42 protein-coding genes (1 of these 42 running past the window's edge) are annotated in these 50079 nt (G+C 73.6%); 24 read left to right on the top strand and 18 right to left on the bottom strand.

Annotated elements, in window-relative coordinates; translation table 11 throughout:
* Positions 1-86: 86 nt before the first annotated feature.
* From CC117_RS06655 to mnhG, 5 genes are read left to right on the top strand one after another with little or no spacing between them, the layout of a single operon-like run.
* Positions 87-602, top strand: coding sequence for a Na(+)/H(+) antiporter subunit C (locus CC117_RS06655; protein WP_071082851.1), 516 nt, complete (start codon positions 87-89; stop codon positions 600-602).
* Positions 599-2188, top strand: a complete 1590-nt coding sequence (locus CC117_RS06650; protein WP_071082850.1) for a Na+/H+ antiporter subunit D — start codon at positions 599-601, stop codon at positions 2186-2188. Before CC117_RS06655 ends, CC117_RS06650 begins: the two co-directional genes overlap by 4 nt.
* Entirely contained in the window at positions 2185-2835 is a 651-nt protein-coding gene (locus CC117_RS06645; protein ID WP_241829884.1) for a Na+/H+ antiporter subunit E, read from the top strand. Before CC117_RS06650 ends, CC117_RS06645 begins: the two co-directional genes overlap by 4 nt.
* Positions 2832-3182: a monovalent cation/H+ antiporter complex subunit F gene (locus tag CC117_RS06640; RefSeq protein WP_071082849.1), complete on the top strand. Its 351-nt coding sequence runs from the start codon at positions 2832-2834 to the stop codon at positions 3180-3182. Before CC117_RS06645 ends, CC117_RS06640 begins: the two co-directional genes overlap by 4 nt.
* Positions 3182-3589 carry a monovalent cation/H(+) antiporter subunit G gene (gene mnhG / locus CC117_RS06635; protein ID WP_071082848.1) on the top strand — a complete coding sequence of 136 codons (408 nt, stop codon included), beginning with the start codon at positions 3182-3184 and terminating at the stop codon, positions 3587-3589. The genes CC117_RS06640 and mnhG overlap by 1 nt, the downstream gene beginning before the upstream one ends.
* 19 nt (positions 3590-3608) lie before the next feature.
* Here mnhG and CC117_RS06630 read toward each other — a convergent pair whose 3' ends face one another.
* The 4 genes from CC117_RS06630 to CC117_RS06615 all read right to left on the bottom strand — a co-directional run bounded on the left by CC117_RS06630 (position 3609) and on the right by CC117_RS06615 (position 8537).
* Complete coding sequence (locus CC117_RS06630; RefSeq protein WP_071082847.1) at positions 3609-4535, bottom strand: PAC2 family protein; 927 nt, start codon at positions 4533-4535, stop codon at positions 3609-3611.
* 212 nt (positions 4536-4747) lie between these two features.
* Positions 4748-5446, bottom strand: coding sequence for a DUF1707 SHOCT-like domain-containing protein (locus tag CC117_RS06625; protein ID WP_071082846.1), 699 nt, complete (start codon positions 5444-5446; stop codon positions 4748-4750).
* A 15-nt stretch (positions 5447-5461) separates the two neighbouring features.
* A complete protein-coding gene (locus tag CC117_RS06620; RefSeq protein ID WP_084131642.1) occupies positions 5462-7315 on the bottom strand; it encodes an LCP family protein in 1854 nt (617 codons plus the stop codon).
* A gap of 235 nt (positions 7316-7550) precedes the next feature.
* Positions 7551-8537: a methyltransferase domain-containing protein gene (locus tag CC117_RS06615; protein ID WP_071082845.1), complete on the bottom strand. Its 987-nt coding sequence runs from the start codon at positions 8535-8537 to the stop codon at positions 7551-7553.
* 359 nt (positions 8538-8896) lie between these two features.
* On the opposite strand from CC117_RS06615, the gene CC117_RS06610 reads away from it, so the two are divergent.
* Positions 8897-9832 carry a dTDP-4-dehydrorhamnose reductase family protein gene (locus CC117_RS06610; RefSeq protein WP_071082844.1) on the top strand — a complete coding sequence of 312 codons (936 nt, stop codon included), beginning with the start codon at positions 8897-8899 and terminating at the stop codon, positions 9830-9832.
* 49 nt (positions 9833-9881) lie between these two features.
* The gene (locus CC117_RS06605; RefSeq protein ID WP_071082843.1) at positions 9882-11555 is read left to right on the top strand and encodes a UDP-N-acetylglucosamine 2-epimerase; all 1674 of its coding nucleotides are present in this window, start codon (positions 9882-9884) and stop codon (positions 11553-11555) included.
* Between the two features lie 25 nt (positions 11556-11580).
* On the opposite strand, the gene CC117_RS06600 is transcribed toward CC117_RS06605, so the two are convergent.
* A complete protein-coding gene (locus CC117_RS06600) occupies positions 11581-12420 on the bottom strand; it encodes an inositol monophosphatase family protein (RefSeq protein ID WP_071082842.1) in 840 nt (279 codons plus the stop codon).
* Positions 12421-12505: 85 nt separating this feature from the next.
* On the opposite strand from CC117_RS06600, the gene valS reads away from it, so the two are divergent.
* Positions 12506-15169, top strand: coding sequence for a valine--tRNA ligase (gene valS / locus CC117_RS06595; RefSeq protein ID WP_071082841.1), 2664 nt, complete (start codon positions 12506-12508; stop codon positions 15167-15169).
* Positions 15170-15217: 48 nt separating this feature from the next.
* The gene (locus CC117_RS06590) at positions 15218-15736 is read left to right on the top strand and encodes a gamma carbonic anhydrase family protein (protein ID WP_241829883.1); all 519 of its coding nucleotides are present in this window, start codon (positions 15218-15220) and stop codon (positions 15734-15736) included.
* A gap of 161 nt (positions 15737-15897) precedes the next feature.
* Here CC117_RS06590 and CC117_RS06585 read toward each other — a convergent pair whose 3' ends face one another.
* A complete protein-coding gene (locus CC117_RS06585) occupies positions 15898-16236 on the bottom strand; it encodes a DUF4235 domain-containing protein (RefSeq protein WP_071082839.1) in 339 nt (112 codons plus the stop codon).
* Between the two features lie 245 nt (positions 16237-16481).
* On the opposite strand from CC117_RS06585, the gene dut reads away from it, so the two are divergent.
* The 4 genes from dut (at position 16482) to CC117_RS06565 (ending at position 19379) form a co-directional block, all read left to right on the top strand.
* Positions 16482-17045, top strand: a complete 564-nt coding sequence (gene dut / locus CC117_RS06580) for a dUTP diphosphatase (protein WP_071082838.1) — start codon at positions 16482-16484, stop codon at positions 17043-17045.
* Complete coding sequence (locus tag CC117_RS06575) at positions 17026-17754, top strand: DUF3710 domain-containing protein (RefSeq protein ID WP_071082837.1); 729 nt, start codon at positions 17026-17028, stop codon at positions 17752-17754. Before dut ends, CC117_RS06575 begins: the two co-directional genes overlap by 20 nt.
* A gap of 435 nt (positions 17755-18189) precedes the next feature.
* Entirely contained in the window at positions 18190-18576 is a 387-nt protein-coding gene (locus tag CC117_RS06570; protein ID WP_071082878.1) for an OB-fold nucleic acid binding domain-containing protein, read from the top strand.
* A gap of 32 nt (positions 18577-18608) precedes the next feature.
* A complete protein-coding gene (locus tag CC117_RS06565) occupies positions 18609-19379 on the top strand; it encodes a DUF3159 domain-containing protein (protein WP_071082836.1) in 771 nt (256 codons plus the stop codon).
* Between the two features lie 10 nt (positions 19380-19389).
* Here CC117_RS06565 and CC117_RS06560 read toward each other — a convergent pair whose 3' ends face one another.
* A complete protein-coding gene (locus CC117_RS06560; RefSeq protein WP_241829881.1) occupies positions 19390-20172 on the bottom strand; it encodes a potassium channel family protein in 783 nt (260 codons plus the stop codon).
* A gap of 26 nt (positions 20173-20198) precedes the next feature.
* On the bottom strand, positions 20199-20861 hold the full coding sequence (locus CC117_RS06555; protein WP_071082835.1) for a potassium channel family protein: 663 nt from the start codon (positions 20859-20861) through the stop codon (positions 20199-20201).
* Positions 20862-21016: 155 nt separating this feature from the next.
* On the opposite strand from CC117_RS06555, the gene CC117_RS06550 reads away from it, so the two are divergent.
* The 5 genes from CC117_RS06550 to CC117_RS06535 all read left to right on the top strand — a co-directional run bounded on the left by CC117_RS06550 (position 21017) and on the right by CC117_RS06535 (position 29035).
* The gene (locus CC117_RS06550; protein WP_071082834.1) at positions 21017-23191 is read left to right on the top strand and encodes an APC family permease; all 2175 of its coding nucleotides are present in this window, start codon (positions 21017-21019) and stop codon (positions 23189-23191) included.
* The gene (locus CC117_RS06545; RefSeq protein WP_198541753.1) at positions 23188-24681 is read left to right on the top strand and encodes a class I SAM-dependent RNA methyltransferase; all 1494 of its coding nucleotides are present in this window, start codon (positions 23188-23190) and stop codon (positions 24679-24681) included. The genes CC117_RS06550 and CC117_RS06545 overlap by 4 nt, the downstream gene beginning before the upstream one ends.
* 16 nt (positions 24682-24697) lie before the next feature.
* The gene (locus CC117_RS37285) at positions 24698-24853 is read left to right on the top strand and encodes a hypothetical protein (RefSeq protein WP_157905360.1); all 156 of its coding nucleotides are present in this window, start codon (positions 24698-24700) and stop codon (positions 24851-24853) included.
* 910 nt (positions 24854-25763) lie between these two features.
* The gene (dxs, locus tag CC117_RS06540; RefSeq protein WP_071082833.1) at positions 25764-27719 is read left to right on the top strand and encodes a 1-deoxy-D-xylulose-5-phosphate synthase; all 1956 of its coding nucleotides are present in this window, start codon (positions 25764-25766) and stop codon (positions 27717-27719) included.
* 146 nt (positions 27720-27865) lie between these two features.
* Entirely contained in the window at positions 27866-29035 is a 1170-nt protein-coding gene (locus CC117_RS06535; protein WP_116287713.1) for a lysylphosphatidylglycerol synthase transmembrane domain-containing protein, read from the top strand.
* A gap of 111 nt (positions 29036-29146) precedes the next feature.
* Here the strand turns inward: CC117_RS06535 and CC117_RS06530 are convergent, their stop codons facing one another.
* The 6 genes from CC117_RS06530 to CC117_RS06505 all read right to left on the bottom strand — a co-directional run bounded on the left by CC117_RS06530 (position 29147) and on the right by CC117_RS06505 (position 36410).
* Positions 29147-31333, bottom strand: a complete 2187-nt coding sequence (locus CC117_RS06530; RefSeq protein WP_071082832.1) for a 3-hydroxyacyl-CoA dehydrogenase NAD-binding domain-containing protein — start codon at positions 31331-31333, stop codon at positions 29147-29149.
* 99 nt (positions 31334-31432) lie between these two features.
* A complete protein-coding gene (locus CC117_RS06525; protein ID WP_071082874.1) occupies positions 31433-32638 on the bottom strand; it encodes a thiolase family protein in 1206 nt (401 codons plus the stop codon).
* A gap of 234 nt (positions 32639-32872) precedes the next feature.
* Positions 32873-34360 (bottom strand): ribonuclease D, encoded by a 1488-nt coding sequence (locus CC117_RS06520; protein WP_071082831.1) that lies wholly within the window; start codon positions 34358-34360, stop codon positions 32873-32875.
* Between the two features lie 111 nt (positions 34361-34471).
* Positions 34472-35155, bottom strand: coding sequence for a DUF3000 domain-containing protein (locus CC117_RS06515; RefSeq protein ID WP_071082830.1), 684 nt, complete (start codon positions 35153-35155; stop codon positions 34472-34474).
* 224 nt (positions 35156-35379) lie between these two features.
* On the bottom strand, positions 35380-35595 hold the full coding sequence (locus CC117_RS06510) for a hypothetical protein (RefSeq protein ID WP_084131649.1): 216 nt from the start codon (positions 35593-35595) through the stop codon (positions 35380-35382).
* Positions 35596-36044: 449 nt separating this feature from the next.
* Positions 36045-36410: a DUF3817 domain-containing protein gene (locus tag CC117_RS06505; protein ID WP_071082828.1), complete on the bottom strand. Its 366-nt coding sequence runs from the start codon at positions 36408-36410 to the stop codon at positions 36045-36047.
* A gap of 170 nt (positions 36411-36580) precedes the next feature.
* Between CC117_RS06505 and hemE the strand changes: the two genes are divergently transcribed.
* The 4 genes from hemE to CC117_RS06485 all read left to right on the top strand — a co-directional run bounded on the left by hemE (position 36581) and on the right by CC117_RS06485 (position 43056).
* Complete coding sequence (gene hemE / locus CC117_RS06500; RefSeq protein WP_071082827.1) at positions 36581-37663, top strand: uroporphyrinogen decarboxylase; 1083 nt, start codon at positions 36581-36583, stop codon at positions 37661-37663.
* A gap of 383 nt (positions 37664-38046) precedes the next feature.
* Positions 38047-39459 carry a protoporphyrinogen oxidase gene (gene hemG / locus CC117_RS06495; RefSeq protein ID WP_071082826.1) on the top strand — a complete coding sequence of 471 codons (1413 nt, stop codon included), beginning with the start codon at positions 38047-38049 and terminating at the stop codon, positions 39457-39459.
* A gap of 97 nt (positions 39460-39556) precedes the next feature.
* A complete protein-coding gene (gene hemQ / locus CC117_RS06490) occupies positions 39557-40402 on the top strand; it encodes a hydrogen peroxide-dependent heme synthase (protein ID WP_407673480.1) in 846 nt (281 codons plus the stop codon).
* 1019 nt (positions 40403-41421) lie between these two features.
* Entirely contained in the window at positions 41422-43056 is a 1635-nt protein-coding gene (locus CC117_RS06485; protein WP_116287712.1) for a sugar transferase, read from the top strand.
* A gap of 52 nt (positions 43057-43108) precedes the next feature.
* On the opposite strand, the gene cysC is transcribed toward CC117_RS06485, so the two are convergent.
* The gene (gene cysC, locus CC117_RS06480) at positions 43109-44950 is read right to left on the bottom strand and encodes an adenylyl-sulfate kinase (protein WP_071082823.1); all 1842 of its coding nucleotides are present in this window, start codon (positions 44948-44950) and stop codon (positions 43109-43111) included.
* A 35-nt stretch (positions 44951-44985) separates the two neighbouring features.
* Here cysC and CC117_RS06475 point away from each other — a divergent pair, with 35 nt between their 5' ends.
* Together CC117_RS06475 and CC117_RS06470 are read left to right on the top strand one after the other, a co-directional pair.
* A complete protein-coding gene (locus CC117_RS06475; RefSeq protein WP_071082822.1) occupies positions 44986-45822 on the top strand; it encodes a 3'(2'),5'-bisphosphate nucleotidase CysQ in 837 nt (278 codons plus the stop codon).
* 93 nt (positions 45823-45915) lie between these two features.
* A complete protein-coding gene (locus tag CC117_RS06470; RefSeq protein ID WP_241829880.1) occupies positions 45916-47166 on the top strand; it encodes an ATP-dependent DNA ligase in 1251 nt (416 codons plus the stop codon).
* Positions 47167-47183: 17 nt separating this feature from the next.
* Here the strand turns inward: CC117_RS06470 and CC117_RS06465 are convergent, their stop codons facing one another.
* The 3 genes from CC117_RS06465 to CC117_RS06455 form a co-directional block, all read right to left on the bottom strand.
* Complete coding sequence (locus tag CC117_RS06465; RefSeq protein WP_241829879.1) at positions 47184-49220, bottom strand: hypothetical protein; 2037 nt, start codon at positions 49218-49220, stop codon at positions 47184-47186.
* Between the two features lie 80 nt (positions 49221-49300).
* Entirely contained in the window at positions 49301-49636 is a 336-nt protein-coding gene (locus tag CC117_RS06460; protein WP_071082819.1) for a hypothetical protein, read from the bottom strand.
* Between the two features lie 224 nt (positions 49637-49860).
* A protein-coding gene (locus tag CC117_RS06455; RefSeq protein WP_071082873.1) for a pyrimidine reductase family protein crosses the window boundary here: on the bottom strand, positions 49861-50079 show its final stretch. The gene runs 570 nt beyond the window's last position; 219 of the gene's 789 nt are visible here — the last part of the coding sequence; its start codon lies off the right edge, out of view; its stop codon occupies positions 49861-49863.

Genomic DNA, 50079 nt, shown 5'->3' with positions numbered 1-50079 from the left:
GAGCGAGCAGGGCGATGGCCCGGTGGGGACCAGGGGCGTGTCCGAACTCTCCCATTCGCGAGTTCCGACACGAGGAAGGTGCACCAGTGAGCCCGGTCAACCTGACGTCCGCCCTGGTGGTCGGCGCCCTGTACACCGCCGGGACGTATCTACTCCTCCAGCGTTCGCTCATGCGGGTCCTGATCGGACTCGTCCTGCTGGGGCACGRCACGACGCTGCTCCTGCTGCTCGTCGGCGGCGAGAGCGGCCARCCGCCGATGATCGGCTCGATCCCGGTCGAGTCCATGTCGGACCCCCTGCCGCAGGGCATGGCGCTCACCTCGATCGTCATCACCTTCGCGCTGACGACCTTCCTGCTCGCGCTCGCGTACCGGGCCTGGACCCTTCTCGGCGATGACGAGGTAAGGGACGACATCGAGGACGCCCGGATCCGCGGACTGGACCGCGCCGAGCACGCCGAGCACGCCGTCGGGGGAGACGGGGGCGGCGGCGGAGACCGGTCGGCGCCGGCGCAGGTGGCCGAGGAGGACCACCGCGAGCCGGGTGAGCTCGCCATACCCGGCCTGCTGGAGCACCAGGACACCCATGGGCGGCGCCCGTGAGCATCCTCGTTGTGCTCCCTGTCGTGGTCCCCCTGCTCGCGGCCGGCGCGGTGCTGGTGCTGGGCCGGTGGGTGATGGCCCGCCGGGTCCTGGCCCTCACCGTCATCGCCGGGGTGGTGGCGGACGCCGCCGCCGTCGTCGTGATCGCCGACACCGACGGCCCGCTCGTCGCCAACCTCGGTGGCTGGCCCGCTCCGATCGGCATCACGCTGGTGGGGGACCGGTTGTCCGGCCTGCTCCTGCTCACCTCGGCCGTGGTGACCTTCGCCGTGCTCGTCTACGCGATCGGCCAGGGCATCACCGAGCAGGCCCGTCTCGGCCGCAGCTCGGTCTTCGAGGCGGTGTACCTGGTCCTCGTCGCCGGGGTCGCGCTGGCCTATCTGACGGGTGACCTGTTCAACCTGTTCGTCGCGTTCGAGATCATGCTGGTCTCGTCCTACGTGCTGATCACCTTCGCCGTCACCCCGGGACGGATCCGGGCCGGCATGACCTACGTGATCGTCAGCATGACGTCCTCGCTGTTCTTCCTCACGATGCTGGCGCTGGTGTACGCAGCCACCGGCACGGTCAACCTCGCCGACCTCGCCGGGCGGATCGGGACCCTGCCCCCCGGCCTCGCCGAGACTCTCGGGCTGATGGYGCTCGTCGTGTTCGGGATCAAGGCCGCCGCGGTGCCGCTGCACTTCTGGCTGCCGGACAGCTACCCGACCGCACCGGCGCCGATCACGGCCGTGCTCGCGGCGCTGCTGACCAAGGTCGGCGTGTACGCGCTGCTGCGCACCCACACGCTGGTGTTCCGGCACGACAGCGCCTGGATCCTGCTGCTGGCCACCGCCGTGGTGACGCTGCTCGTCGGCGCGCTGGGCGCGATCGCCCAGGACGACCTGAACCGGATGCTGTCCTACCTGCTCGTCAGCCACATCGGCTACATGCTGTTCGGGCTGTCCCTGTTCACGGTGATCGGGCTCGCCGGCGTGATCATCTACATGGTGCACCACATCCTCGCCCAGGCTGCGCTGTTCCTCGTCAGTGGCCTGATCACCCGGTACGCCGGGACGTCCGTGCCCCGCCGCATGGGCGGGCTCGCGGCGGCGGTGCCGGTGACCGCGCTGCTCTTCGGAATCCCGGCGCTCAGCCTCGCGGGCATCCCGCCCTTCTCCGGCTTCGTCGCGAAGCTGGCGCTGATCGAGGCCGGCGCCGAGACCCGGACCTGGCCGGTGGATCTCGCTCTGGCCGCCAGTCTGATCACCAGCCTGCTCTCGCTCTACGTCATGGTGCGGGTGTGGACCCTGGCCTTCTGGGGCCCGCGGCGGGAACCCACCCGCGTGCCGGCGGAGCCCGTGGTGGCGCTGTCGGGGACGGTGCCCGCGGCGGCGGTGTCCACGGCGGCGGAGCCCGGGACGGCAACGGTGAGCCGTCCCATGGTCTGGGCGACAGCCGGGATCGTCGCCGTGGGGCTGCTGGTGGCGCTGTTCGCCGGGCAGCTGGCCGGCCTCAGCGAGCGGGCCGCGGGCGACCTGCTGGAACCGTCGACCTACATCCGGTCAGTGCTGCCCGGCACAGCTGGCCCCGAGGCGGGCCGGTGAACCCCCGGGGTGAAGGCAGTGCGGGCGGGCCCGGCCTGGGCGTGCCGGAGCGCGAGCCGGCGGGCCTCGGCGGGCTGGGGACGCGCGGTGCCGCACGCGAGCTGCTGCGCCGCCCGGGGCGCCTGGTGTGGCTGTGGGTGGTCTGGATGGTCCTCTGGGGCAGCCTGACGCCGCTCGCCGCGATCAGCGGGCTGCTGGTCTCGGCCGTCGCGCTGCTCGCCTTCCCGCTGCGCGGCGGAGACCCGGAGGTACGGTTCCGGCCGCTGCCCGCGCTCTTCCTCACCGGCCGCCTCCTCGCCGACCTCGTGCCGTCGGCGCTGGCGGTGGCCCTGCAGATGATCCGCTATGGCCCGCGGACGCGATCGGCGATCGTCGAGGTTCCGCTGACGGGATCGTCGGAGGTTGTCTCGACACTGACGGCGAACGCGATCTCGCTTGCGCCGGGAGCGTTCGTGCTGGAGATCGACCACGAGGCAGGGGTGATGTATGTCTGCGTCCTCGCCGCCGACGATGACGGCATGACCGACCGGGTGCGTGCCAGCGTGCTCGACGTGCACCGCCGCGTGCAGAACGTGTTCGGCTCCGACGAGGACATCCGCCGCCAGGCCGGCCAGGCCGGACGGCGCGGCGGGGAGGAGCAGACATGACAACCGTCTACACGATCACCTACGTCCTGCTGGCCGCGGCGGGGATGCTGACTGTCGGCCGGCTGCTGGTCGGGCCGACCGATCTCGACCGCATCGTCGCGCTCGACGTCCTGGTGATCCTGATCACCGCAGGGGTGACCGTCGAGATCGGGATGCGCAGGGAGGGCTGGAACATCGCCCTGGTCGCGGTCGTCGCCCTGCTGGGATTCCTCGGTTCGGTGACCGCGGCCCGTCTGGTCGAACGGAAGGGGTCCGAGCAGCAGGCATCCGAACGACACCGGTCCGAGGGTCCTGAACCAGGGGGGCCTGAACGACAGGAGCCTGAACGACGGGGGGCGGGACACTGATGGCCCGGCAGGTGATCTCCGCGGTGCTGCTGCTGACCGGAGCGGTCTTCTGCCTGCTCGGTGCGTGGGGCCTGGTGCGCTTCCCGGACGTCCCGTCCCGGCTGCACGCCGCGACCAAACCGCAGACGGTGGGCCTCATGGCGATCCTGGTCGGCAGCGCCGTCCAGCTCGCACCCCGCCATGCGGCAGGCCTGCTGCTGGTCGTGCTCCTGCAGCTCGTCACCGCGCCGGTGATCGCGCAGCGGGTCGGCCGGGCCGCCTACCGGACGGGGTGCGTGCGCCACGACCTGCTGGTCGTGGACGACCTGGCCCGGCAGCGGGGCCGATCGGCCCGCCGCCCCGAGCCACCGGGGCCGGCGGACGTCGGCGGCGCGGAACCGCCGCCGACGCCGGGCAGGGCCGGATAGCCCTGCCCGGGCGAGCGGGTCAGCTCGGCTGGGGGCCGCCGGGCTCGGTCTGCTCCGCGAGGAAGCGCTCGAGCTCCGCGCCGAGCTCGTCGCCGGTGGGCAGCGGCTCGTCGGGACCCTCCACGACCGGGAGGTGCGTGCCGCCGCGCCCGCGCTGGAACGCGTCGTACTGCTCCTCGATGGCCTTCACGACGTCCGCCGCCTCGCCGCCGTTCTCGATCTGGCTGTCGATCTCGCCGCGGACCTCGAGAGCGGCGGAGCGCAGGCCGTCCAGCGGCAGCAGCAGGCCGGTGGCCTTCGACACCGAGCTGAGCAGCGCCTCGGTCGCCGCCGGGTAGGTCGCCTGGGCCAGGTAGTGCGGGACGTGCGCGGCGAAGCCCATCGCGTCGTCCCCGGCCCGGCCGAGCTCGAACTCGAGCAGGTGCCCGGCGCTGCCGGGGACGGAGACCCGGCGGATCCACGGCTCGTTGTTGACCAGCATCTCCTTGCGGGTCGCGTGCGCGGTGACGCCGCACGGACGGGTGTGCGGCACCGCCATGGGAATCGCGTTCAGGCCGACCGACATCCGCACGCCGAGATCCTTCATGATCGTGCGTACCGCGCTGGTGAAACGCTTCCAGTGCAGGTCGGGCTCGGGCCCGGCGAGGAGCAGGAACGGTGTGCCCGCCTCGTCGCGCAGCAGCTCGATGCTCAGCACCGGGTCCTCGTAGCTTTCCCAGTGGTCCTCGTAGAAGACCATCGGGGGGCGGCGGGAGCGGTAGTCCATGAGCTGGTCGACGTCGAAGGTGACGATCCGCTCGTGTGACAGCGCCGTCGTCAGGTGCTCGCCGGCCAGGCCCACCGCGCCGCCGGCGTCGACGACACCGGTCATCGCCTCGATCAGAACGGGGCGGCCCAGGTCGTCCAGGTCGCTCCTGATGTCGTAGAGCTCTCTGGGGTCACGCATCGGTCGAGCCCTCCCTCACCGATCTGGTCCGCGGGGGATCCGCGGTGGCACCCTGCGACCAGTAAGTCGCCAGCGAGCCTCCGCATTCCGGCCCCATCGGAACGCCCTGTGGAGACGAGCATCGCCCGGGAGCACCCTCGCCTGCTTGACAGGATCTCCGGGAGACATGATCGAGAGTATCAACCGACCTCCGTCGGAGCGATGCGTGTGCTCTACCTGCTCCGTGCGTGCCGGTCGGGACGCCCGACACGTGACCCGCTGGTGATCCGGACGTCGCCGATCAGGCAGACGAGGCGCAGCCGCACCCGGGGCATACCGGGGCGTTCACGGATGCCCGCGAGGTCGACCTGACGGTCCCCGAGCGCGACCAGGCCGGTGGTCTCGACGGTCACACCGTCGGGGACGGTGAGGGTGAGATCGCCGATCAGCGAGACGAAGCGCAGGTCCAGGGCTCTGTCGGCAAGCGCCTGGTCCGCCAGCAGCGCGCCGCGCAGATCGAGGGTCCAGTTCCCGAGGACGTTGACGATCAGAGTGCGCCGGGCCATCCACCAGCGTCCCAGGCGTCGCCCGTCACCGAGCAGACTCACGATGGTCGAGCGGGCCTTCTCCTCGGCGCGGATGCGGTCGACCGTCTCCCCGCCGCCGCCGCCGCCGCCCCCGCCGCCCCCGCCGCCGCCGCCCCCGCCGCCGTCGTTGGCGCCTTCGCCGAGGACACTCGCGCCGGGGCCGGCGTCGCCGCCCGCGAGCGGGACCCGCTCGAGGTCCGCGGCGGTCTGGGCCGCCCAGACCCGTCCCACCCCCTCGCTGAACTCGCCGAAGGTGAGCAGGCCGGCGGCGCAGGCCGCGCGCAGCCGGTCGGTGCAGGCCCGTCGTCCACCGTCGGTGACCGGCTCGGGCAGCGTGGGAAGCATGTCCTGACCGTAACCTCAGTAAATGCAGGACGCGGCCGCGGTCACCGGGGGCTCCGTGGCCCCGGGCGCCGTGGGGGAGGGGCCGACCGGCCACACCGCGGCGGCGTCCGTCGCGCCGGTGGTGGGCGCAGCCGGCGCAGTGACCGTGGCCGACGAGAGGCTCGCCAGCCGCAGCGACAGGCCCGGCGGGGCGGTGGTGGCCGAGGCAGTGGGCTCGGGCCGCGGCCAGCCGCCCGGGTTGTTCACGTCCGCGGGCTGGGTCGTCTCCGGTCGCGACGGCCCTGTCGGCTGGGGCGGGAACAGCGGGTCGGTGGTCGGGCCGGACTCGGTGGGCCCGCCCTGCGGGTCGCCCGGTGCCGTGGCGCTGGGGTCGATCTGCGGCGCGGGTGGTGTCGTGGACGCGACAGTCGGCGGCGCGGTCGGTCGGCCCGCGGTGCCACCCGACGGTGCGGTCGGCGCGGCCGGCGGCAGCGATCCGCTCAGCTCACTCCGATCCGGCGGGAGAAGCGGATCCGCCGGGGCGTCGGACGGCTCGAACGGCACCGTGTTGCCCGTGATGTCCCGAAAGAACTGCCGCACCTCGTCCGGGTCGTAGAGAAAATAGAAGGCGGGCGTGCTGACCTGCCCGGTGATCGGGACCGTCGAGAACGTCACCGCACCGGTCGTCATGGCACGCATCCGCGCGGCGAGCGCGCGCAGTTCGGTGAAGTCGGTGTCGTCGTCCAGAACCGCCGAGTCGGTGACCGCGCTGAGGAACGATGTCAGCCTGGTCGGGCTGAGCAGCACAGATTCGCTGGTCAGCTTGCGGAAGATCGCGGCGAGGAACGTCTGCTGCCGCCTGATCCGGGACAGGTCGCCGTCGGCGAACCCGTGCCGCTGCCGGACGAACGCGAGCGCGTTGTCGCCGATCAGGTGGTTGTCGCCGGTCTGCCCGGTGAAGCCCGCGCTGGGGTCGTCCAGGTTCGTCGAACGGACCAACCGGCCGTTGTCCAGCCGGTGGGTCTCCACGTACGGAGAAGCCCGCAGGCAGACGTCGATGCCCCCGATCGCCGAGGTCATCTGCCGGAAGCCGGTGAAGTCCAGCTCCGCGTAGTGGTTGATGCGCAGTCCCGCGACCTGCTCGAGGGTCGCGACGAGCAGCGCGGGGCCACCGGCGTTGAACGCCGCGTTGACACGGTCGGAACGGGCCCGGTGCCGGACGCCGCTGCCGTCCGTCCAGGCCGGGATGGGCACGCGCAGGTCACGGGGAATCGACACGATGTCCGTCGCGCCGTCGGAGGCCAGGTGGGCGATCATCATCGTGTCGGATCGGGCCCCGCCCACCTTCGCGGCGTCCGAGCCGGTGCGGACATCCGAGCCGACCAGCAGCCACGTCTCGGCGCCGACCGGTGCCGGCGGCGGGCGGGTGACCGTGATGTCGGTGGGCGGCGCGATCGTCTCGCGGTCGATACGGCGGTCGTAGAAGGTCACGATGAGCCAGCCGGTGGCGGTCACGGCGACGACGCCGAGGGAGACGAGCGAGGTCAGGACGAGCAGCACCCGGCGCAGCGGGCCACGTCGGGCCGGCTCGGCCGCCGCACCGGCCCGGGTCCGCCCGCCGTCGTCCCAGAGGTCGCCGTCGTCCGCGCCGCCCTCATCGCCGTCAGCGGCGCGATCCTCGTCGTGGTCGTGGTCGTGGTCGTGGTCGTGGTCGTGGTCGTGGTCGTGGTCGTGGTCGTGGTCGATCTCGGCGTCGAGGCCGTCATCGTCGACGCCGTCAAACTCGTCGTCGCGGTAGACGGCGCTCTCGTAGCGGTCACTCTCGGTGATCGGATCGGAGGGGGTGGGGGTGGGGATCCCGCGCGGTCGCCGTGCCCGCGCATTCGCCATACCGCCGCCTCCCCCCGCACCCCGAACCGGCGCGTGGCAGCCGGTGAATGTCGACGATAAGTCAACGAATAGTAATGTTCCTGGGCCGCAGAATCGATGTGACCGCCGACGTGGTGTGAACCGGGGCAGGAATGCCGCGCGGCTGGCGTAACGGACTGTGCTGACCGTCCGGCGCCCGCGACGGAACGTCTCCGGCGAATCGGTTCTCCGCTGGCCGGTGGATGCATCCGCCTGGTCAGGCGCGCACGGCCACCAGGTGCAGTGAGACGGGGTCGCGCGCGACCAGGCCGGCGCTGGGGGTGGCGGCCGCGGCGCCGGGGGCCGGTGCGAATCCGGCGCCGGCGAGGCGGCGCAGCGCGGTGTGCTCGTCGTAGAGCCACCCGTTCGGTGGCCCCACCACCCGATCGGGCCGGTGCCGCCACCGGGTGCCCCGCCCGTCCGCTCCCGCCCCCGGGCCGCCGGCCACCCGCTGCCAGGCCATCAGCTCGTCGGCGTCGATGTCCCCGCGCACATAGCGGTCGACCGCCCGGCGCAGGTCGGGCAGGACGACGTGCAGCGTCCCGCCCGGCCGCAGCACCCGGGCGTACTCGTCCAGCACGGGGCCGACCAGGTGCGGGGGCAGTTCCTGCAGGACGTGCGCGCAGAGAATGTGGTCGACCGACCCGTCGTCCAGGGCCAGCCGCCGGCGCGGGCGGTACCGCATGATCACCGCCGCGCGCCTCGCCTCCCACTGCCCGAGTACTGCCCAGGGGCGGCTTTGATCCGCCCGCTGCCGGCCCGGAACGGCGGCCGACCGGGGCACGCACCGGGTGACGCCGCGCCGGGCGATGACGACCGCGGCAGCAACGAAGGCAGCGGCGGAGGCGGCAGCGGCTGCCAGTCGAGGCCGGCGGGCCCATTGCCGGCCTGCCGTGGCCCACCCGCGCAGCAGGCGCAGCGTGCGGGAGTTCCGCAGCGTGCGGCGCAGGGCGCGGGCCCAGTCGAGCGCGGGATAGACGCCGGTCAGGGCGGGGGAGAAGGCCGGATCGAGGTTGACGAAGTCCGCCAGCACCAGGTGCGTCGAGGTGATGTTGAGCCAGAGCTGGCCCTGCCGGTTGCGCTGGTGCCGTAGCCGTAGCCGTAGCCGCCGCGGCCGGTGGGCGGACGCGGCCAGTCGCCGCGTGCCGCCGGCCGGCCGGCGGCCTTCGGTCGTCTGTTGCTCGCTCGTCCGCACCGCTGTCACCGGTGGTCGTCACCTCGTGGTCGTCCGCCGTGCCGTCTGCCGCATCGCCCGACCGGGGGCCCGGCGAGACGACCTGGCCTACGCGTGGAGTTTCGATGCGAATGCAGAGAGTAGTTTCATCTCGGCGGGTGTCCGGCATCTCCGCCGGCGCGCCCTGGGCCGGATGTGGTCTCGGGTTGTCCTCGCCGCCCCGGCGCGTCGTTGCGGCCGAGCGCGATCCTTTAACTACGTAGAGTCATACTTGCCTGGCGTTGGCTGGATGGAGGTCATCCCGCCGAACGCCGAGCAGCCGAAATGGTGGCTCAGCGTTGCGCGGCGTAGTGCCCTCTGAGTGGACTCCGGTCCCGAAGGAGAACTGGATGYGCGTACTGGTCCTCGGCGGCGACGGCATGCTCGGTGGTGAGCTGGTGCGCAGGCTCGTGCGCGACCACGACGTCACCGCCACCGTTCGGGCGGTCGCGCCGTCGTCGCCGCTGCCGGCCGACCGGGTCCTGTGCGGGGTGGACATCCGCCACCCGGACGGGCTGGTCGAGGCCTTCGCCGCTGCCCGGCCCGATGCGGTGGTGAACGCCGTGGGCCTCGTCGAGCAACGGGTCGACGAGGACGGCGAGCGATTGGCGATCGAGGTCAACGCCCTGTTCCCACACCGTCTCGTCCGGCAGTGCGGCGCCGCGGGAGCCCGGCTGGTGCACGTGTCCACCGACTGCGTGTTCTCCGGGCGCCTGGGTGAGTACCACGAGGAGGACACGCCCGACCCGGTTGACGCCCACGGCATGACGAAGCTGCTCGGCGAGGTGTGTGAACCCGGCACGCTGACCCTGCGGACGTCGCTGATCGGGCTGGAGACGGCGGCCGTCCCCACCGGCTTCGTCGAGACCTTCCTGGCCGCCGCCGGGCCGGTCATCGGGCAGCGCCGGGTCGTCTCCAGTGGCGTGACCACCACCGAGTTCGCGCGCTTCGTCCACCTCGCCCTCGTCGGGCACCCGGACCTGAGTGGCATCTGGCACCTCGCCGCCGAGCCGATCACCGCGTTCGACCTGCTCACGCTGCTGGCGGAGCGGCTGGGCCGGCGGGACGTCGAGATCGTCCCGAGCGATGACGAGGTGCGCAACCGCGCGCTGTCCGCGCGCCGGCTGTGGTCCACGACGGGCTACCGGCCGCCCGCCTGGTCGGTGATGGTCGACGAGCTGGCGACCGCGATCGAGCGGCGCGAGATCGAGGGCATCCCGCGCCGACGGCCCGCGCCGTCCGGCGCCGCCGTCCGGGAGCCGAGCACCGCCCATGCCGACGCCTGACGGGCCGACCGAGCCAATGGATCTTCTCCGGTAGAAGAGGGAGCGCGACGTGTCGAGAACGACAGGCGGAGCTGGCACTGGCGCCGACGACGAGCCCGGCGCCGGCAGGGGTGACGGACAGGGGGTCGACGGGCGCGCCGGTGACGGGGCCGACCTGGCCCGGACGGGCTTCTTCCGTGGATGGTTCCCCGGCGCCAGGTCCCATCGGCAGCGCGGCGGGGAGCTGCCGCCCCGGATTCCGGCGGCCCGGACGGGACCCCGCGACGGGCGTCCCGTCCCCACCGCCCAGGATGTCGATCCCGGCAGCGCCGGGGAGCAGGCCGACGGCCGCGCAGGCCCGTCGGTGCCCACGGCGCCGTCGACCCCGTATGCCCCCACCGGGCCGTCGGTGCCGACGGTGCCGAGCCGCCGGCTCTCACCGGACCGAACGGGTTCGGCCGGGCCGGTGACGGTGCCCCACCGCGGCCCCCGCACGGAGGTGCTGGGCGAGCCGTCCACCGTGCCGGGCGCCCGGCCGGGCCCGGCCGAGCACCGCCGGCGGGTCATGGTCCTCGTCGGTACCCGTCCCGAGCTGGTCAAGCTCAGCCAGGTGATCGTCGCGCTGGAGCGGGCGGCCGACGTCTGCCTGGTCCATTCGGGCCAGCACTACGACTACGAGCTCAGCCAGGTGTTCTTCGACGAGCTGGGCATCCGCAAACCGGACCACTTCCTGGACGCCGTCGGTGCCAGTGCCGCGGAGACCATCGGCCGGGTGATCGCCCGGGCGGACGCGGTGTTCGCGGACGAGGCCCCCGACGCGCTGCTGCTGTACGGGGACTCGAACACCACCCTGGCGGTGATCGCCGCCCGGCGCCGGCGTATCCCGGTGTTCCACCTGGAGGCGGGGAACCGCTGCTTCGACGACCGGGTGCCCGAGGAGCTCAACCGCCGGGTGGTCGACCACCTCAGCGACATCAACCTCGCGCTGACCGAGCACGCCCGGCGCAACCTGCTGGCCGAGGGGGTGCCCGCTGCGCGGATCTTCGTCGTCGGGTCGCCGATGAACGAGGTCCTGACCTCCTACCTGCCGCTCATCGAGGCCTCTCCCGCGCTGACCACCCTGGGCATCACCCCGGGGCACTACCTGGTGGTCAGCGCGCACCGGGCGGAGAACGTCGACCGGCCCGACCTGCTCGCCGGACTGCTGGAGACGCTGAACGGGCTGGCGGCGCGCTACCGCGTCCCGGTGATCGTCTCCACCCATCCGCGGACCAGGGACCGCATCGAGGCCCTGGAGTCGGCGGGCCGGGCCCCGGTCGTCGACGGGCTGGTCCGGTTCTGCCGGCCGTTCGGGTTCGCGGACTACATAGCCCTGCAGCGGTCGGCGCTCTGCGTGGTCTCCGACAGCGGCACCCTCACGGAGGAGGCGTCCCTGCTCGGCTTCCCCGCGGTGATGATCCGCGAGGCGCACGAGCACCCGGAGGGCATCGACGGCGGCGTCGTCGTCACGTGTCTGCCGCGCCCCGAACGCGTCCTCGCCGCGGTCGACCTGGTCACCGCCGAGGCCCGCGCGAACCGGTCACCGCGGGCGGTGTCCGACTACGCCGCCCCGGACGTCTCCGTGCGGGTGGCGCGGATCGTCGTCGGCTACATCGACTACGTCCGGCGCACGGTCTGGTTCGAGCGCCCGTCCGACGGCGCCGGGGAGTCCGCCCCCGGCGACACCCCGCTGGCCTTCCCCTGACCGGGTCGCCGTCCGGCGCCGGCCGCTACTGGTCGCGGTCGGCCCGGGGGTGCTCGGCGAGCAGCGCGGTGAGCGGGCCGAACAGTGCTGGGGGAGCGGCGACGACCAGGTCCTCGCTCGCCCGGCGACCATCGAGCCCGCCGACGAGCAGGCCGGCCTCGGCGGCGACCAGCGCCCCGGCGGCATGGTCCCAGGGGTGCAGGCCGCGCTCGTAGTAGGCGTCGATCGTCCCCGCCGCGGCGGCGCACAGGTCGAGGGCAGCGGCGCCCATCCGGCGGATGTCGCGCACTCGCGGCACCACCCGGGTGAGCACCGCCACCTGCGCCGTCCGGCGCTCCACGGTGTAGCCGAAGCCGGTCGCGACCAGCGCGCCGCGCAGCTCCGTCACCGCCGACCCGGCCAACGTCTCGGGCTCCGGGCCGGCGCCCCACCGAAAGGCTCCGCCGCCGCGCACGGCCGTGTACGTGAGCCCCAGCGCCGGGGCGTGCACGACCCCGGCCACGACCTCGCCCGCGACCTCGGCGGCGATCGACACCGCCCAGTTGGGCAGGCGGTAGAGGAAGTTCACCGTTCCGTCGAGGGGGTCCACGATCCAGCGGACGCCGCTGCTCCCGGGCGTGTCGGACCCCTCCTCGCCGAGCAGACCATCGTCCGGCCGGGCCTCGCGCAGCCGCCGGGCGACCAGGGCCTCGGACGCCCGGTCCAGAGCGGTGACGATGTCGGTCGGCGAGGACTTCGTCGCCTCGGCCTCGACCGTGCCGGCCCGACCGGCGAGCAGCAGAGCACCGGCCTCGCGGGCGACGTCCAGGCCGAGGTCGAGCAGCGAGGCCGGGGCCGGAGGGGAGAAGGCGGGGGACGGGTCCATGGGCCACATCCTGCCAACACCCGGCCGCGGGCCCGGCCGGAGCCGCCGCCGGGAGGACGATCGCCCGACCCGTAGGATTGGCCGCGTGGTGGCAACGGACAGTACGGAACGGCCGACCCGCGCGGTGCCCGCGAAGCCGAGCCTGGACGGGATCGAGGCYCGCTGGTCGCGCGACTGGCAGGAGCACGGGACCTATTCGTTCGACCGGTCGGTTCCGCGGGAGCGGGTCTACTCGGTCGACACACCTCCGCCGACCGTAAGCGGCTCCCTGCACGTCGGCCACGTGTTCTCGTACACCCACACCGACCTGATCGCCCGTTTCCAGCGGATGCGCGGCCTCGAGGTCTTCTACCCGATGGGTTTCGACGACAACGGGCTGCCCACCGAACGCCGGGTGCAGAACTACTACGGCGTGCGCTGTGACCCGTCGGTTCCCTACGACCCCGCGTTCACCCCGCCGGCGAAGCCGGGCAAGGACCAGATCCCCGTGTCCCGGCGCAACTTCGTCGAGCTGTGCGAGCAGCTGACGATCGAGGACGAGAAGGGCTTCGAGGAGCTCTGGCGCCGCCTCGGCCTGTCGGTGGACTGGTCGTACACCTACGCGACGATCGACAGCCGCTCGCGGGTGGTCGCGCAGCGCGCCTTCCTGCGCAACCTGGCCCGCGGTGAGGCGTACCTGGCCGAGGCGCCGACGCTGTGGGACGTCACGTTCCGCACCGCGGTCGCGCAGGCGGAGCTGGAGGACCGGGAGCGCCCCGGCGCCTACCACACCCTGGCGTTCCCGCGGCCCGGCGGTGAGCCGGTCGTGATCGAGACGACCCGTCCCGAGCTGCTGCCGGCCTGCGTGGCCCTGGTGGCACACCCCGAGGACGAGCGCTACCAGGCGCTGTTCGGGCAGACGGTCCGCACGCCGCTGTTCGAGGTCGAGGTGCCCGTCGTGGCGCACCGGCTGGCCGATCCGGAGAAGGGCTCCGGCATCGCCATGATCTGTACGTTCGGTGACCTGACCGACGTCATCTGGTGGCGGGAGCTGCGGCTGCCCGCCCGCGCGGTGATCGGCCGCGACGGCCGGCTGCTCCCCGACGCACCCGACGCGATCACCGCGCCGGCCGGCCGCGAGCACTACACCCGCGTCGCGGGCAGGACGATCGCCGCCGCGCGGGTGGCCGTCGTCGAGGCCCTGCGGGAGTCCGGCGCGCTGCTCGGCGAGCCGCGGGCGATCACCCACCCGGTCAAGTTCTACGAGAAGGGCGACCGGCCGCTGGAGATCGTCTCCACCCGCCAGTGGTACATCCGCAACGGCGGCCGGGACGAGCAGCTGCGTGAGCAGGTGCGGGGGCGCGGCTCCGAGCTGCGCTGGCACCCGGAGTACATGCGGGTGCGGTACGAGAACTGGGTGGACGGTCTCAACGGCGACTGGCTGATCAGCCGGCAGCGTTTCTTCGGCGTTCCCTTCCCGGTCTGGTACCCGCTGGACGAGGCGGGCGACCCGCGGTACGACGCGCCGATCGTCGCGGACGAGTCCGCGCTCCCGATCGACCCGTCCAGCGACGTCCCGCCGGGGTACACCGCCGAGCAGCGCGGCGTGCCGGGAGGCTTCATGGCGGACCCGGACGTCATGGACACCTGGGCGACGTCCTCGCTGACCCCGCTGATCGTCAGCGGCTGGGAGAGCGACCCGGCGCTGTTCGGCCAGGTTTTCCCGATGAACCTGCGCCCGCAGGCCCACGAGATCATCCGGACCTGGCTGTTCTCGACCGTGTTGCGCAGCCACGCCGAGTTCGGCGCGCTGCCCTGGTCGGACGCCGCGATCTCCGGCTGGATCCTCGACCCGGACCGCAAGAAGATGTCCAAGTCGAAGGGCAACGTCGTCACGCCGCTGGGCCTGCTCGAACAGCACGGCTCGGACGCCGTCCGGTACTGGGCCGCCTCCGGCCGGCCGGGCACCGACACCGCGTTCGACGTGGGCCAGATGAAGACCGGCCGCCGGCTCGCCATCAAGATTCTCAACGCGAGCCGGTTCGTCCTCGGCCTCGCCGAGGCGGGCGAGGGCGCGGATGCCGCCGGCGGCCCCGGCACGGCGGCGGCGTCCTCCGCCGCTGGCCCCGGTTCCGCCAGCGAGCCCGCCCCCGGCCCGGAGGCGATCACGGAGGAGCTGGACCGGGCGCTGCTCGCCGAGCTGGCCCGGGTCGTCGCCACCGCGACCGAGTCGTTCGAGGGCTACGACTACACCCGGGCGCTCGAGGTCACCGAGACCTTCTTCTGGCGGTTCTGCGACGACTACGTCGAGCTGGTCAAGGGCCGGGCCTACGGCGCGCACGGCGCGGCCGGCGCCGCCTCCGCGCAGGCGACCCTGTCAGTGGCGCTGTCGACGCTGCTCACCCTCTTCGCGCCGTTCCTGCCCTTCGTCACCGAGGAGGTCTGGTCCTGGTGGCAGGAGGGCTCGGTGCACCGGGCCTCCTGGCCCGAGGCGGACCGGATCCGTGCGGTGGCCGGCGGTGGGCGCCCCGAGCTGCTGGACGCCGTCGGCGCCGCGCTGTCCGCGGTGCGGCGGGCCAAGTCCGAGGCCAAGGTCTCGATGAAGGCCGAGGTCGCCACTGCCAGGGTCAGCGGCGACGCGGCCACGGTCGCCCTGGTCGAGCAGGCCGCGGCGGACCTGCGCAGCGCCGGCGGTATCTGGGAGCTCACCCTGGCCGGCACCAGCGGCGAGCTGGCCGTGGACGTCGTGCTGGTGCCCGCCGCCGGCTGACCGCACATGCGCGGGGCAGGTGGCGGCGCGATCGGGCAGGATGGGAGCGTGCCCATCTATGCCCTGGGAGATCTCGTCCCGTCGATTGACCCGTCCGCATTCGTCCATCCCGAGGCGACGCTGATCGGCAACGTCCGGATCGGCCCGGAGTCGACGGTCTGGCCGGGTGTCGTGATGCGCGGTGACCACGGGCTGATCAGCATCGGCGCGCGGACGTCCATCCAGGACGGCTCGGTCATCCATGCGACCGCGCTGCTTCCGACGATCGTCGGTGACGACTGCGTGATCGGGCACATCGTGCACCTCGAGGGCTGCGTGATCGAGGACGGCTCCCTGGTGGGCTCGGGGTCGATCGTCCTGCACGAGGCCCGGGTCTGCCGGGGTGGCCTGGTCGGCGCGGGTGCTGTGGTGGGTAACCGGGTGGTGGTTCCCGAACGGGCCATGGCCCTGGGCATCCCGGCGAAGATCCGGGAGGGCGCCGCGCCCCAGGATCTGATCCGGATGGCGGCCGAGTCCTATGTCGAGAACGGGCGGCGTTTCCGCAAGGAGATGCGCCGCATCGACTGACCGGCCCCGACCGGCTGACCGGGCCCCGGCCGAACGGCCGCTGACCGGCCGCGGCTGCTGATCTGGCCGACTGACCGCGCCGCCCTGCGGCGGCGCTGGTCCACGGGCGTTACGTCCGTGGACCAGCGCCGGCGGCCACCCGTTCCGCCGTCAGGGCTGTGTCAGACCTCCTGCGGGGCCTTTTCCGGCCTACGCGCAGGCTTCGGGCCCGCGGAGTTCGGCTGCATGCCGGGCGGCAGGGAGCCTGTTGCCCGGACCCATCCGCGTGCGGCCGTGCGTTCCGCGGCCAACCGGCCCAGGCCCACCGCCAGGCCGGAGACCGCCGCCCACACGATCGCCTCCGACCAGGCGGTGTCCGGGTCGACCGGGTTCTTCGGTGGGTCGGACTTGCGCACCTTCCGATACGCGACGGTCACCCCCCGGTTCGCCGCGGTGCCGGCGAGCGCGGCCGCCGCACCGCCGACGACCTTCCATCCCATTTTCGATCCCGATCCGGACACCCCACACCTCTCGTCGCCGCCGCCCCGGTCTGCCCCGGCGCGTGCTGGTGTCGCCGCTCACTGGTTCGGCACCACCGTTCCACCTCTACCCGCCAGCGGGCGGATTCCCCACCCGAGCGGGGGAGCACCGTGACCGCGGGCCGGGACGTGGCCGGGGTGTCGCCGGGCATGCGCTGGCGGTCGCCGCGCAGCGAGTCGTTAGTGTCGCGGACAGCCCACCCGGGTGAGGACGACCCAGGAGAATCATGACCGCGACCGCCCCCACGCCGCACGCCGCCCCGCGCCTCGGAGAGCCGTCGGCCGGCGACCCGCACGCCACCCTGGAGGTGCTGGTCCACCGGGTGGACCCGGATCTGCCGTTGCCCACCTATGCCCAGCCCTCGGACGCCGGCGCGGACCTCGTGACCGCGCAGGACATCACGCTGGGGCCGGGAGAGCGGGCCATCGTCGGGACAGGCCTGGCCATCGCGCTGCCCGCCGGGTACGCGGCCTTCGTGCACCCGCGCAGCGGCCTCGCCGCGCGTCATGGACTCTCCGTCGTCAACGCCCCCGGTACCGTCGATGCCGGTTACCGTGGAGAAATCAAGGTGATTCTCATAAACACAGATCGAAGCGAGCCAATCGCTCTCCGCAGGGGAGACCGGGTGGCCCAGCTTGTGGTCCAACGAGTGGAGCACGCGGTCTTCCGGGAGGTCGCCACCCTGCCCACCTCGGTGCGCGGCACCGGCGGGTTCGGCTCGACAGGTGGGTTCGGTGACGCCTCCGGCGGGCCGGGAAGGGAGGCGCACGGTGTTCCGTCGCGGTCGTAAGGCCTCCGCCGAGGCCAGCCCCGATCCGGACGAGGCGCGGGGCGGTCGGGACGTCGACCGGCCTGGTCCCTACGATGCCGAGGCCGCGCCGCAGGACGACATCCACCGGCTCGACCTCGGCGCCCTGCGGGTGCCGGCGCTGCGCGGGGTCCAGGTCCAGTTCCAGGTGGAGGAGTCCACCGGTCGGCCGCTGACAGTCGTCGTGACCGACGGCCGCAGCGCGATGGAACTGGCGGTGTTCGCCGCGCCCAGGACCGCGCCGCTGTGGGACGAGGTCCGCGCGGAGATTCTCGAGACGCTGCGCGATTCCGGCGGCGTCGAGGGCCAGGGTCCGTTCGGCGCGGAGCTGCGGATGCGGCTGCCCACCAACCGCCCCGGCGAGACGGTGCCCGGCCGGATGATCGGTGTGGACGGCCCCCGCTGGTTCCTGCGGGCCGTGGTGACGGGTGCCGCCGGGCAGGACGTCGCCGCCGGGCCGTTGCTCGACGAGACGCTGCGGCGGATCGTGGTGGTACGCGGCGACGAGGCGATGCCCGTCCGTGACCCGCTTCCGCTGCGGCTGCCGAAGGAGGTCGCCGACGGCCCTGAGGGTTCCGGTGACTCCGGCGGGGCAGGCGGCTCCGACGGCCCGTCGCGGGAGGTCACGCCTGGCACTGCGACCGCGGCGCCGATGCCGGTCCGAGGGACGCGGATCGCGGAGATGGGCTGACCGAGCCCCCGCCGGCCCGCTCGCCGCTTCTCCTCGTCCGCTCGCTGGACCCGGCCCTCCCGCGCCGGGCCTCCAGTGACGGTCTCCGTCGGCGGGAGCCGTTGTCGGCGCTGCCGCGCGGCCGAGGCCGCTGGGTGCTCCCAGGCGGCCGCRCTGCTGGGCGCTGCCGGCGCGAAGCCGGTGGGTGCGGTGAATGGCTCCGGAACGTCCGCGTAACAGCACGGAACGGTCTGTTGCCCCGGTTGTCGGGTCGGCGACTTGTCCAGTCCTGAGTGCGGAACGGTGGTGGCGGGCGGTCCGTCCACTTCATAATCCCGGTGCAGAGCGCCGTCGCGTCGGCCACCGGGGCAGAGCCCCATGTGCGTTGGCCCGGTGACGTCGAAAGGTCGGAATCCGCCGCCCGGCTACGGGAGCGGTTCGATGATCGGAGGAGCCGTGGGCGAAGGGCGCAGCTGGCTGGGGCGGCGTTTCCACCAGCTGACAGCGGACAACCAGGAGCTCGAGGACGAGGACCTGCGGCGCGCGTCGGAGGCCGCGGGGGCCGAGCCGATGCTGGCCTGCCGGGACCGCGCCGAGGCCTGCGTCGCCGGTTCCGTACGTTCGGTCACCGTGCGGGCGCGTTCCGGGGCACCCAGCCTTGAGGTCGACCTCTATGATGGAAGCGGAACCGTGACTCTCGTGTTTCTCGGCCGCAAACACATCGCGGGCATCGAGGCCGGCCGGTCCGTGAAGGCATCTGGCCGCGTGGTCGTGCGCGACGAGCGGACCACGATGTTCAACCCGCGGTACGAGCTGCTGCCGGTCTCCTCGACCAGCGCCTGAGCGGCGCCCGGAGGAACAGGACCCCATCGCCCATGCCACCAGTCCCGCCGCCCGACCCGTCCCGGCCGAAGCCGGCGCCGGGCCCACGCGGCTCCGGCCGTGAGCGTGGCTCGGAGCCCCCGCTGTCTCTGGCGGAGGCGGTGGGCGGCCCGCGCGGGATCATCGACAGTGCCATTCCGACGGTGGCTTTCGTCACCGTCAACGCCGAGGCTGGCCTGACCGCCGCGATCATCGTCGCGATCGCGGCGGCGCTCGGGCTGGTCGTGCTGCGGCTGGTCCGCAGGGAGCCGGTCCAGCAGGCCTTCTCCGGCCTCTTCGCGGTCGGCTTCGCCGCCTTCATCGCCTCCCGCACGGGCAGCGCGGACGGCTTCTTCCTCCCGTCGATCGCCAAGAACGCGGTCTGCTCCGTGGTCGGTCTGTTGTCCGTCGCGGCCGGTCGGCCGATCGGCGGATACGTGATGGCCGGCTTCGACAAGCGCTACGCCGGCTGGCGGGAGGACCCGGCGGTCCGGCGGGCCGCGGTGTGGGCGACCCTGGTCTGGATCGCCGTCTTCGGCGTGCGGTTCGTCGTCCAGGGCCTGCTGTACCTCGCGGGGGAGACCGGCTGGCTCGCCGCCGCGAACATCGCGCTCGGGCTGCCGCTGTTCGGTGTGGCGGTCCTCTCGACCTTCGCGATCGTCCGCCGCCTCGCACCTCTGCCCGCCAAGGGCTCCGACCCGGCCGGTGAACTGGCGGCCGGTGCACCGGCCGCCCTCGCGGAGACCGGCGACCTGGCGGAGCCCGTCGAGCCGCCGCGCCCCTGATTCCAGGGCGCTAGAGCGTGTCCGAGGTCACCGGTCCGCGGGCCGCGCCGGCGGGCACGGCCCCGAGCAGCGCGGCGAGGCTCTCCTCGGCCTCGCTGGTGGTCGCGACGGCCAGCACCTCGTCGCCGGGCTCCAGCGCACAGTCCGCGGAGGGGACGATGGCGTGACCGTCGCGCAGGATGACGACCAGCGCCGAGTCCGGCGGCAGGTCGACATCACCGACGCGCAGGCCGACCACCGGCGCGTTCGCGGTCAGGGTGAGCTCGACGAGCGAGGCGTCGCTCTGCCGGAACTTCATCAGCCGTACCAGGTCGCCGACGCTCACCGCCTCCTCCACGAGGGCRGTCAGCAGGCGGGGGGCGGAGACCGCGACGTCGACACCCCACGAATCGGTGAACAGCCACTCGTTCTTGGGGTGGTTGACCCGCGCCACCACCCGCGGCACGCCGAACTCGGTCTTCGCCAGCAGTGACACGACCAGGTTGACCTTGTCGTCGCCGGTCGCGGCGACCATGACCGCGCAGCGGTCCAGCCCTGCGCCGTCGAGTGAGGAGAGCTCGCAGGCGTCGGCGAGCAGCCACTCGGCGGCGGGCAGTGCGTCCCGGCGGATCTTGTTCGGGTCGCGCTCGATGATCATGACCTCGGAGCCGTTCTCCAGCAGCTCCGCGGCGATCGAGCGCCCGACCTTGCCCGCGCCGGCGATGGCCACCCGGCGCGCCGAGCGCCCGCCGGGCCCGGYCAGCTCTGCGCCCTGCCCCTCGACGGCGGCACGCGCGTCCGGTTCCTGTGCCATCGCTGGTCTCCGTCCCTGGCTCGTGATCAGTCGTGCTGCGGGCCGGTGCGGATCACGGCGTCGGCCTCGGTGGCCCGCATCTTCGCCACCGCGACGTGCAGGACGTCCCCGTCCTGGATCATGGTGCGGGCGTCCGGGAGCAGGCCGTCGCCGAACCTGGTCACGCAGATCACCCGTACCTCGGCCCGCGCCTCCAGCTCGGCGAGGCGCCGCCCGGCCCAGCCGCGGGCCGGGGTGACCGCGGTGAGCAGCACCGATCCGGACGTGTCCGTCCACTCCGGGGCGACGGCGTCCGGGACGAGGCGGCCGAGAATCTGGTCGCGGGTCCAGCGCACGGTCGCGACCGTGGGGATGCCCAGGCGCTCGTACACCTCGGCGCGCCGGGGATCGTAGATGCGGGCGACGACCCGTTCGACCCCGAACATCTCCCGGGCGACCCGGGCGGAGATGATGTTGGAGTTGTCCCCGCTCGACACGGCCGCGAACGCGGCGGCATCAGCGATACCGGCCTCGATCAGGGTGTCGCGGTCAAAGCCCATGCCGGTGACCCGGCGGCCGCCGAAGCCGGCCGACAGGCGGTTGAACGCCCCTGGGTTCTGGTCGATGACGGCCACCGAGTGGCCGAGGCGCTCGACAGCACCGGCGAGGGAGGAGCCGACCCGGCCGCAGCCGAGGATCACGACGTGCACGGGACGTGAGCGTAGTCCGACCGGGGTTGCCCGGTCGATGCCTGTCCCGCACCCCGTTCGTCCAGCTCGCGGGGCTCTCCACCGCCGCATGGGCGCCGGAGTGCGCCACGTCACACAGTGTGGGGAGGTGTGACCGCGCTCGGTAGCATCGCCGCGTGGCGCTCACAGACCGACTGAAGCGCGGATTCGTCGGTCGTCCCATCGGGAGCGATCGGCTTGGGGAGACCCTCCTGCCGAAGCGGGTCGCGTTGCCCGTCTTCGCCAGCGACGCGCTCTCGTCCGTCTCCTACGCGTCCGAGGAAATCCTTCTCGTTCTGGCCCTCGGCGGGCTGACGTTGCTGCACTACACGCCGTGGATCGCCGCGGCGGTGGTCATCCTCATGCTGACCGTGGTCGCCTCCTACCGGCAGAACGTGCACGCCTACCCCAGCGGCGGTGGGGACTACGAGGTGGCCTCGGTCAACCTGGGCCCCCGGGCCGGCCTGATGGTCGGCAGCGCGCTGCTCGTCGACTACGTGCTGACCGTCGCCGTGTCGGTCTCGGCGGGTGTCGCCAATCTGACATCCGCGGCCACCGGCCTGGCCGAGCACAAGGTGCTGCTGGCCTCTGTGCTGGTCGTCCTGCTCACCCTGGTCAACCTGCGCGGGGTGCGGGAGTCCGGCTCGGCGTTCGCCGTCCCGTCCTACGCCTTCATCGTCGGCGTGCTGGTCATGATCGTCACCGGCCTGGTGCAGACCGCCCTCGGGGATGCCCCCCGGGCCGAGAGCGCCGGCTACGAGATCCACGCCGAGCACGACTACACCGGGCTGCTGCTCGTGTTCCTGATCCTGCGCGCGTTCGCGTCCGGCTGCACGGCGCTGACCGGCGTCGAGGCGATCAGCAACGGCGTGCCGGCCTTCCGCCGGCCCAAGAGCCGCAACGCAGCCACCACACTGCTGCTGATGGGAACCATCGCCGTCACGATGTTCGTCGGCGTCACGGCCCTCGCACTCATCTCGGACGTCCACATCACCGAGAACCCGGCCGATCTCGTCGGCGGCGACGGCAGCGACCAGCGGACGGTCATCGCCCAGATCGCCGCGGCGGTGTTCGGCGACGGCTCCCCGGGCTTCGTGTACGTGGCGGCCGTCACCACCCTGATCCTCATCCTCGCCGCGAACACGGCGTTCAACGGCTTCCCGGTGCTCGGCTCGATCCTCGCGCGGGACGGCTACCTGCCGCGCCAGCTCCACACCCGCGGCGACCGGCTCGCCTACTCCAACGGGATCATCGTGCTGGCCGGGTTCGCGATCCTGCTCATCGTCGTGTTCGACGCCCAGGTGACGGCGCTGATCCAGCTCTACATCCTGGGTGTGTTCATCTCCTTCACCCTCAGCCAGACCGGGATGGTCCGGCACTGGGCGCGCCTGCTGCGCGGTTCGGCCACCCCGCCGGAGGAGGCCGACGCAGGCGCGTCGGGCACCGTCGCCGGCAGCGTCGACGACCAGCTGACCGGACGGGTGCCGCTGGAGCCTGCCATGCGGCGCCGGGTCCGGCGGTACCAGGCGGTCAGCTTCCTCGGCGCCTGCCTCACCGGTGCGGTGCTTATCCTGGTGCTGCTCACGAAGTTCACCCGCGGGGCGTGGATCGTCTGCATCGCCATCCCGGTGATCTATCTGGTCATGCAGGCCATCCGGCGCCACTACGACCGGGTCGCCACCGAGCTGACACCGGAGCCCGGCCCGCCGACGCTGCCGTCCCGCGTGCATGCCGTGGTGCTCGTGAGCAAGATGCACGCCCCGACCCTGCGGGCGCTGGCCTACGCGAAGGCCACCCGGCCACACACGCTGGTCGCGTTGACCGTCGCCGTGGACYCGGCGGAGAGCGAACGCCTCCGGCAGGCCTGGGAGGAGCGCGACATCAAGATCGATCTGGTTGTACTCGCCTCGCCGTACCGGGAGGTCACCCGGCCGGTGCTCGAGTATGTCGCCCGCATCCGGCGCGAGAGCCCGCGGGACGTGGTCGCGGTGTTCGTCCCCGAGTACGTCGTCGGGCGCTGGTGGGAGCATCTTCTGCACAACCAGAGCGCGCTGCGGCTCAAGGCCCGGCTGCTGTTCCAGCCCGGAGTGATGATGACCAGCGTGCCCTGGCAGCTCGAGTCCAGCTCGCACGCCAGGGTGCGGCCCGAGCACGCGGGAGCCGGCGCCGTCCGGCGCGGCCGGGCTGCCGTGCCGACCGGTCAGTCCCGGTCGTCCCGGCAGCCGCCGGGGTCGGAGCAGCCGGGTAAGCCGGGTAAGCCGGGTAAGTCGGAGCAGCCAGGTGGGTCCGAGCAGAGCAGGAGCGGGACGTGAGCGGGCGACCGACGCTGCGCGGCGGTCCGGCCCAGCCGGGGCGGGCGGGCCGAGGAACCCAGCCGGGCCGGGCGGCCCAGCCGGCCCGCGCCGAGCGGGTCGCGCGGACCCCGGTGCCGCCGAGCGAGCTGGTGGAGCTGGAGGTCGGGGCGGTCGCGCACCACGGCCTGTGCGTCGCGCGGGCGGACGGCCGGGTGGTGTTCGTCCGGCACGCGCTGCCGGGGGAGCGGGTCAGGGCGAGGATCACCGACGTCTCGCACGACCGCTACTGGCGCGCCGACGCGGTCGAGGTCCTCGTCGCGTCCCCGGACCGCGTCGAGCCACCGTGCCCACATGCCCGGCCAGGCCTGTGCGGGGGTTGTGACTGGCAGCACGCCTCGCTGGACGCGCAGCGGCGCCTCAAGGCGCGGGTGGTGGAGGAGTCACTGCGCCGGATCGCGGGCCTGGACCTCACCGTGCTGGTCGAGGCGCTGACCTCCGCCGCGCCGGACGGGCTGGGCTGGCGGACCAGGATGCGCTTCTCCCGAACCCCCGACGGCGGAGTCGGGCTGCGCGCGCACCGCTCCCACGGGGTTGTCGCCACCCCGGACTGCCGTATCGCCGACCCGCTGCTCGCCAGCGTGATCGCCGATCCGTCCTTCCTCCAGGGCCCGGCCAGTCCGGACCGCACCGGCCAGGCGGTGGAACTCGTCGCGATGCCGGCTTCCCCGCCGGACCGCGAGTCCGGCGCGGTCGCGTACTCGACCAGGTCCGGCAGATGGCAGGTCGTCCAGGTGCCGTCCGGCGAAGGCGGGGCGGAGCCGGACAGCCGGCATCCGGACAGCCGGCATCCGGACGGCCCGCGTTCGGACGGCCCGCCGCCACCCGAGGCCGAGGTCCAGGTTGTCGAGACGGTCGAGGGCCGCCGCTTCCATCTGGAGCCCGGGGTCTTCTGGCAGGTCCATCCGGCGGCCGCGGCGACGCTGGTCGCCGCGGTGCGGGACGCGGCCGGCGCAGCGCCCGGCGACACGGCGCTCGACCTGTACAGCGGCGCCGGGCTGTTCGCCGCGTTCCTCGCGGCAGCGGTCGGCCCGACCGGCCAGGTCATCGCCGTGGAGTCGGACGAGGCCGCGGTCCGTTCCGCCGCCCGCAGCCTGGCGGACCTGCCGTGGGTCTCGTTGCGGGCGCTGCGCGTCACCCCGGCGACCGTCAGCCGCCTGACCGGCGGCTCCGCCCGCCCCGGGGTCGATGTGGCGGTTCTCGACCCGCCGCGCACCGGGGCCGGCCGGGAGGTCATGACCGCGCTGCTCGCGCACCGGCCGCGCCGGGTCGTCTACGTGGCCTGCGACCCTGCGGCACTCGGCCGGGACGTCGCGGTGGCCGCGGGCGAGGGGTACCGGCTCACCGGGCTGCGCGCGTTCGACATCTTCCCGATGACCTCGCACGTCGAGTGCGTCGCGATCCTGGAGCCGACGTCCGCCCACGACCAGACGCAGGCCGCGGGGCGGTGACCGGGGGAGCACCCGGTTGACCGCTGACGGGCGCGCGACCGCCGAGCGGGCCCGTCTCGCCTCGTCGCCTGGCCGGTGTGTCGGGTGGATCGGCGGCCTGGTGAACGGCGCGCGGGAGAAGCCGCCGCATTGTCTGCGGGTTGTCCGTATCCAGCGCCGGCCCGAGTATTGACCGGGGTTCCGCGCGGATCCGGATCGCATTCCGCCGTTGCCCGGGTATCGGGTCGTATATGCCCGATTCGACCGTGCTCCTTTCCGCGGAACCGCTGATGCGGCTCGCTCGCCCGCTGCCGGAGTCGGCGGCGGAGGTCGGGCTTCTGGGCGACCGTGCCGGGACAGCCCGCGCGATGACRGGCGCGACGGCGGGGTGGCGGGCCCCGGTCCTGGCGGACCCGTCCCTTGGTCCCGGGACGCTGGTCGCCCCATCCAGGTCGTTGGTCCGGGTCGGAGGCACCAGGCATCTACCCTGGATACCTGGTATCAGACGGTATGGGCTGTATGTACCACCGGTTGGTGGGCGTGATCGCAGGTCATCAGACCGTGCGCGGCGGCATCGGCCCTGTCCGGAAGGATTGCGGGTTCGCGATGGGACCCGGGATGGCATGGCTGATGACCATGGGAGGCCGCGCCGGGTCCCGCGGTCGGTCCGCCCCGCGGCCGCCCCGCCAGGCACCTGCTGACTCTGGGTAAGGTTGCCGGTGACAATCGGGGGTACCGGCACGGGCCAGTGTGATGTCACGAAAATGTCACGGGTAGATGACATGYGTATGCACGGTCGTCCGAAAGTCCCAAGGGGCGGGGGAGGAAAGCCTGCCGGGCGGTCCCCAGCTCGTCCCTCGCGGGACCACACCGTCCCGGACGGGGCGGCGGCCAACGTGTCACGCCTGGTTCGCGGGCTCTCTTCCGCAGTTACCCGACGCACATTCCCGGCAGCGGGAGGGGGATTCTACCGCGACCTGGTGGAATACCTGACGCTCTCCGGGCAGCTCACATGTCGGGAGCCTGTCTGCGGACCCCGGGGCGTGCTGCGTAGACTTTGCCGGACCCGGACCGATCCCCTTTCGGGGGAGGGAGAGCACGCCGTGTCGCTTCTGTCGACGATCGACAGCCCGCAGGACGTCAAGCGCCTCGACCACGAGGAACTGGTGGCGCTCGCGGCCGAGATCCGTGATTTCCTCATCAACGCGGTGGCCCGTACAGGCGGCCACCTCGGGCCGAATCTGGGGGCTGTCGAACTCACTCTCGCTATTCACAGGGTATTTGATTCGCCTTTCGACCGGGTCCTGTGGGACACCGGGCATCAGTCCTATGTTCACAAGATTCTGACGGGTCGGCGGGAGGCATTTGACCGACTCCGTCAGCGCGGCGGGCTCTCCGGCTACCCATGCCAGGCGGAGTCCGAGCACGACATCATCGAGAACTCGCACGCCTCGACGGCACTGTCCTACGCCGACGGCCTGTCGCGGGCCTACGCGCTGCGTGGGGAGAGCCGTGCGGTCGTGGCGGTCGTCGGTGACGGCGCCCTGACCGGTGGCATGTGCTGGGAGGCGCTGAACAACATCGCCGCCTCCGACCGGCAGGTCGTGATCGTTGTCAACGACAACGGCCGCTCCTACTCGCCGACCATCGGCGGGCTGGCCGATCACCTCGCCTCGCTGCGGCTGGCGCCCGAGTACGAGCAGGTCCTCGACGTCGTCAAGCAGGTGCTGGGTCGCACGCCGCTGGTCGGCGCGCCGCTGTTCGACGCCCTGCACGGCATCAAGCGGGGCATCAAGGACGTCGTGACCCCGCAGGGCATGTTCGAGGACCTGGGGCTGAAGTACGTCGGCCCGATCGACGGCCACGACGTGGCCGCGATGGAGTCGGCGCTGCGTCGGGCCAAGGACTTCGGCGGCCCGGTGATCGTGCACGCGATCACCCGGAAGGGCTTCGGCTACCCGGCGGCCGAGCAGGACGAGGCCGACAACTTCCACGCCGTCGGCGTCATCAACCCGGCCACCGGCAAGCCGGTGTCGGCGTCCAAGGGCACGACCTGGACGTCGGTGTTCTCCGAGGAGATCGTCCGGATCGGCGCCGAGCGGCCGGACGTGGTCACCATGACCGCGGCCATGCTGCAGCCGGTGGGCCTGAAGGCGTTCGCGAAGGCGTTCCCCGACCGGGTGTTCGACGTCGGCATCGCCGAGCAGCACGCGGTCACCTCCGCGGCGGGCCTGGCGATGGGCGGCCTCAAGCCGGTCGTGTGCATCTACGCGACGTTCCTGAACCGGGCGTTCGACCAGGTCCTGATGGACGTGGCGATGCACCGCCAGCCGGTGACCTTCGTGCTCGACCGCGCCGGGATCACCGGCGAGGACGGCGCGTCGCACAACGGCATGTGGGACATGTCGTTCCTGCAGGTCGTGCCCGGTCTGGCGATCGCCGCACCGCGGGACGAGGCCACCCTGCGGGCCGAGCTCGACGAGGCGATCTCGACCACCGACGGCCCGACGGTCGTCCGCTACCCGAAGGGCAAGATCGCCCCGGAGACGCCGGCGATCGACAAGGTCGGCGGGGTCGACATCCTGTACCGGGCGCCGGCGGTGGCACGTCACCGCGAGGTGCTGCTGGTCTCTGTCGGCGCGATGGCCCCGACCTGTCTGGACGTCGCCGCGCGCGTCGCCAGCCAGGGCATCGGTGTCACCGTCGTCGACCCGCGGTGGGTCAAGCCGCTGGACCCGGCGCTGGTCGAGCTGGCCCGTGAGCACGACCTGGTCGTCACGGTCGAGGACAACGGCCGGGTCGGCGGTGTCGGCGCGTCCGTCGCGCAGCTGCTGCGCGACGCCGACGTGGACGTCCCGCTCCGTGAGTTCGGGGTCGCCCAGCGGTTCCTCGACCACGGCAAGCGTGACGAGGTCCTCGCCGAGGTCGGTCTTGCCCCGCAGGACCTCGCCCGCAAGGTGATCGAGGCGGTTGCTCGCCGCCAGAACGCGCTGGCGGAAGAGGTCGAGTCGGCCGGCACGAACAAGTCCAGCCAGGCCTCCGCGACCGGCCAGGTCTGAGTCGCTCCGCGGCGCCCGCTGCCCGGCGCGCGCCGCGGGGCCGACGCCCCGGGCCGGAACTGCCGGTTCCGGGCCGGAGCTGCCGGGTCGCGCCTTCCGCGCGGCCCGGCGCTGGTGGTCGTGCGAGGACGTCCTACGCTGACCTGGTGACAGGCGTCAGCGGGGCGGATCCAGACGGGGACGCCCGGATCGACGGGACCCCGCCACGCCACCGGGGTGCCCGCTGGTGGGCTGTGCGCGGTGCGCTGGTGGTTGCCGCGGCACTGCTGGCCGTCGCACTGGTGCGGCAGTGGAACGACGTCCGCGACTCGATCGGTGACCTGACGGCCCTCGGCCTCGGCGGTTCCGCCGTGGCCACGGTGCTGGCGGTCGGCGCCACCGTCCTGTCCTGGCGGGCGGTGATCGGCGGGCTCGGCGCGCGGCTGCCGCTGCGGGCCACCGTGCGGATCTTCTGCGTCGGCCAGATCGGCAAGTACATCCCGGGCAGCGTGTGGCCCGTCCTCGCGCAGATGGAACTGTCCCGCGACTACGGCGTCTCCCGGCCGACGTCGGCCTCGGCGAGCCTGGTGGTGCTCGCGCTGGCGGTGCCGTGTGGCGGCGTCACCGCGGCAGCCACCCTGCCCTTTGTCTCCCGGGACGCCCTCACCGACTACTGGTGGGCGCTGGCGGTGGTGCCGCTGTTCGCGGTCGTGCTGTTCCCGCCGGTGCTCTCCCGGCTGCTCGCCCTGGCCTTCCGCCTGCTGCGGCGCCCCCCGCTGGGCGAGCCGCTCACCGCCGGCCCCATCCTCGCCGGCGCCGGCTGGCTGATCGCCGGTTTCGTCTGCTACGGCATCGGGACCTGGCTTCTCGTGCGCGACCTCAGCCCACAGGTCGGTGGCGCCCGGCTGGTCGCGCTGTGCGTCGGTGCCTACGCACTGGCCTGGACCGCGGGCTTCCTGGTCCTGGTGCTGCCGGCAGGGGCGGGGGTGCGCGAGGCCGTGCTGGTGCTCGCCCTCGCCCCCGCGCTGTCGAGTGGCCCGTCGACGCTGATCGCCGTCGTCGCCCGGCTGCTCGCCACCATCGCGGACATCTTCTGGGCCCTGATCGGGGTCGCGCTGCGGCCGCGGGGCGAACCGGCCACTGCGGGTGGCCCGCCTGCCTCGCCCGCCTCACCCGTCGTGTTCACCTCGCCCGGCCCACCCGGCTCGTCCGAGAAGCCGGCCGCGTCGCCCCAGGGGCGTGTCGAGGACGGCCTCAGCGTGAGGGAGACGCGCGGAACCGCATCGGGAGGCCCAGGAGCTGCGACCGTGGTTCCGGGCGCGCCTCGCGTCCGCTGAGCCCCACCCCGGCAGCCCAGCTGTGTGCGGGCAGCCCAGCTGTGCGTGGACGGCCGCCGCCCAGCCCGGTCGGTGGGACCGGGCTGGGCGGCGGTGGCAGCCGGAGCCGGCTCAGGCGATCGTCGCCACGCCGGACGGGTTGAAACGCTGCCCGGTTGCCTTCTCGCTGATCCCGGTGCGGTCCAGATAGGGCGTGATGCCGCCGAGGTGGAACGGCCAGCCCGCGCCGAGGATCATGCACAGGTCGACATCCGCCGGCTCGGCGACGATCTTCTCGTCGAGCAGCAGCCGGATCTCCTGGGCGAGCGCCGTCAGCGCGGCCTCGCGGACCTGCTCCTGCGTCAGGGCCGCGGTCGTGCCGGCATCCGCGCTCCCTGAGCCCCCCGCCGCCGGCCCGTCGGCGGGCCCGCGGACGAGCTCCGCGGCCTGCAGGTCGACGATCTGCCGGCCCTGCGCGTCGGTCGTGTAGAAACCGGTCTTCCCAGCGGCGACCAGCCGGGCCAGGCCGGCCGGATCGCGGAACCGGTCCGGCGCCGTGCCGTGCAGGGTCTGCGCCACGTGCAGCGCCACCGGCGGCCCGACCAGCGACAGCAGGACGAGCGGCGACATCGGCAGGCCGAGCGGGTCCAGAGCGGTGTCGGCCTGCTCGATGGAGGTGCCGGACTCGGTGGCGGCGAGCACCTCGCCCAGGAACCGGGTGAGCAGGCGGTTCACCACGAACGCGGGGGCGTCCGCGACCAGCACGGCGTTCTTCTTCAGCTTCCGGGCCACCGCGAGCGTGGTCGCGACCGTGRCGTCGTCGCTGCGCGGGCCGCGGACCACCTCGACGAGGGGCAGGACGGCCACCGGGTTGAAGAAGTGCAGGCCTGCCACACGCTCGGGATGGGTCAGATCGGCGGCCATCTCGGCCACGGACAGCGCCGAGGTGTTCGTGAGCAGCACGGTCTCGGGCTTGACGTACGTCTCCAGCTCGGCGAGCACCGTCTTCTTGATCGCCATGTCCTCGAAGACAGCCTCGATGATCAGGTCGGCGTCCGCGAACGCGTCCTTGGTCAGCGAGCCGGTGACGCCGGCCTTCAACCGGTTGGCCCGGTCGGGCGAGATCCGCCTGCGCTGGAGCAGGTTGTCGAACTCCTGGTGGACGCGGGCGACTCCGGCGTCCAGGCGTTCCTGGTCGAGGTCGGTGATGACCACCGGGACCTCCAGCCGCTGCGCGAACAGGGCGGCGAGCTGGCTGGCCATCAGGCCGGCGCCGACGACCCCGACCTTCGTCACCGGCCGGGCCAGCGAGCGGTCCGGGCCGCCGGCCGGCCGCTTCGCCCGCTTGTTGACCAGATCGAACGCGTAGAGGCCGGCGACAAGCTCCTCGCCGGCACCGAGGTCGGCCAGTGCCGCGGACTCGGCCGCGTAACCCGTGTCGACGTTCGCTGTCTCGGCCAGGGCCATCAGTTCGAGCGCGCGGTAGGCCGCCGGAGCGGCGCCGTGCAGGCGGGCATCGGCGAGGGCACGCCCGCGCTCCAGCGCCGCCGCCCACGCCGCGCCCCGCTCGACCGGCCGCCGGGCGGCGGCCGGGTCCTCCTCACCACGCAGGACCCGGCCGACCCAGCGCAGCGCCTCCTCAAGGAAGTCCGCCGGCTCCAGGAGGACGTCCCCCAGTCCGAGGGCGAAGGCCTGCGGGCCGCGCAGGGTCCGGTTCTGGCTGAGCGCGTTCTCGATCATGATCGTGACCGCGTTCTCGGGGCCCACCAGGTTCGGCAGCAGCTGGGTGCCACCCCAGGCCGGGACGAGCCCGAGGAACACCTCGGGCAGCGCGAGCGCGGCGATGTCCGTCGACAGGGCCCGGTAGTCGCAGTGCAGTGCCAGCTCCAGGCCGCCGCCCAGCGCCGCCCCGTTGACCAGGGCGAAGGTCGGGACCTTCCGGTCGCCGAGCCGCCCCTCGCCGACCCGGCGCAGCGCCGTGTGCCCGAGTTCGCCGAGCGCGGCGAGCTTCGGTCGGACCTCCTCCGGATCGGTCAGCGACGACCGGTAGGACAGGTCCGCGCCGACGCAGAAGATGAACGGCTTGCCCGTCACCGCGACCGCCGCCACCGGCGGGTCGTGCGCCTCGATCTCCTCGACCGCGGCGATCAGGGACCGCAGCCCCGCCGGGCCGAAGGTGTTCGGGCGGGTGTGGTCGTGCCCGTTGTCGAGGGTGATGAGGGCAACCGGGCCGGCCACCCCGGGCAGCTGCGCGTACCGGACATGGGCATGTGTGACCACCTCGTCCGGATGATCAAGAGTCACCGCGGCGCTGCTCATGCTCCGTCTCCCATTCGGCCGAAGATGTGACGATGCGAAGGTTCGAGGTCGAGGGTGCTGGCGGGTCTGTGCGCCGGCGACCGGGTGCCGGCGGGCCGGTCAGGCGGCCTGGTGGTGGGGGTTCTCCCAGATCGTGGTGGCGCCCATGCCGATGCCCACACACATCGCGGTGAGGCCGTAACGCACCTCGGGGTGCTCCTCGAACTCCCGGGCGAGCTGGGTCATCAGCCGCACGCCGCTCGAGGCGAGCGGGTGGCCGTACGCGATCGCGCCGCCGTACGGGTTGACCCGCGGGTCGTCGTCGTCGAGGCCGAAGTGGTCGAGGAAGGCGAGGACCTGCACGGCGAACGCCTCGTTGAGCTCGAACAGCCCGATGTCGTCGATGGTCAGGCCGGTGCGGGCCAGCGCCTTCTCCGTGGACGGGATCGGGCCGACTCCCATGACCTCCGGTTCCACGCCGGCGAACCCGAAGCCGACCAGCGTCATCTTCCGGCTCAGGCCCAGCTCCGCGGCGACGTCGGCGGCAGCCAGGACGCACCCGGTGGCGCCGTCGTTGATGCCCGCGGCGTTGCCCGCGGTGACCCGTCCATGCGGCCGGAACGGCGTCCGCAGGCCGGAGAGCCCCTCCAGCGTGGTGCCGGGGCGGGGCGGCTCGTCCGCGGTGACCAGCTCCCATCCGCTCTCGGCGTGCCGGGCCGCGACCGGGACGAGATCGGGCTGGATCCGGCCGTCCGCGTAGGCCTTCGCCGCCTTCGTCTGCGAGGCGACCGCGTAGGCGTCGGCGCGCGCCCGGGTGATGGCCGGGTAGCGGTCGTGGACGTTCTCCGCGGTCAGGCCCATCACAAGCGCCGACGGGTCGACGAGCTTCTCGGAGACGAACCGGGGGTTGGGGTCGACCCCCTCGCCCATCGGGTGCCGCCCCATGTGCTCGACACCGCCTGCGATCGCCAGATCGTAGGCACCGATACCGATGGCGGACGCGGCCGTGGTCACCGCGGTGACGGCGCCGGCGCACATCCGGTCGATGGAGTAGCCCGGCACCGACCTCGGCAGCCCGGCGAGGATGCCGGCCGTCCGGCCGAGAGTCAGGCCCTGGTCGCCGATCTGGGTCGTCGCCGCGATCGCAACCTCGTCGATCCGCTCCGGCGGCAGGGACGGATTGCGCCGCAGCAGCTCACGGATGACCCGGACGACCAGGTCGTCCGCCCGGGTCTCGGTGTAGACACCCTTGGCCTTGCCGAACGGCGTACGCACCCCGTCGACGAACACCACATCGCGGATCGAACCCCGCGCGTTCACGAACACCACCGGCCTCCTCGACGCACTTGTCCGTCGACGGCGCGTATCCGGCCCGCCGCCACCGGTGCCCGGCCGGGCGCCCCGAAGGTGGTGCCGACCGTGACGGCCACCAGCCTACGGCAGGAGTTACCGGTGGGTAGGTAATGGGCGTCACTCCAGTGGTGGATCATTGCTCTGGATCGGCGGCCTATAATCCGCGCCCGTCTTCCGTGTGGCGGGGTGGCGCAGGTGACGGGCCGATCAGGTCGCGGACGGCTCCCCGCCGGCGTCACCGGCGTCACCGGCGTCACCGGCGGCCTGCACGCGCGGCGCCGAACGCCGGGTCCTGGCCGCCGCCCCGGTCGCGGTGGCGGCGGAGGTCGAGGCGGCTGGCGCTGTGCGGCCTGGCGGCGCGGGGGGCGGGTCCGCCAGCGCGGCCGCCACCGCGGTGGCGGTCAGGGCCACCTGCCACGGCCGGGCCCCACCGGTCGTGAGTGCCGCCGTGACGGCCGCCGCGTCCCTGCCCGGCGGCGGGCTCCAGGTGACACGGCGCGCCAGCGCGGGCTCCAGCAGGTTCTCGACCGGCATGCCCTGGTCGTCGGCGATGGCGCTCAGCGTGGCCCGCACCCGGGCCAGCCGGGCGGCCGCCACCGGGTCGCGCTCGGCCCAGCGGTTCTGGGGCGGCAGCCCGTCCCCACCCGGCCCGGCGCTGCTCGGGAGCTGGCTGTCGGGCAGCTCGGCCGCCGCGCGGAGGGCGTCCATCCACGTCGTGGCCGACCGTCGCAGCCGGTGGCCGGAGAAGACCGGCAGCCGGGTCAGGGCCGCGGCGTCCTCGGGGGCCTTGAGGACGGCGTCCATGATCGYGCTGTCGGGGAGCACCCGCCCGGGCGCGATGTCGCGGGCGCGGGCGACCCTGTCGCGGGCCAGCCACATGGCGCGTACCGCGGCGAGCTGGCGCCGGTTGCGCGCCCGGTGGATGCCACTGGTGCGGCGCCACGGTTCGGCCCGTGGCTCGCGCGGGGGGGCGGCGGCGATCGCGGCGAACTCCTGGCGGGCAAAATCGATCTTGTTCTGATCGGTCAGCTCCGCCTCCAGATGGTCGCGCAGCTCCACGAGCAGCTCCACATCGAGCGCGGCGTAGCGCAGCCATGGCTCGGGCAGCGGCCGGGTCGACCAGTCGGCGGCGGAGTGCCCCTTCTCCAGCCCGTAGCCGAGGACCCGCTCGACCATCGCGCCGAGACCGACCCGCTCGTAGCCCAGCAGCCGCCCGGCGAGCTCCGTGTCGAACAGGGTGGACGGGTGCAGCCCGAGTTCGGCGAGGCACGGCAGGTCCTGGCTGGCTGCGTGCAGGACCCATTCGGCCTCGCCCACCGCGGCCTGCACTCCGCTCAGGTCGGGCAGCGCCACCGGGTCGATGAGCAGCGTTCCGGAGCCGCGGCGGCGGATCTGCACGAGGTAGGCCCGCTGGCTGTACCGGTAGCCGGACGCCCGCTCGGCATCGAAGGCGACCGGGCCGTTGCCTGCGGCCAGGCGCTCGGTGGCAGCCACGAGGTCCTGCGGGTCCTCGAGTACGGGCGGCACGCCGTCAGCCGGTTCCAGCAGGGGGATGGGGACGGTCGCCGACGCGTCGGCGGCAGCATCGGCTGCCGCACCCTCACTGACCAGGTGTGTTGAGTCAGGAACCGTCGACGTCACGATCGGCGATGGTACGTGTGAATGACCGTGCTGGCAGCCCAGACGGCTGAGCATTCGCACTGATTATACGCTTAGTGTTCGTTCTTAGCGTACGAGTAGTCATGATGGCTGCGTTCTGTTGACATACCGGGCGCGCAGTGTCCGCACCGGGCGCGACGTGATGACTCAGGCCCGACGCGCAGGTAGCGGCACGACCCCGGAGAGGCGCGGCGGAAGACCRGCCATCGCCGCGAGGAGATCGGCGAACGAGTGCAGGTGCGCTGCCGCGTCCAGCGGATCCCAGCCGGGGCCCGGATCGGTGCCCCCGCCCGGGCTCGCCGGGCCCGGATCGCTCCCCCCCGGAACGGCCGATGTCGGCGACGCCCAGTCCGGTGACGCCCAGTCCGGTGACCACGAGCAGCGCAGCTCCACGTCGAAGTTGTCGCCGTCCGCGGCGAGGACCCCGAACCGGCGGGACGAGGTGGTGGTCACCGTGCCGCCGAGGGCGCGGACCTGGGCGCCGTGCGACTGCAACGACTCCCGCAGCCAGGACCAGGCGACACCGGGCAGCAGCGGATCGTCCGCCACCTCGGGGTCGACGGACGCCCGGGCGTAGCACACCACCCGGCTGCTCCCCTCCCAGGCGTCCTGGCCGTCCGGGTCGAAGAGCAGGACGAACCGGCCCGAGGCGGCCTCGTCGTCGTCGGTGAGGCCGCCGGCGAGCGCGAACGCGAACGGCGCGATCCGCGACGGCGCGGGAATCTCCCGAATGCTCACGTCGGACCGCAGGTCCGCCAGCGCATCTCGCAGCGCGTCGGTGGCGGCCACGAAGAGCGCAGGCGCACTGAGCTGCGACCGCGTTCCCCCCATGGCGGCAACGTTAGGGGCTGCACCGTGATCACGCTGGTCGGACGCCGGAGACGGGCGCCTGGCACCATCCGGGCGGGCATGGCCCGATCTGGCCCAGGGTGGTGGGGCCTGTTCGGGGGGTGATGATGGCGCGGGCCGGGCGGCGCCGAACGCCGCCGCCGGGCGAACGGGGGGCCGGAACGGGCCAGCCGGGACGTCCGGCTCCGGGACGGGGCTGTGCAGGCTCACGCGGCGGTCCTGGCGTTGGTACCCGCGGGAACCACCGCGGTCGCGGTGACGGGAACGGGCGCGGGGACGAGTCCGACGAACACCGCGTGGCCGCAGGCAACACAGGCCCGCTCCGGGCAGTCGGCGCCGTGGCCGTCCTCGCAGGGGGGTTGCTCGAACCGCTGGTCACGCCCGCATGCCGGGCAGTGCTGGACGTGCTCGTCGGTGCTCACCCGGACCTGGTCCACTCGCGCATCACTCCCCGGGGCACGACCGCCTTGTTCACCTGGCTGCGACCCACGGGCCATCGAGGCGGCGGGGCTGCCGCCGGATCTCGCTCCGGACCGGGCCCGCCATGGCGCGCAAGGACGCGCAATACCTCGACCGCATGGCGCGGACGAGCCCGCGCCGCCGCCCACCTGGGGGATGTGTTCCACCCGGGGGGTTGCGTCGACGAGAAATCCTGCCGCCGTTGGCCGGTCGGAAGTGGGCTGATCGTGGTACATCGCCGACCGTTGCCGCCCATTCCGACTGGACTGACGGTGCCATGGGTGGGGCGGTTCTCCGCGCATTCCCCCCGGCGTGTCGCGTCAGGTCGGCTGTGCGCGGTGCGGGGCCGAAGCGCCATCCGAGCGGGTGGTGGCGATTCGTGCCGGCCCGCTCGCGGACCGCACCCGGTCGCTCAGCCCGCGGGTGCGGACCGCGCGGGGCCGGCGGTACCGGACTGCCCGTCGGTGGCATCCAGGGGCCGCAGCCAGTGGCGCTCGACGAAGAACGGCGCGACCGGGAGAACCGACGCGCCGAGTGCGAGGAGAGTGCGCACGGGGCGCCAGCGCCGCAGCACCGACACGTAGAGCACCAGCAGGCAGTATGCGATGAACAGAGCGCCGTGGACCGGCCCGAGGACCTTGACGCCGATCTCCTCGTCCGCTCCGTGCTTGACCGCGGTCGCCACGAGGAGGAGCAGGAAGGAGGTCGCCTCGGCCAGCGAGACGAGCCGGGCGGCACCCACGGGCCAGAAGCCGCTCTGGGGGGAGGGGTCGGTCATCGGAATCTCCTCGCGTAGCCGCGGCCGCGCGGGATGCGCTGTGGCCTCTCGGGGGTCCGTTGCCGGCGGCACCGGATTCGCCGCTCTGACTTCTACTGCGGGTAGAAGATATCGCACACAGTCGTGTGCCCTACCCGGCATCTGTTCGCCCGGCGTGCAACGATCGGGCCATGTCCCTCGGAACCACCGCTGTCGCGCCGCCTCGTTCCGGGCTCTCGCCCCGACGTCGAGGCCTCACCGCGACCTCGCCTTTTCTGCGTGCCGCGGCCGGGGACCGCCCGGAGCGCGTGCCTGTCTGGTTCATGCGGCAGGCCGGCCGGGTGCTTCCCGAGTACCGCGCACTGCGCGCCACCACCGCCATGCTCGACTCCTGCCGGAACGCCGAGATGGTCACGGAGATCACCCTGCAGCCGGTCCGCCGGTTCCGGCCCGACGCGGCCATCTTCTTCTCCGACATCGTGCTGCCGCTCGCCGCGGTCGGGGTGGACGTCGACATCGTCGCCGGGGTCGGGCCCGTGGTGGCCCACCCGATCCGGGCCCGTGCCGACCTCGACGTCCTGCGTCCGCTCCAGCCCGACGACGTGCAGTACGTCAGCACCGCCGTCGGGATGCTGATCCGTGAGCTCGGTGAGACTCCGCTGATCGGCTTCGCCGGAGCCCCGTTCACCCTGGCGAGTTATCTGATCGAGGGGGGACCCAGCCGCAGTCACACCCGCACCAAGGCGCTGATGTACTCGGACCCGGAGCTGTGGCATGACCTGCTCGGCCGGCTGGCGGAGATCACCACGGGCTTCCTGCGGGTCCAGGTCGACGCCGGCGCCGACGCCGTCCAGCTGTTCGACTCGTGGGCGGGCGCCCTCAACGAGGAGGACTACCTGCGCTACGTGGCCCCGCACAGCGCCCGGGTCCTGGCCGCGTTCGCCGACGACGGTGTCCCGCGGATCCACTTCGGGGTGAACACCGGCCAGCTGCTCGGCGCGATGGGCGCCGCCGGTGCGGATGTCGTCGGGGTCGACTGGCGGGTCCCGCTGGACGAGGCCGCTCTCCGCGTCGGCGGGGACCGCGCCGTGCAGGGCAACCTCGACCCGGCCACGGTCTTCGCCCCGGCCGACGTGCTGGCGGAGAAGGTGCGCGACGTCTGCCGCCGCGGCGCGGCCGCGCCCGGCCACATCTTCAACTTCGGGCACGGGGTGCTCCCGGAGAGCGACCCGGGCGTGCTCGCGCACATCGTGGATCTCGTCCACGAGTTCTGAGCGCCACAGCTCGGAGCGCCACGGCCTCTGAGCGCCACGGCCGCCGTCGGGCCGGGCGCCGAGCCCGTCGGCCCGGTCCGCGGGTCTGTCCGGGCTGGTGCGAGTGGCCCGTCCGGGGGATCATCCATGTGCCGCGGAGGTGACGCGGCCGGGGCGGGTGGCCCAGGTACCGGGCGGGCGCGCCCGGTGAGCGGACGGTCCCGCTCCGACGGTGCGTGTACTGACGGGACCTGCCGTGCCGCCAGCCCGCATCCGGGGGCGAGACTGGACGCCGGCCGCGGAATCCGGCGGGCCCGTCAGCGCGAGGTCGGCGCCGCCGCGCCCGCGGGCGCCGGGTCGGCACCGCCATACCGGGGACGGCGTGAAGAGGGGCTGGGAGACACGTGCGGGTCGTGATCATTGGCGGGGGAATTGCGGGGCTTGCCGCCGCGAACGCGCTGGCGGGCAGCGCCGAGGTCACCGTGATCGAGGCGGGCGACCGGGTCGGGGGCAAGCTGCGGACGACCCCGATCGAGGGCCTGGCCGTGGAGGAGGGCGCGGAGTCCTTCCTGGTCCGGGTACCGGAGGCGCTCCGGTTGGCGCGCCAGGTCGGGCTGGGGCATGCGATCGTGCACCCGACGACGACCGCCGCCTCGCTGTGGGTCGGCGGGCGACGGCGGCCGATCCCGCCGAACACCATGCTGGGCGTGCCGACGGATGTCCTCGGCCTGGTGCGGTCACGGGTCCTCTCGCCGCTGGGGCTGTTGCGTGCCGCGGCCGACGTGGTGCTGCCGCGGACGTCCCTGCCGGACGACCCGACCGTCGGCGGCTACGTGGGCGCGCGGGTCGGGCGGGAGATCGTCGAGCGGCTGGTCGACCCGCTGCTCGGGGGTGTCTACGCCGGCCGGGCCGACGCGCTGTCGYTGCAGGCGACCGTCCCCCAGCTCACCCCGATCGCGACGGAGGACCGGTCGCTGTTGCTGGGCGCCCACCGGGTCCGGGCGCGGACGGGGCCGGCGACCGCCCACACGCCGGTGTTCGCCGCGCTGCGCGGCGGACTCGGCCCGTTCGCCGAGCAGGTGGCGCAGTCCAGCGGCGCGCGGATACGGACCGGGCTGATGGCTCGCGAGCTGCGGCGGACGTCCGACGGCTGGGAGGTGCGCTGCGACCCGGTGGGCGGTGGAGAGACGCCGCCGCCGTTCGCCGCCGATGCGGTGATCGTCGCGGTGCCCGCGGGTGCGGCCCGTGACCTGCTCACCCCGCTCGCGCCGCACGCGGCCGCCCCGCTGGCGGGGGTGCCGTACGCATCGGTGGGCCTGGTGACCCTGCTCTACCGGGGGGTGACGCTGCCGGCCGGCAGTGGTCTTCTCGTGCCGCCCCGGGCCGGGTTGTCGATCAAGGCTGTGACCTACATGTCGGCGAAGTGGCCGCATGTGGCGGCCGGCAGTGATCTCACGGTGATCCGGGCCAGCGTCGGGCGGGCCGGGGCGGAAGGCGACCTGCGGCGCGGTGACACCGAGCTCATCGGTGTGGTGGCCGCAGAGGTCGCGCAGGTCACAGGGATCACGGCCCGGCCGGTCGGCTGCCGGGTCAGCCGCTGGGGCGGCGCCCTCCCGCAGTACCTGCCAGGCCACCTGGGTCGGGTGGCGGCCGTGCGGCGGGCGTTGCCGGCGGGGCTGACGCTCGCCGGCGCGGGCTACGACGGCGTGGGAATCCCGGCGTGCATCCGGTCCGGCGAGGCGGCTGCGGCCGAGGTGCTGCGCGCGCTGCGTGCCGGCGGAGCGCAGGCGGCCGAGTCGGAGCCTGCCGGCGCCTGAGGCCGCGGGGCCGGACGCGGGGCGGGGGCCCGCGCAGCCACCGGCCGTGCGCGCCGCGGCCGCTCGGGAGCGGTCGCCGAGGTGGACAATGGAGGGCATGTCAACAGGCGACGACGTCCAGCACGGCGGCACCCCCTCGGCGTCCGCGCCCACCGCGGGTGCGCCGCACCCCGGCCCTGGCGCCAGGGGTGCCCATTCGCACGACTCCGGCCCGGGCCGGCCGCAGGCCGCTGCCGCCGCCGAGGCCGGCCCCGACGCGGGGAGATCGGCCCGGGAACTCAACGACGAGCTGCTCTACACCGGCTGGTCGGTCTTCGCGGCCCGGCGGCCACTGCCCGCGGACCGCACGGAGATCGTCACGGAGGTGGCCGCGCTCCTCGACGGCGCGCTGGCCAAGGATGTCTACACCCGCGGGATCTACGAGATCTCCGGGTACCGGGCCGATGCCGACGTGATGCTCTGGTGGACCTCTCCGAACCCGGACCTGCTGCAGGAGACCTACCAGCGGTTCCGGCAGACCGAACTGGGCCGGCATCTGGAACCGGTGTGGTCCGCCGTGGGCCTGCACCGCCCGGCAGAGTTCAACCGGAACCACATCCCGGCCTACGTCCGCCGTGAGGACCCGCGGGACTACATCTGCGTCTACCCGTTCAACCGGTCGCTCGAGTGGTACCTGCTGCCCGATTACGAGCGCCGCGGGCTGCTCGCCGAGCACGGCATGATGGGTCGCGAGTACGAGGATGTGCGCGCGAACACCGTCGCCGCCTTCGGGCTGGGCGACTACGAGTGGCTGCTCGCCTTCGAGGCCGACGAGCTGCACCGGATCGTCGACTGCATCCGCCACCTACGGGCCAGCGCGACGCGGCGCCACACCAGGCTGGAGATCCCCTTCTACAGCGGCGCCCGCAAGCCGCTCGCGGACGTCGTGGCGGCGCTGCCCTAGCGGGGGCCTGGAACACGAGGAGAGGTCGGCACCTGCCTGGGCGCCCCCACCCGTCCGGCAGGCGCCGACCGCCCCGTTGCTGCCCCCACAGCCAGGTGGCCTGAGCCGACCCGGGCGGGCAGGAACCACCGGCACCGAGGGCCCGTCGGGCCACGGCGGAACCGGTGGTCGGCGGCCGGTCACTCCCGGACCGGCCATGACTGACAGTAGCATCACGGCTTGTCTCTGTCCGCTTAGCGTCAGCGAACGAAACCAACGGTAGCCGCAAAACGGTCGATCAGGGATGATCGACCGTTTTTCTTACGGAGGGTTACTGGCGTGCGCGTCGCCGTATGTCACTGACGGTGACCGAAATAGTGGTTGGGTTCCGGTGGCCTGCTGTCGGGAAGAAGGCTTCGGTGCCGGGCGGGGCGATGGTCCGGTCTGGCGCGGGTGCCGGTAACGTTGCCGCCTGACCAACGAGCGTCGCATGTCGGGGCCGAGGCGGGCCAGGGCTGGTCCGGCCGGTCTCGGCGCCCTGGTTCGCGTCGGTAGCCCACGCCGCGCGTGAACCCGTGCCATGGGCCGGTGTGGCTGCCCGGGTCGGACGATCGCCGGAGATCGGAGTTCGGTATGCCGCGAGGGGACAGACGGCGGGGGAGCAGGCGACGGGGGAGTGCGCGCACGACAGGCGCCGTGGAGTGCGGGGCCCTGAGTCGCGCGTACCGACTACAGGTCCGCGCGTGTCTGGGCGAACCGCTACACCGGCAGGCTTGTCCTGATCGACAATTGGTCCGGCGGGGGAAGGCCCTGCGGGGGGGCCTCCGGGGGGCGGTCGCCGCGTGCCCGTTCCGTCGACCAGAACTGACATGCCGAAGGCCAGGGGGGGTCCTGTTGTGACGGATACGGTGTCCGGGGGTACAAGATCATTTGGGGGTGGTCCGTGGCCGCCTGACGGGCCGCGGCCCACCGGCAGCCCCTGGCCCGCTGGCGGGACGGGTGTCGTTCCCCAGGCCCGCGGCTTCTTCGAACCTGAGGATGTGGTGCATACGGGTCCGCCGCCGGCCCAGCACGGCTGGCCGGGCCCGCCTGCCCCGCCCACCCCGCGGGTCGGGCCGGGCTGGAACGGCGTGCCGCCGCAGCCCGCGGCCGGCTGGCCCGGGCGGCCTGTCGACCCGAACCAGTACGCCTTCCTTCACGCCCAGACATCCCAGGACCCGCGTGACTACCGCGCCCAGGTCGGCTGGGAGCGGCGCTACGTCCGGCTGTTGGTGCTCTTCGACGCGCTCGCCTGCGTCCTCTCCGTCGGCCTCGCCTACTTCGTGCGCTTCGGTGACGTCGTCGACTTCGAGACCAAGCCGGTCTCGTCGACGCCGTACATCATCATGACGGTCCTGCTGCCGCTGGCCTGGGTTCTCGCGATGTCGCTCAACCGCGCCTACGAGACCAGGTTCCTCGGCGGCGGCTCCGAGGAGTTCCGCCGGGTCGTGAACTCCGCCGCCCGGCTTACCGCGCTGGTGGCGGTCGCCTCGTATGCGACCAAGGCCGAGATCGCCCGAAGCTACGTGCTCATCGCGTTCCCCGTGGCCACCCTGCTGTCGGTGGCCGGCCGGTCCGCCGGCCGCGGCATCCTGCACCGGATGCGCCGGCAGGGCCGGTGTCTGCACCGGGTCCTCGTCGTGGGCGCGGGGGAGTCCGCGGCCACGCTGGTACGGCTTGCCCAGCGCGACCCGACCTCAGGCTGGTCGGTGGTCGGTGTCTGCCTGGACCGGCTGCCCGGCCGGCACAGCCACGACCGGCCCGAGCGCAGCGGGTTCGACCTGCTCGGCGTGCCCATCGTCGGCACTTCCGAGAACCTGCACACAGCCATCCAGGCCACCCATGCGACAACGGTCGCCATCGGCCCGCAGATGGACGGAGAGACGCTGCGCCGGGTCCTGTGGGCCCTCGAGGGCAGCGACGTGGACGTCCTGGTCAGCTCGGCGCTGACGGACGTCACCGGCCCGCGCATCTCGATCCGCCCGGTGGCCGGCCTGCCGCTGCTGCACATCGAGGAACCAGAGCTCAGCGGGACGCGGCGGCTGATGAAGATGGCCTTCGACCGGGTCGTCGCCGGTGTCGCGATCCTCCTGTTCTCGCCGCTGCTGATCGGCCTGGGCCTGGCGGTGCGGCTCACCAGCCGCGGCCCGGCGATCTTCAAGCAGACGCGGGTCGGTCGCGGTGGCAGCGAGTTCCGGATGTACAAGTTCCGGTCGATGTACGTCGATGCCGAGGCCCGCAAGGCGGAGCTGGAGTCGCGTAACGAGCGTGCCGAGGGCCTGCTGTTCAAGATGCGGGACGACCCGCGGATCACCAAGGTCGGCAAGTTCCTGCGCAAGTGGTCGCTCGACGAGCTGCCCCAGCTGTTCAACGTGGTCAACGGGAGCATGTCCCTGGTCGGCCCGCGGCCGCCGCTGCCCTCCGAGGTCGCCCGCTACGAGGACGACGTGTACCGCCGGCTGATGGTCAAGCCGGGGCTCACCGGGCTGTGGCAGATCAGCGGCCGCAGCGATCTGGAGTGGGACGAGTCCGTCCGGCTCGACCTGCGGTACGTCGAGAACTGGTCGTTGGCGATGGACTTCGTCATCCTCTGGCGCACCCTGTTCGCCGTGCTCCGGCGCGAAGGCGCCTACTAGAGGCTCCAGCGCGGGGAGCCGCCCACTGGAGGGGGCCCCGGCGCGGGAACGCCTACTGAGGCTCCGCCTCGACCCAGCCGGTGTGGACCAGATGCTCGAGCACCTGGTCCACACCGGCGGAGGCGGACAGGGCGGCGGTGTCCACGACGACGTCGGCGTCATCCGGCTCCTCGTAGGGGTCGGAGACTCCCGTGAAGGTGGGGATCACCCCCGCCCGGGCCTTCGCGTACAGGCCCTTGCGGTCCCGCGACTCGCACACCTCCAACGGGGTCGCCACGTGCACCAGCACGAAGCCCGCGCCCCGGGCGGTCGTCATCGCACGCACCTGCGCGCGGATGTCGGCGTAGGGCGCTATCGGCGCGCAGACAGCCGTCCCACCGGCCCCGGCGACCTCGGCGGCGACGAACCCGATGCGACGCACGTTCGTCTCCCGGTCGGAGCGCGAGAAGCCCAGCCCCTGCGACAGATGCGTCCGGACGACATCGCCGTCCAGCAGGGTGACCCGCCGGCCCCGCTCGAGCAGGCGGCAGACCAGCAGCCCGGCGAGCGTCGACTTCCCTGAGCCGGAGAGGCCGGTGAACAGGATCGTCAGCCCTCGGCGGGAGCGCGGGGGCAGCGCCCGCACCAGCTCGGCGGCTACCCCCGGCGGCGTCAGCTCTGCCGGCAGCGGGGCACCGGCGTCCAGCAGAGCGGCCAGCTCCTCCGCGTCCGGAGCCCCGATGGCGGGCCCGGTCAGGCTGCCGGCGCAGCCGTAGACCTCGGCCAGATGGGCCCGCAGCGCGGTGAGCTCGGCCATCGCGTCGAGGGCGGGCGCGCCGGCGTCGGGCTCGTCGGTGAGCCCGCCGGGGGATGTGGCGCTCATCGCCGGTTCGCGCGGGGCGGCGAGCTGGCCGGCCGGGGCGACAGGCACCAGCACCAGCATGCTGTGGTGACCACCCGGGCCCTCCCCGGGGCCGTGACCCGGCCCCGGGGCCTGCCCAGGGCCGGCGGGCGCCGCCTCTGGCGGGCCGGCGTGCCAGCCGTGCTGCGGGGCCCCCGGCCGCCCTCGGATACCGCTCTTCGACACCGCCTCGGAGGCGAACGGCTCATGGGCCAACGTCGCCTCGGCCGGGCGCGGGRCCGTGTCGATCGCGTTCAGCGCGGCGATCAGACAGCGGATGCGCAGGTGGTGTGAGGCATCCGCCGGATCCGCGCCGCCGACCGGCGCCAGGATCACGCAGTGCTTCCCCCGGCGGGTCAGCGCCCGGATACGGCCGACATCGGCGGTGTGCAACAGCCCGTCGGCCCACACCGCCCACGGCGCGCCGGTGCCGGACGCCGTCCAGCCGCGGTCGGCGAAGTCCGCACGCAGCTGCGCCGGGGTGCGGCGCAGCGCCGGGTAGTCCGGATGGCCGGGCAGCTCCAGCCCCTCCACAGTGCCGACGAGGCGGGCCGCGGGCGGTGCCGGCTCCAGCGCGAGCAGCCGCAGCGCGGCGACCATCACCCCTTCGCGGTCACGCAGCGCCACCTCGGTGCCGATGGTCAGGTCGGCCGCCGCCGCGGCGGGGACGGTCAGCGTCGGCACCGGCGGGCTCTCGGGCGCCGGGATCTGGTCGGCGCCGCCGGGCGCCTGCCCGGCGTAGCTCGGCGCGGGCCCGAAGACCCCGAGCACCATCAGCTCGAGGTCGGAGAGCTGCCGGGCGTCGAGGGTGACCGAAGGCCAGCCGACGGACGCCGCCCGCAGCTGCCGGGCGCGCTCGGGTGCGACGACCGCGTCTGGCCGGTCGGGCGGCCCGGTCCGGCGCCCGTTCTCCTCCGACTGCGCGGTGTGCCCGCGGCGCTGGTCGGACGACCCACGCAGATCGCGCGGATCCCGGACGGACGTGCCGACATCGTTGTCGGAGGTGGCGCTCACACCCGCGACGGTAGCGGGTGGAAGACTCGCACCCGATGAGCACCGACGACATCCGCCGGCCGGCCACGTTCTCCACGGTTCCGGTCGACATCGCCACGGACGAGCTCAGCGATGCCGCGCTGGCCCGCCGCCTGGCCACGGACGCGGGCAAGCTCCTGCTGCGCATCCGGGCCGAACTGGGGTTCGCCGAGACGGCGACCCTGCGCGAGACCGGGGACGCCCGGTCCCACCAGCTGCTCGCCCGGGCCCTCGGCCGGCATCGACCGGACGACGTGGTCCTCTCGGAGGAGGCGGCGGACGACCCGGCGCGGCTCGGCGCCGACCGGGTGTGGATCGTCGACCCGCTCGACGGCACGCGGGAGTTCTCCGAACCGGGCCGCACCGACTGGGCGGTGCATGTGGCGCTGTGGGAACGCGGCGAGCTGACGGTCGGGGTGGTGGCGCTGCCCGCCCTGGACCTGGCGCTCTCCAGCGCGGACCCCCCGCGGGAGCGCCGCGCGGACACCACCGCGCCGCGCCTGGTCGCAAGCCGGACGCGCTCGCCGCGGATCGTCACCGAGGCCGCCGAGGCGCTTTCCGCGACGATCGTCCCGATGGGTTCCGCCGGGGCGAAGGTGGCGGCGGTCATCCGCGGCGAGGCCGACATCTACCTGCACGAGGGCGGCCAGTACGAGTGGGACTCGGCGGCCCCGGTCGCCGTCGCCCGGGCGGCCGGCCTGCACACGAGCCGGCTCGACGGATCGCCGCTGCGCTACAACCAGCCGGATCCGTACCTCCCCGACCTGATCGTGTGCGATCCGGCCTACACGGAGCGGGTGCTGGCCGTCACCCGTGCCCGCTCGGTGGGAGCGGACGGCGCCGCGCCGGCCTAGCGCCGGTCCAGCGCCGGTCCAGCCCGGTTCCGGCGTGGCCGGGGCACGCCGACACGCTCACGGTGTGCCGACCCGATGGGGGAGTATCGGCCGATGGACCTGCCCGTGTCGCCGCCGGTGAAGCCGATGCTCGCCCGGGCCACCGCCAGGATCCCGCCCGGCATGCTGTACGAACCGAAGTGGGACGGGTTCCGCGCCCTGGTGTTCCGTGACGGCCCGGAGCTGGAGATCACCTCCCGCAACACCCGGCCGATGACCCGGTACTTCCCGGAGCTGGTCACGGTTCTGCTGGCCGGTCTGCCGCAGCGGTGCGTGCTGGACGGCGAGATCGTTGTCGTCGGCCCCGACGGGCTCGACTTCGAGGAGCTCGCCCAGCGGGTGCACCCCGCGGCCAGCCGGGTCGACCGGCTCGCCCGCGAGACCCCGGTCTCCTTCGTGGCGTTCGATCTGCTCGCCCTCGGCGACGAGGCACTGGTCGAGGAGCCGTTCGCACGGCGGCGGGCGGCGCTGGAGGAGGTGCTGGCCGGTGGGACCGGCCCGTCGCATCCGTTCCCCCCGGCAGAGCCGACCGGGCCGGAGCCGGGGCCGGCAGCCGACGGCGAGAAGCTCGAGAGCCCGGAGGCCGCGGCGTCTCGGCGCGTTCCGAGCGGGCTCTATCTGACTCCGTTGACCAGCGACCCGGCTGTGGCCGAGGAGTGGTTCCACCGCTTCGAGGGCGCCGGGCTCGACGGACTTGTCGCCAAGCCGCCCGACGGCCACTACGAGCCGGACCGGCGCACGATGATGAAGATCAAGCATGAACGCACCGCGGACTGCGTGATCGCAGGCTACCGGCCGCACAGGAACGACCCGGACGCGGTGGGGTCGCTCCTGCTCGGGCTGTACGGCGAGCCGGCGGAGACCGGCGCGCCTGCCCTGCTGTCCGTCGGGGTGACCTCCGCCTTCCCCATGGCGCGCCGCCGGGAGCTGGTCCAGGAGCTCGCAGATCTCGTCACGCCGATCGCCTCGCACCCCTGGGCCCGGCCAGGTGCGCAGGACGGCGGTTCTGCGGCGGGGGTCGACAGCGCAGCGGCCGTCGTACCGGACGCCACTCCGGCGACCCGGACTCCCTGGGACGCCGGGGAGAGCCGGTGGGCTCGCGGCCGGGACCTGTCGTTCGTGCCGCTGCGGCCCGAACGGGTCGTCGAGGTGCGGTACGACCACATGGAGGGCCCGAGGTTCCGGCACACGACGCAGTTCGTCCGGTTCCGGCCGGACCGTGATCCGCTCAGCTGCACCTACGAGCAGCTCGAGCGGCCGGTCAGCTTCGACATCGCCGAGGTGCTGGGCATCAGGCCGGGCTGACCCGGCGCAGTGGCGGGTCATCCGAGGCCCCGGTCGCCTGGGCTCTGCGCGCGGGCCCAGGCCGGCCCCCAGCCGGGCACCACGTCCGCCGGCGGGGCGCCCAGTACGGACGGCAGCCGATCGTTGTTCGCCACGATGGCGGGGCTCGCCAGCCAGGCTCCGTAGGACGACCGCTGTAGAGGCGTCATGGCCTCGACGGCGATCGGTTCGTTCCCGGGGCCGAGGAAGTCGTCCGCCGGGCCGGTGACGTAGCCGTCGGCGCGGGGGTCGCCGGTGTACACCCGGGTGGTGCCGCCGCCCGCGTCGACGCGGACCGGGCGGAGCGGGCTGCTGCCCCGGTGGCGCCACAGCTGCGTCACCGAGGCCCGGTACTGGTCCTGCCAGGCCGGGAGGATGCGCAGGCCGACCCGCAGGGCGGCGAGGACGGCACGGGAACGTTCCGTCGGCAGGGTCGCCGTGGCACGGCGGACGCGATCCTCGACGATCTCGACGGTCAGCCCCGTGCCGAGGTTGACCAGCGTCCGCACGAGGCTGGTCACGTCGATCGACTTGGCGGTCTCGGCGAGGATGTCGAGCAGGACCGCGGTGCGCCGCTGGTGCTGTTCGAGGGCTGCCGCGTGGTCCCGCAGCTCCGCCTCGGCGGCGTCGATGAGCGCGGTGCCGAAGAAGGTGACGATCTCGTTCGCCTGGTGGTAGGCGAGCGTGCGCGGGCTGGCCGGGTAGTGCCCCGCCTCGGGCCGGTTGTAGCCACCGGTGCCCAGCCAGGCCTGCTCCTCGATGCGGGCGGCGGCGGTGACCGCGTCGGCGGCGAGCAGCGGAGCGCTGGCCCCGCCTCGCAGGCTCTCCCGCAGCAGCGCCGCCCACTGGCCGGCGGCCAGGCCGAGGCCGGGAGCATCGGGCCGTGACCTGTCGGGCGGCAGCGGTGAGGTGATCGCCGCGTGGAGGTCGTCCCGCCAGACGTGCAGGACCTGCCCGTAAGCCGCCCGCAGGTGCGGGGAGATCCTGCCGGGCGGGCCGGCTGCCCCCATCTCGACGAGCCGGACCACGAACTGTCGTGCCGCGGCCGGGCTCGCCTGCTGTGCCGCCGCCCCACCCGCAGCGGCGAGCAGCGCCGCGCGGGCGGGTTCCAGCGCCGCGGACCAGGAGTCACCATGCGGCCGCAGCCCTTGGGGTAGTTCGGTGACCAGCCGGGACGCGTGCAGCAGATGGGGGAGGTACCGGCCCGCGAAGGACGGCGCGAGCCGCGGGTCCGCCGCGATCGCCCGGAGCAGCGCGGCTGCGTACTCCCGGTGGGCGGCGCGGGCGGACCAGGGACCCGAGCGCATGCCGCCGCGCGGCCCGGTGAGCAGACCGACGTCGCGAAGCGAACCGTGGGTGGTGTCGAACATCAGATCGCCGAGGCGCTCCAGCAGCTGCGGCGAGAACCGCCCGTGCCCGAGCAGGGGCCCGAGCAGCGAGGTCTCGACCTGGCCGGCCCGCCCCTGCCGGCTGAACGCGCCCAGCCACGCATCGCTCAGCACACGCACCCGGCTGTAGGTGGCGAGGCCGCGCCCCAGGACCTCCGCGGCCTGCGCCGGCCGGGCCCGCGCCGGGCCGGCCGGGTCGAACAGGTGGTGCAGCAGCACGGCGACGCCGGTGGGCCCGAGACGGTCGTAGAAGCCGGCGACGAAGCCGGGATCGTCGGCTCGGCGGCCCAGGACGGCGACCGTGTCGGTGAGCCGGTCGCGATCCCGGTGGTCGGGGCCGGGGCGGGTCAGCCGCTCGGCCAGCGCCCGGCCCGCGGCCGTGGCCGTGGCCGCGGTCTGGCCGGAGGCCTCGTGCCTGTCGGGCGTTGCCCACCGAACCGCCGGCGCCGGCGCGCCTGGTGCCCCCGATGCCTCGGGGTCGGCCGCCTGCGCGAGAACCAGGCGGCGGCGGAGGGCTGTCACCTCATGTTCCGCCCAGGTGCCAGCGGCCTGTAGCCGCGCCGGCGCGCCGACGGCGAGCGGGACGGCGTCGGCGTGGGCGGCGAGGGCGCGTTCCTGCGTACGCAGCTTCCGGTGGAGCTCCGTCATCGCGGTGACCATTCTTTGCAGTGCTGCCGGATCGACGACGACACGTTCAGGTGGCCCGGGCACGGTGCGCCTCGCGTCAACTACTGCTGGCCGGCCCGTGGCGCGGGCGCCGGACCGGGGTGGCGGGCCCGTGGATCGTCGTGGGTGACCCGCACGGGTTCGCTGAGGAGCAGGTGCCGGCAGGCATCCACCCAGGAGTCAAGGGCGCCGAGGGCGGCCGCCCGCTGACCGGCGGCCCCCCTCCACCAGTCGTCCGCTGCGCGGCCCGCCCAGCCACCTGCGTCGGCTTCGGCGAACAGCGCGCCGAAAGCCTCGGTCAGCTCGTGGCGCTCGGCCACCACCGCGGTGAGCGCGGCCTCGGCTGCCTGCCGGAAGCGGTTCGGTGCGGACCCGGGGAGCGGCGTCACCTGCGTCACGGGAGAGTTCGCAGGAGTGGGGTTCGGGTCGGTGAGGTTCGAGGCGTGGGCATGGGCGGTTCCGTCCCGTCAGGTCCGGAGGCGGGCGTCGCCGGTGCGGGCGGACGTCCGGCCCCTGAGGTCGGAACCGACGCTAGCCGCGTCGACCTGCGGTCAGCCCCGCGCGCACCGGGCTGTGGACAACGCGATGTCGTGCGGACCGGCGGCCAGGCCCGGGAGCCGGATCAGCGACCGAAGCGGAGGAACAGGGAGCCGTCCTCTTCGAGAACGTGCAGGAGCCGCAGGTGCTGCGGCGCCGTCCAGGACGCGCCGGCCATCATCCCGAGGCGTGCCGGTCCGGCCAGGACCGGCGCGAGCGTCACGCACACCTCGTCGAGGAGCCCGGCCCGGGCAAGCTGGGAGTGCAGGGTCGGACCGCCCTCGGTCAGGACGCGCAGCAGCCC

The organism is Parafrankia colletiae, assembly GCF_001854655.1.
Classification (GTDB): domain Bacteria; phylum Actinomycetota; class Actinomycetes; order Frankiales; family Frankiaceae; genus Parafrankia; species Parafrankia colletiae.
Note: the sequence above shows the minus strand (reverse complement) of the source record. Positions and strands in the feature narration are given on the sequence as shown.

Coding starts and splice junctions, on each gene's coding strand:
- dut (WP_071082838.1), top strand. CDS start 16,482: ATGACCGCGACCGCCCCCACGCCGCACGCCGCCCCGCGCCTCGGAGAG.
- hemE (WP_071082827.1), top strand. CDS start 36,581: ATGTCCCTCGGAACCACCGCTGTCGCGCCGCCTCGTTCCGGGCTCTCG.
- CC117_RS06475 (WP_071082822.1), top strand. CDS start 44,986: ATGAGCACCGACGACATCCGCCGGCCGGCCACGTTCTCCACGGTTCCG.
- CC117_RS06640 (WP_071082849.1), top strand. CDS start 2,832: ATGACAACCGTCTACACGATCACCTACGTCCTGCTGGCCGCGGCGGGG.
- mnhG (WP_071082848.1), top strand. CDS start 3,182: ATGGCCCGGCAGGTGATCTCCGCGGTGCTGCTGCTGACCGGAGCGGTC.
- hemQ (WP_407673480.1), top strand. CDS start 39,557: ATGTCAACAGGCGACGACGTCCAGCACGGCGGCACCCCCTCGGCGTCC.
- CC117_RS06465 (WP_241829879.1), bottom strand. CDS start 49,220: ATGACGGAGCTCCACCGGAAGCTGCGTACGCAGGAACGCGCCCTCGCC.
- CC117_RS06620 (WP_084131642.1), bottom strand. CDS start 7,315: ATGGCGAATGCGCGGGCACGGCGACCGCGCGGGATCCCCACCCCCACC.
- CC117_RS06630 (WP_071082847.1), bottom strand. CDS start 4,535: ATGCGTGACCCCAGAGAGCTCTACGACATCAGGAGCGACCTGGACGAC.
- CC117_RS06505 (WP_071082828.1), bottom strand. CDS start 36,410: ATGACCGACCCCTCCCCCCAGAGCGGCTTCTGGCCCGTGGGTGCCGCC.
- CC117_RS06565 (WP_071082836.1), top strand. CDS start 18,609: ATGCCACCAGTCCCGCCGCCCGACCCGTCCCGGCCGAAGCCGGCGCCG.
- CC117_RS06600 (WP_071082842.1), bottom strand. CDS start 12,420: ATGGACCCGTCCCCCGCCTTCTCCCCTCCGGCCCCGGCCTCGCTGCTC.
- CC117_RS06470 (WP_241829880.1), top strand. CDS start 45,916: ATGGACCTGCCCGTGTCGCCGCCGGTGAAGCCGATGCTCGCCCGGGCC.
- CC117_RS06625 (WP_071082846.1), bottom strand. CDS start 5,446: ATGCTTCCCACGCTGCCCGAGCCGGTCACCGACGGTGGACGACGGGCC.